The sequence below is a fragment of the Bradyrhizobium sp. T-1 genome (assembly GCF_053592855.1).
The window spans coordinates 338,414-393,001 of sequence record NZ_CM132115.1 but is presented as its reverse complement, the minus strand read 5'-3'; the positions used below and the strand labels follow the sequence as shown (position 1 = coordinate 393,001).

58 protein-coding genes and 1 pseudogene (1 of these 59 running past the window's edge) are annotated in these 54,588 nt (G+C 64.6%); 38 read left to right on the top strand and 21 right to left on the bottom strand.

From position 1 onward, the window contains the following. Positions 1-240: 240 nt before the first annotated feature. The 4 genes from ccmB to ACWAT4_RS01895 all read left to right on the top strand — a co-directional run bounded on the left by ccmB (position 241) and on the right by ACWAT4_RS01895 (position 2,556). Positions 241-909 carry a heme exporter protein CcmB gene (ccmB, locus tag ACWAT4_RS01910; RefSeq protein WP_007598845.1) on the top strand — a complete coding sequence of 223 codons (669 nt, stop codon included), beginning with the start codon at positions 241-243 and terminating at the stop codon, positions 907-909. Positions 910-998: 89 nt separating this feature from the next. Next, entirely contained in the window at positions 999-1,784 is a 786-nt protein-coding gene (locus ACWAT4_RS01905; protein ID WP_212424082.1) for a heme ABC transporter permease, read from the top strand. Next, entirely contained in the window at positions 1,781-1,966 is a 186-nt protein-coding gene (ccmD, locus tag ACWAT4_RS01900) for a heme exporter protein CcmD (protein WP_212303176.1), read from the top strand. The genes ACWAT4_RS01905 and ccmD overlap by 4 nt, the downstream gene beginning before the upstream one ends. Beyond that, entirely contained in the window at positions 1,963-2,556 is a 594-nt protein-coding gene (locus ACWAT4_RS01895; protein ID WP_212303177.1) for a DsbE family thiol:disulfide interchange protein, read from the top strand. Before ccmD ends, ACWAT4_RS01895 begins: the two co-directional genes overlap by 4 nt. A 43-nt stretch (positions 2,557-2,599) precedes the next feature. On the opposite strand, the gene ACWAT4_RS01890 is transcribed toward ACWAT4_RS01895, so the two are convergent. The 3 genes from ACWAT4_RS01890 to ftsY all read right to left on the bottom strand — a co-directional run bounded on the left by ACWAT4_RS01890 (position 2,600) and on the right by ftsY (position 5,575). After that, positions 2,600-3,781, bottom strand: a complete 1,182-nt coding sequence (locus ACWAT4_RS01890) for a hypothetical protein (protein WP_212303178.1) — start codon at positions 3,779-3,781, stop codon at positions 2,600-2,602. A 240-nt stretch (positions 3,782-4,021) separates the two neighbouring features. Then, positions 4,022-4,624: a septation protein A gene (locus tag ACWAT4_RS01885; protein ID WP_212303179.1), complete on the bottom strand. Its 603-nt coding sequence runs from the start codon at positions 4,622-4,624 to the stop codon at positions 4,022-4,024. A gap of 3 nt (positions 4,625-4,627) precedes the next feature. Continuing rightward, complete coding sequence (gene ftsY / locus ACWAT4_RS01880; protein WP_212303180.1) at positions 4,628-5,575, bottom strand: signal recognition particle-docking protein FtsY; 948 nt, start codon at positions 5,573-5,575, stop codon at positions 4,628-4,630. A gap of 60 nt (positions 5,576-5,635) precedes the next feature. On the opposite strand from ftsY, the gene ACWAT4_RS01875 reads away from it, so the two are divergent. Then, positions 5,636-6,337: an RluA family pseudouridine synthase gene (locus ACWAT4_RS01875; RefSeq protein ID WP_449729679.1), complete on the top strand. Its 702-nt coding sequence runs from the start codon at positions 5,636-5,638 to the stop codon at positions 6,335-6,337. 121 nt (positions 6,338-6,458) lie between these two features. Continuing rightward, on the top strand, positions 6,459-7,568 hold the full coding sequence (locus ACWAT4_RS01870) for a DUF2336 domain-containing protein (RefSeq protein WP_212303182.1): 1,110 nt from the start codon (positions 6,459-6,461) through the stop codon (positions 7,566-7,568). A gap of 66 nt (positions 7,569-7,634) precedes the next feature. On the opposite strand, the gene ACWAT4_RS01865 is transcribed toward ACWAT4_RS01870, so the two are convergent. The 3 genes from ACWAT4_RS01865 to dapF all read right to left on the bottom strand — a co-directional run bounded on the left by ACWAT4_RS01865 (position 7,635) and on the right by dapF (position 11,266). After that, a complete protein-coding gene (locus ACWAT4_RS01865) occupies positions 7,635-8,924 on the bottom strand; it encodes an IS4 family transposase (RefSeq protein ID WP_449729678.1) in 1,290 nt (429 codons plus the stop codon). 213 nt (positions 8,925-9,137) lie between these two features. After that, a complete protein-coding gene (gene mtaB, locus ACWAT4_RS01860; protein ID WP_449729677.1) occupies positions 9,138-10,391 on the bottom strand; it encodes a tRNA (N(6)-L-threonylcarbamoyladenosine(37)-C(2))-methylthiotransferase MtaB in 1,254 nt (417 codons plus the stop codon). Next, positions 10,391-11,266 carry a diaminopimelate epimerase gene (gene dapF / locus ACWAT4_RS01855; RefSeq protein WP_449729676.1) on the bottom strand — a complete coding sequence of 292 codons (876 nt, stop codon included), beginning with the start codon at positions 11,264-11,266 and terminating at the stop codon, positions 10,391-10,393. Before dapF ends, mtaB begins: the two co-directional genes overlap by 1 nt. A gap of 204 nt (positions 11,267-11,470) precedes the next feature. On the opposite strand from dapF, the gene ACWAT4_RS01850 reads away from it, so the two are divergent. Beyond that, positions 11,471-12,208: a GyrI-like domain-containing protein gene (locus ACWAT4_RS01850; RefSeq protein WP_212303186.1), complete on the top strand. Its 738-nt coding sequence runs from the start codon at positions 11,471-11,473 to the stop codon at positions 12,206-12,208. A gap of 5 nt (positions 12,209-12,213) precedes the next feature. Then, positions 12,214-12,915: an SIMPL domain-containing protein gene (locus ACWAT4_RS01845; protein WP_449729675.1), complete on the top strand. Its 702-nt coding sequence runs from the start codon at positions 12,214-12,216 to the stop codon at positions 12,913-12,915. A gap of 97 nt (positions 12,916-13,012) precedes the next feature. On the opposite strand, the gene ACWAT4_RS01840 is transcribed toward ACWAT4_RS01845, so the two are convergent. After that, entirely contained in the window at positions 13,013-13,993 is a 981-nt protein-coding gene (locus ACWAT4_RS01840; RefSeq protein WP_249149422.1) for an MBL fold metallo-hydrolase, read from the bottom strand. Positions 13,994-14,510: 517 nt separating this feature from the next. Between ACWAT4_RS01840 and ffh the strand changes: the two genes are divergently transcribed. The 7 genes from ffh (at position 14,511) to ACWAT4_RS01805 (ending at position 20,414) form a co-directional block, all read left to right on the top strand. Further along, positions 14,511-16,058 (top strand): signal recognition particle protein, encoded by a 1,548-nt coding sequence (gene ffh, locus ACWAT4_RS01835; protein WP_449729674.1) that lies wholly within the window; start codon positions 14,511-14,513, stop codon positions 16,056-16,058. An 85-nt stretch (positions 16,059-16,143) separates the two neighbouring features. Then, complete coding sequence (gene rpsP, locus ACWAT4_RS01830) at positions 16,144-16,476, top strand: 30S ribosomal protein S16 (RefSeq protein ID WP_166811321.1); 333 nt, start codon at positions 16,144-16,146, stop codon at positions 16,474-16,476. A 9-nt stretch (positions 16,477-16,485) separates the two neighbouring features. Next, positions 16,486-17,031 (top strand): ribosome maturation factor RimM, encoded by a 546-nt coding sequence (gene rimM / locus ACWAT4_RS01825; RefSeq protein ID WP_449729673.1) that lies wholly within the window; start codon positions 16,486-16,488, stop codon positions 17,029-17,031. Between the two features lie 106 nt (positions 17,032-17,137). Next, positions 17,138-17,884, top strand: coding sequence for a tRNA (guanosine(37)-N1)-methyltransferase TrmD (gene trmD, locus ACWAT4_RS01820; RefSeq protein WP_212303191.1), 747 nt, complete (start codon positions 17,138-17,140; stop codon positions 17,882-17,884). Positions 17,885-17,993: 109 nt separating this feature from the next. Beyond that, complete coding sequence (gene rplS, locus ACWAT4_RS01815) at positions 17,994-18,374, top strand: 50S ribosomal protein L19 (RefSeq protein WP_092233923.1); 381 nt, start codon at positions 17,994-17,996, stop codon at positions 18,372-18,374. 328 nt (positions 18,375-18,702) lie between these two features. Next, positions 18,703-20,109 (top strand): 3-isopropylmalate dehydratase large subunit, encoded by a 1,407-nt coding sequence (gene leuC, locus ACWAT4_RS01810; protein WP_212446857.1) that lies wholly within the window; start codon positions 18,703-18,705, stop codon positions 20,107-20,109. A 95-nt stretch (positions 20,110-20,204) separates the two neighbouring features. Continuing rightward, positions 20,205-20,414, top strand: a complete 210-nt coding sequence (locus ACWAT4_RS01805; protein WP_212303193.1) for a hypothetical protein — start codon at positions 20,205-20,207, stop codon at positions 20,412-20,414. Between the two features lie 66 nt (positions 20,415-20,480). Here ACWAT4_RS01805 and ACWAT4_RS01800 read toward each other — a convergent pair whose 3' ends face one another. After that, positions 20,481-21,020, bottom strand: coding sequence for a hypothetical protein (locus ACWAT4_RS01800; RefSeq protein WP_212303194.1), 540 nt, complete (start codon positions 21,018-21,020; stop codon positions 20,481-20,483). Between the two features lie 161 nt (positions 21,021-21,181). Between ACWAT4_RS01800 and ACWAT4_RS01795 the strand changes: the two genes are divergently transcribed. Next, positions 21,182-21,478: a DUF1330 domain-containing protein gene (locus tag ACWAT4_RS01795; protein ID WP_449729672.1), complete on the top strand. Its 297-nt coding sequence runs from the start codon at positions 21,182-21,184 to the stop codon at positions 21,476-21,478. A 6-nt stretch (positions 21,479-21,484) separates the two neighbouring features. Here the strand turns inward: ACWAT4_RS01795 and ACWAT4_RS01790 are convergent, their stop codons facing one another. Next, on the bottom strand, positions 21,485-21,745 hold the full coding sequence (locus ACWAT4_RS01790; protein ID WP_449729671.1) for a hypothetical protein: 261 nt from the start codon (positions 21,743-21,745) through the stop codon (positions 21,485-21,487). A 26-nt stretch (positions 21,746-21,771) separates the two neighbouring features. Then, on the bottom strand, positions 21,772-22,068 hold the full coding sequence (locus ACWAT4_RS01785) for a hypothetical protein (RefSeq protein WP_449731325.1): 297 nt from the start codon (positions 22,066-22,068) through the stop codon (positions 21,772-21,774). Positions 22,069-22,299: 231 nt separating this feature from the next. On the opposite strand from ACWAT4_RS01785, the gene ACWAT4_RS01780 reads away from it, so the two are divergent. After that, positions 22,300-22,698 carry a metallopeptidase family protein gene (locus ACWAT4_RS01780; protein WP_212303196.1) on the top strand — a complete coding sequence of 133 codons (399 nt, stop codon included), beginning with the start codon at positions 22,300-22,302 and terminating at the stop codon, positions 22,696-22,698. On the opposite strand, the gene ACWAT4_RS01775 is transcribed toward ACWAT4_RS01780, so the two are convergent. After that, positions 22,686-23,504, bottom strand: coding sequence for a helix-turn-helix transcriptional regulator (locus tag ACWAT4_RS01775; RefSeq protein WP_449729670.1), 819 nt, complete (start codon positions 23,502-23,504; stop codon positions 22,686-22,688). The genes ACWAT4_RS01780 and ACWAT4_RS01775 overlap by 13 nt on opposite strands. A gap of 98 nt (positions 23,505-23,602) precedes the next feature. Between ACWAT4_RS01775 and ACWAT4_RS01770 the strand changes: the two genes are divergently transcribed. The 4 genes from ACWAT4_RS01770 (at position 23,603) to ACWAT4_RS01755 (ending at position 26,373) form a co-directional block, all read left to right on the top strand. Further along, positions 23,603-24,172: a pyridoxamine 5'-phosphate oxidase family protein gene (locus ACWAT4_RS01770; protein ID WP_449729669.1), complete on the top strand. Its 570-nt coding sequence runs from the start codon at positions 23,603-23,605 to the stop codon at positions 24,170-24,172. Positions 24,173-24,260: 88 nt separating this feature from the next. Continuing rightward, on the top strand, positions 24,261-24,866 hold the full coding sequence (gene leuD, locus ACWAT4_RS01765) for a 3-isopropylmalate dehydratase small subunit (RefSeq protein ID WP_200297517.1): 606 nt from the start codon (positions 24,261-24,263) through the stop codon (positions 24,864-24,866). 137 nt (positions 24,867-25,003) lie between these two features. Then, on the top strand, positions 25,004-25,789 hold the full coding sequence (locus ACWAT4_RS01760) for a glycosyltransferase family 32 protein (RefSeq protein WP_449729668.1): 786 nt from the start codon (positions 25,004-25,006) through the stop codon (positions 25,787-25,789). A gap of 164 nt (positions 25,790-25,953) precedes the next feature. After that, entirely contained in the window at positions 25,954-26,373 is a 420-nt protein-coding gene (locus ACWAT4_RS01755; RefSeq protein WP_212303200.1) for a hypothetical protein, read from the top strand. 46 nt (positions 26,374-26,419) lie between these two features. Here the strand turns inward: ACWAT4_RS01755 and ACWAT4_RS01750 are convergent, their stop codons facing one another. Together ACWAT4_RS01750 and ACWAT4_RS01745 are read right to left on the bottom strand one after the other, a co-directional pair. Continuing rightward, positions 26,420-27,355 carry a threonine ammonia-lyase gene (locus ACWAT4_RS01750; RefSeq protein WP_449729667.1) on the bottom strand — a complete coding sequence of 312 codons (936 nt, stop codon included), beginning with the start codon at positions 27,353-27,355 and terminating at the stop codon, positions 26,420-26,422. A 324-nt stretch (positions 27,356-27,679) separates the two neighbouring features. After that, positions 27,680-27,940 (bottom strand): annotated as a pseudogene (locus ACWAT4_RS01745) (CoA ester lyase); the annotation flags it as partial. A 211-nt stretch (positions 27,941-28,151) separates the two neighbouring features. On the opposite strand from ACWAT4_RS01745, the gene ACWAT4_RS01740 reads away from it, so the two are divergent. Next, positions 28,152-28,991 carry a Crp/Fnr family transcriptional regulator gene (locus ACWAT4_RS01740; protein WP_212303271.1) on the top strand — a complete coding sequence of 280 codons (840 nt, stop codon included), beginning with the start codon at positions 28,152-28,154 and terminating at the stop codon, positions 28,989-28,991. Between the two features lie 58 nt (positions 28,992-29,049). Here ACWAT4_RS01740 and ACWAT4_RS01735 read toward each other — a convergent pair whose 3' ends face one another. Next, on the bottom strand, positions 29,050-29,931 hold the full coding sequence (locus ACWAT4_RS01735; RefSeq protein ID WP_212303203.1) for an HpcH/HpaI aldolase/citrate lyase family protein: 882 nt from the start codon (positions 29,929-29,931) through the stop codon (positions 29,050-29,052). Between the two features lie 111 nt (positions 29,932-30,042). On the opposite strand from ACWAT4_RS01735, the gene ACWAT4_RS01730 reads away from it, so the two are divergent. Beyond that, on the top strand, positions 30,043-30,687 hold the full coding sequence (locus tag ACWAT4_RS01730; protein ID WP_212303204.1) for a carbonic anhydrase: 645 nt from the start codon (positions 30,043-30,045) through the stop codon (positions 30,685-30,687). A gap of 88 nt (positions 30,688-30,775) precedes the next feature. Here the strand turns inward: ACWAT4_RS01730 and ACWAT4_RS01725 are convergent, their stop codons facing one another. Then, the gene (locus ACWAT4_RS01725; RefSeq protein WP_212303205.1) at positions 30,776-31,810 is read right to left on the bottom strand and encodes an aspartate-semialdehyde dehydrogenase; all 1,035 of its coding nucleotides are present in this window, start codon (positions 31,808-31,810) and stop codon (positions 30,776-30,778) included. A gap of 116 nt (positions 31,811-31,926) precedes the next feature. Here ACWAT4_RS01725 and ACWAT4_RS01720 point away from each other — a divergent pair, with 116 nt between their 5' ends. Together ACWAT4_RS01720 and ACWAT4_RS01715 are read left to right on the top strand one after the other, a co-directional pair. Beyond that, positions 31,927-32,715 carry a hypothetical protein gene (locus tag ACWAT4_RS01720; RefSeq protein WP_449729666.1) on the top strand — a complete coding sequence of 263 codons (789 nt, stop codon included), beginning with the start codon at positions 31,927-31,929 and terminating at the stop codon, positions 32,713-32,715. A gap of 156 nt (positions 32,716-32,871) precedes the next feature. Continuing rightward, a complete protein-coding gene (locus tag ACWAT4_RS01715; protein ID WP_212303207.1) occupies positions 32,872-33,255 on the top strand; it encodes a hypothetical protein in 384 nt (127 codons plus the stop codon). A 247-nt stretch (positions 33,256-33,502) separates the two neighbouring features. On the opposite strand, the gene leuB is transcribed toward ACWAT4_RS01715, so the two are convergent. Continuing rightward, positions 33,503-34,615: a 3-isopropylmalate dehydrogenase gene (gene leuB / locus ACWAT4_RS01710; RefSeq protein ID WP_449729665.1), complete on the bottom strand. Its 1,113-nt coding sequence runs from the start codon at positions 34,613-34,615 to the stop codon at positions 33,503-33,505. A 132-nt stretch (positions 34,616-34,747) separates the two neighbouring features. On the opposite strand from leuB, the gene ACWAT4_RS01705 reads away from it, so the two are divergent. Beyond that, the gene (locus ACWAT4_RS01705) at positions 34,748-35,947 is read left to right on the top strand and encodes a YbfB/YjiJ family MFS transporter (RefSeq protein ID WP_449729664.1); all 1,200 of its coding nucleotides are present in this window, start codon (positions 34,748-34,750) and stop codon (positions 35,945-35,947) included. A gap of 65 nt (positions 35,948-36,012) precedes the next feature. On the opposite strand, the gene ACWAT4_RS01700 is transcribed toward ACWAT4_RS01705, so the two are convergent. The 4 genes from ACWAT4_RS01700 to ACWAT4_RS01685 form a co-directional block, all read right to left on the bottom strand. Then, positions 36,013-36,795, bottom strand: coding sequence for a molybdopterin-binding protein (locus ACWAT4_RS01700; protein ID WP_449729663.1), 783 nt, complete (start codon positions 36,793-36,795; stop codon positions 36,013-36,015). A 12-nt stretch (positions 36,796-36,807) separates the two neighbouring features. After that, positions 36,808-37,437, bottom strand: a complete 630-nt coding sequence (locus ACWAT4_RS01695; RefSeq protein WP_212303211.1) for a cytochrome b/b6 domain-containing protein — start codon at positions 37,435-37,437, stop codon at positions 36,808-36,810. A gap of 183 nt (positions 37,438-37,620) precedes the next feature. Beyond that, on the bottom strand, positions 37,621-38,175 hold the full coding sequence (locus ACWAT4_RS01690) for a fasciclin domain-containing protein (RefSeq protein WP_449729662.1): 555 nt from the start codon (positions 38,173-38,175) through the stop codon (positions 37,621-37,623). 356 nt (positions 38,176-38,531) lie between these two features. After that, positions 38,532-39,293 (bottom strand): SDR family oxidoreductase, encoded by a 762-nt coding sequence (locus ACWAT4_RS01685; RefSeq protein ID WP_449729661.1) that lies wholly within the window; start codon positions 39,291-39,293, stop codon positions 38,532-38,534. Positions 39,294-39,379: 86 nt separating this feature from the next. Between ACWAT4_RS01685 and ACWAT4_RS01680 the strand changes: the two genes are divergently transcribed. After that, positions 39,380-40,909, top strand: a complete 1,530-nt coding sequence (locus ACWAT4_RS01680; protein WP_449729660.1) for a malonate--CoA ligase — start codon at positions 39,380-39,382, stop codon at positions 40,907-40,909. A 28-nt stretch (positions 40,910-40,937) separates the two neighbouring features. Then, positions 40,938-41,435 carry a DUF3658 domain-containing protein gene (locus ACWAT4_RS01675; protein WP_212446870.1) on the top strand — a complete coding sequence of 166 codons (498 nt, stop codon included), beginning with the start codon at positions 40,938-40,940 and terminating at the stop codon, positions 41,433-41,435. A gap of 231 nt (positions 41,436-41,666) precedes the next feature. On the opposite strand, the gene ACWAT4_RS01670 is transcribed toward ACWAT4_RS01675, so the two are convergent. Continuing rightward, a complete protein-coding gene (locus tag ACWAT4_RS01670; protein ID WP_449729659.1) occupies positions 41,667-42,527 on the bottom strand; it encodes a sulfite exporter TauE/SafE family protein in 861 nt (286 codons plus the stop codon). Positions 42,528-43,050: 523 nt separating this feature from the next. On the opposite strand from ACWAT4_RS01670, the gene sdhC reads away from it, so the two are divergent. From sdhC to ACWAT4_RS01620, 10 genes are all read left to right on the top strand, one after another. Continuing rightward, positions 43,051-43,452: a succinate dehydrogenase, cytochrome b556 subunit gene (gene sdhC / locus ACWAT4_RS01665; RefSeq protein ID WP_209968676.1), complete on the top strand. Its 402-nt coding sequence runs from the start codon at positions 43,051-43,053 to the stop codon at positions 43,450-43,452. 26 nt (positions 43,453-43,478) lie between these two features. Then, entirely contained in the window at positions 43,479-43,853 is a 375-nt protein-coding gene (gene sdhD / locus ACWAT4_RS01660) for a succinate dehydrogenase, hydrophobic membrane anchor protein (protein WP_212303272.1), read from the top strand. A gap of 3 nt (positions 43,854-43,856) precedes the next feature. Further along, positions 43,857-45,692, top strand: coding sequence for a succinate dehydrogenase flavoprotein subunit (gene sdhA / locus ACWAT4_RS01655; RefSeq protein WP_212303217.1), 1,836 nt, complete (start codon positions 43,857-43,859; stop codon positions 45,690-45,692). A gap of 110 nt (positions 45,693-45,802) precedes the next feature. Further along, the gene (locus ACWAT4_RS01650; RefSeq protein ID WP_212303218.1) at positions 45,803-46,585 is read left to right on the top strand and encodes a succinate dehydrogenase iron-sulfur subunit; all 783 of its coding nucleotides are present in this window, start codon (positions 45,803-45,805) and stop codon (positions 46,583-46,585) included. Between the two features lie 188 nt (positions 46,586-46,773). Continuing rightward, the gene (locus ACWAT4_RS01645) at positions 46,774-48,927 is read left to right on the top strand and encodes a hybrid sensor histidine kinase/response regulator (protein ID WP_449729658.1); all 2,154 of its coding nucleotides are present in this window, start codon (positions 46,774-46,776) and stop codon (positions 48,925-48,927) included. Between the two features lie 39 nt (positions 48,928-48,966). Next, on the top strand, positions 48,967-50,925 hold the full coding sequence (locus tag ACWAT4_RS01640; protein WP_212424113.1) for an ABC transporter ATP-binding protein/permease: 1,959 nt from the start codon (positions 48,967-48,969) through the stop codon (positions 50,923-50,925). 206 nt (positions 50,926-51,131) lie between these two features. Then, positions 51,132-51,989 (top strand): FkbM family methyltransferase, encoded by an 858-nt coding sequence (locus ACWAT4_RS01635; protein WP_433995287.1) that lies wholly within the window; start codon positions 51,132-51,134, stop codon positions 51,987-51,989. 21 nt (positions 51,990-52,010) lie between these two features. After that, positions 52,011-52,397 (top strand): VOC family protein, encoded by a 387-nt coding sequence (locus ACWAT4_RS01630; RefSeq protein ID WP_212303222.1) that lies wholly within the window; start codon positions 52,011-52,013, stop codon positions 52,395-52,397. Between the two features lie 73 nt (positions 52,398-52,470). Then, positions 52,471-52,713, top strand: coding sequence for a hypothetical protein (locus ACWAT4_RS01625; protein ID WP_212303223.1), 243 nt, complete (start codon positions 52,471-52,473; stop codon positions 52,711-52,713). Between the two features lie 219 nt (positions 52,714-52,932). Continuing rightward, positions 52,933-54,588, top strand: the 5' portion of a protein-coding gene (locus ACWAT4_RS01620) for an OmpA family protein (protein ID WP_449729657.1). 489 nt of this gene lie beyond the right edge of the window; the window shows 1,656 of its 2,145 coding nt (coding positions 1-1,656); its start codon is at positions 52,933-52,935; its stop codon lies off the right edge, out of view.

Below are 54,588 nucleotides of genomic sequence, written 5' to 3'. Positions count from 1 at the left end.
TTTCGAGCGGCAGAACTGCGCTCTTGCACCCGCGACGAGGTCATCGCCGCGGGCTCCCTTGCCTCTCCCGCTTGCGGGAGAGGTCGGCGCACAGCGCCGGGTGAGGGTTATCTCCTCCGCGGGAGTCTTCGTTGTCGAGACACCCTCTCCCCAACCCTCCCCCGCAAGCGGGGGAGCGAGCGCAGCATGCCTGTGGGACGAGCCGGGCTTTCATGTCTACCCCGCGGAAAGGCCCCCCCAATGACCGCCCTCTCCGCCCTGATCCGCCGGGACATCCGGATCGCGCTCCGCGTCGGCGGTGGGGCGCTGATCGGTGTGCTGTTTTTCCTGACCGTGGTCGTTCTGATGCCGTTCGCGGTCGGACCGGACCTGGCGCTGCTGTCGCGGCTCGGACCTGCGATCCTCTGGCTTGGCGCGCTGCTGGCGAGCCTGCTGACGCTGGATCGCCTGTTCATGGCCGACCACGAAGACGGCTCGCTCGATTTGATCACGATGAGCCGGACGCCGCTGGAGCTGGCCTGCGCCGCCAAGGCGCTGGCGCATTGGCTGGCCGCGGGCCTGCCGCTGATTGTCGCAACCCCCGTGCTCGGCCTGCTGCTCAACCTCGACATGGTCGCAACCGGCGCGGTGGCGCTGACGCTTTTGGCGGGCACGCCTGCGCTGACATTTACCGGGATGATCGGCGCGGCGCTGGCGGTGACGCTGCATCGCGGCGGGCTGTTGATGGCCGTGCTGGTGCTGCCGCTGTCGATTCCCGTGCTGATTTTCGGCGTCGCGGCCTCGCAGGCCGTGATCGTCGGCCCCATGACGTTCGGCGCACCGTTCTCGATCCTCTGCGCGCTGTCGCTGGTCAGCCTCGTGATCGGTCCGTTCGCGGCGGCCGCGAGCCTGAAGCATGGACTGGACTGAAATGGGCCGGTTGCCTTGACCCCGATCAACTTTCGCTGCGCGCTTTCATGCTGATTGCGTGAGCAGCTCCCGGTGATTATCAGGATACCATGTCGCTGATCGACCTCGCCAACCCCACAAGGTTCCTCGCGCTCTCAGCGCGGGTGCTGCCCTGGCTCGCGGCTGCGACCGTCGTCCTGCTCGCGATCGGCCTCTATCAAACTGCGCTTGCGCCCGACGATTATCAGCAGGGCGCGACCGTGAAGATCATGTTCATCCACGTGCCCAATGCGTGGCTGTCGATGTTCGTCTGGGGCGTGATGAGCATGGCCTCGCTCGGCACCCTGGTGTGGCGACATCCGCTCGCCGACGTCGCCGCCAAAGCCGCCGCACCGATCGGCGCAGCCTTCACCTTCCTGGCGCTGCTGACGGGCTCGCTGTGGGGCCGGCCGATGTGGGGCACCTATTGGGAATGGGATGCGCGGCTGACCTCGGTGCTGATCCTGTTCCTGATGTATCTCGGCCTGATGGCGCTTTGGCGCGCGGTCGAAGACCCCTCGCGCGCGGCGCGTGCCGCGGCGGTGCTGACGCTGGTCGGCGCGCTCAATCTTCCCATCATCAAATTCTCGGTCGACTGGTGGAACACGCTGCATCAGCCGGCCTCGGTGATGCGCATGGGCGGCTCGACGCTCGACAAATCGTTCCTGATTCCGCTGCTGGTGATGGCCGTCGCATTCACGCTGCTGTTCGTCACGCTTCATTTGGCCGCCATGCGCAACGAGATTTTGCGCCGGCGCGTGCGCTCCTTGCAGATGATGCAGGCGAGCCGCGTCGCGTTTTCCAGCGAAGTGGGGACCGGTTCGCATCAAGAGAACGCTTCAAAAGGGGCTGCATGATCATGTCGCTCGGTCCCTATGCGTCCTTCATCGTGACGTCCTATGTTGCGGCAGCCATCGTGGTCGTGCTCCTGATCGGCTGGATCGTGCTCGACTATCGCAACCAGACGGAGCGTTTGCGCGAGCTCGAGCGCAGCGGCATCACCCGCCGCTCGGGCCGCAGCGCGACGGACACACCATGAGCGATCAATCGACCTCCGCGACGGCGCCGCGCCGCACCTTTCTGATGGTGCTGCCGCTGCTCGCCTTCCTCGGGCTTGCCGTGCTGTTCTGGTTCAAGCTCGGCAACGGCGATCCCTCGCGGATTCCCTCGGCGCTGATCGGGAGGCCGGCGCCGCAGACCAATTTGCCACCGCTCGAGGGGTTGCAGGCCGAGAGCGCGCAAGTGCCGGGTCTCGACCCTGCTGCCTTCAAGGGCAAGGTCAGCCTCGTCAACGTCTGGGCCTCCTGGTGCGTCCCGTGCCATGACGAGGCGCCGCTGTTGACGGAGCTCGCCAAGGACAAGCGCTTCCAGCTCGTCGGCATCAATTACAAGGACACGCCCGACAACGCGCGGCGCTTCCTCGGGCGCTACGGCAACCCGTTCGGCCGCGTCGGCACCGACGCCAATGGCCGCGCCTCGATCGAATGGGGCGTCTATGGCGTGCCGGAGACGTTCGTCGTCGGCCGCGAAGGCACGATCGTCTACAAGCTCGTCGGCCCGATCACGCCGGACAATCTCAAAGCCGTGCTCATGCCCGAGCTCGACAAGGCGCTCAAAGCAGGAAGCTGACCACGGCGCGGACAAGCTCCTCCGCGGCCTGAGCTCAGCAAAATTATCGCGGCGTTTGATCCGTGTTGCCTGCCAGCAAGCCGGCCACGACATCCCAGCCCTTCTCGAACATGTGGCCGACCTTGTGACCAAAGGAATGGTCCGGACGCAACCGCGGCGATTCCAGAATGTGCGTCAGGTGCCGGTGATCGCCCGGAATGGTGCTGATCTCCGCGTCGACGGCGGCCTGGACGGCGCTCATCAGGTCATCCAGCTGCCGGGCCCAGTCGGATCCTTTGAGCTCGATCTGAGTTCTTAGCGCCTCCTCGATCCGGTAGATCTCACCAACGATCTCCCTGGCCCGTACCGGACGATTGTTCCTGAGCGCGAAGAGCAAGAGGAGGTGCTTCTCCTCGATCTGATCGATCACCATCGAAACCGCAATCGCGAAGGGGGACGCCGCGATTCGCGCCGCAGCCCTGTCGTCGGCCGGAGCGGTCGCGACGGACAGCAGCTCCCAAGGAGCTTCCAGACGCCTTGCGACGATCGTGAGCGCGAACGGCACGGCATCGATGCTCTTGGCCTTGAGCGCGCTCAGGAGGCCGAGGACCTTGGAAAGGCTGGCGCCCTCGAGCCGGGCAATCTTCGGCGCGAGCGCACCGCCAAAATCCTCGAGCTCCCGCTGCATGTCGAGGTAGCGCAGCATCTTCTTCAGATCGTCGAACGTCGCATGCGAGCTGGTATAGGCCATCAACCCATCGCGAATGCTGGCGGCCCCGTCGGCAGAGCCAAGCAGGCCGTTGAGAGAGATCAAGACCTTCTTCTGGAACGCGCGGGCCATCTGCCGCGCCTCGCCCTGCCTGTCGGCAGAGATGACATCCTTCGCATCGGCGATGTAGTCGGCGGCCATGCTGCGCAGCAATTGCTCCGTCACAAGGCTCCAGATCGGAGCCAGTGATCCTCGGGCGATCTGGCCGCGATTGGCCCGCTCCGGCGCCCTGTCCACCAGGACCGGCTCGATCGGCTCGAAGAAGTAGCGTGAGGGATTTCCGACGCGATAATGATTCTGGCCGGTGTTACGGAACTCGGCACGCAGCGCCGCGATCAACGGCTCGGAATGCGGAATATCCTCGCCGAGGAGATGCAGCCGTTCCAGCTCGGCCAGCAGGCGGCATCGGACCTGCGGAGCGAGCTGCCGAAGATACTGAACCAGGTGTTCAGCAGTCTGGTCCTGTTTTGCGCTCACCACCGGGTCCTCCGGCGTGCCCTGCTCGGGCCTACGGGCTCAATCCGCAGATCGGATCGCGATCCACTTCACGACGGAAGGCTATCGCCTGCGGCCTTTCAGGCAAGGTAAAGAGCTGAACAATCTCAGCTTGCGGTTAGGGAGCGATGAAGAATCCGACCGGCAGCGATCAACAGAGCACACGAAGTGCACGTCAGCGTGAATACGCTTTGGTCGCGGCAGCCCGGGCCGGAGCTGGCGTCACCCTTTCCTGACGTCTCCCGCCTCGGCCTCGCTGGTCTCCAGCGACACCGGCTCGACACCATAGCGCTTCGTCAGCGGCATCTGGGCGATGGCGAAGATCATGGTCAGCGGGGTCACGCCGAACACCTTGAAGTTCACCCAGAAGTCCGTGCTCTGGGTGCGCCAGACCACCTCGTTCAACACCGCCATGCCGGCGAAGAACAGCGCCCAGCGCAGCGTGAGGATGCGCCAGCCCTGCGGGGTCAGGTTGAACATCTGGTCGAACATCACGGCGATGAAGGAGCGGCCGAACAGCAGGCCGCCGCCGAGGATCGCGGCGAACAGGCCGTAGATGATGGTCGGCTTGACCTTGATGAAGGTCTCGTCGTGCAGCACCAGGGTCAGCGTGCCGAACACCAGCACGATCACGCCGGTGACGATCGCCATGATCGGAATGTGGCGCGTCACCACATAGGAGGCGATCATCGCCGCCACGATCGCAACCATGAAGGCGCCGGTTGCGGCGAACAGATTGAACTTCGCGTTGACGAAGAAGAACACGAGCAGCGGACCGAGCTCGGTCGCAAGCTTGAACAGCGGATGCGGCTGGGTCTTGTCCATTCTCTAGCTTTCGATTCCGGCGATCGCGCGGGCAAAATCGCGCGCGGTGAACGGCGCGAGATCGTCGACGCCTTCGCCGACGCCGATGAAATGCACCGGCAGTTTGAATTTTTCCGCGAGCGCCACCAGAATGCCGCCGCGCGCGGTGCCATCGAGCTTGGTCATGACGAGACCGGTCACGCCCGCCGTGCGATGAAAGGCCTCGACCTGCGACAGCGCGTTCTGGCCGACGGTGGCATCGAGCACGAGTAGCACCGCATGCGGCGCCGAAGCGTCGACCTTTCGGATGACGCGCACGACCTTCTCGAGCTCGTTCATCAGCTCGGCCTTGTTCTGCAGGCGGCCGGCGGTGTCGATCAAGAGCACGTCGATGGCCTGCTCTTTCGCCGCGGTCAGCGCATTGAAAGCAAGGCTTGCCGAGTCCGAGCCCTGCGCGCCTGATATCACGGGCGTCCTGGTGCGCTCGCCCCAGACCTTGAGCTGCTCGATCGCAGCGGCGCGAAACGTGTCGCCAGCGGCCAGCATCACCTTGCGGCCTTCGGAGGCGAATTTTTGCGAGAGCTTGCCGATGGTCGTGGTCTTGCCGGAGCCGTTGACGCCGACCACGAGGATCACGAACGGCTTCTTGGCGGTATCGATCTCGAGCGGCTTGGCCACCGGCGCCAGCACCTTCTCGACCTCGGTCGCGACCACGTCCTTGACCTCGTCGGCCGAGATCGCCTTGTCGTAGCGCCCGGTGCCGACGGCGTCCGCGATCCGCACCGCGACCTGTGTGCCGAGGTCGGCGCGCAGCAGCACGTCCTCGATGTCGTCGAGCATGGCGCGGTCGAGCTTGCGCTTGGTGACGAGATCGGCAACCGCGGTCCCGAGCGAGGACGAGGTCCGCTTCAGTCCGTTGGACAGGCGGCGCCACCAGCTCAGCTTGGGGGGATCTGACGTGGTATCGTTCATGGCGGGGGTGTGTTAGCCGTTCCGGCCCCCAAACGAAAGTCTTGTCCGAAAGTCTTGCAATTGCTCGATGTTCCCGAATTGACCGCTGATGAGATTTTAGGCCGCGTGCTTCATCGCGACGGCCTGATGCTGGTCATCAACAAGCCGGCCGGCCTGCCGGTGCATCGCGGCCCCAAGGGCGGCGCCAATCTGGAGGATTCCTTCGACGCGCTCCGGTTCGGCCTGCCGCGGCCGCCGGTGCTGGCCCACCGGCTGGACAAGGACACCTCCGGCTGCCTCGTGCTCGGCCGCCATCGCAAGGCCACCGCTTCGCTCGGCCTCCTCTTCAAGCACGGCAAGATCGGCAAGACCTACTGGACCGTGGTCGAGGGCGGCCCGGCCGAAGACGAAGGCACCATCGACATGCCCCTCGGCCGGCTCAATGCCGAGCGCGGCTGGTGGCAGAAGCCCGATCCCGAGGGGCAGAAGGCCATCACAAACTGGAAGGTGATGGGCCGGGGCGAGGGTTTCGCCTGGCTCGCCATGGAACCGGTGACCGGCCGGACTCACCAATTGCGGGTGCATTCGTCGGCAACCGGCTGGCCGATCTTCGGCGATAACATTTACGGCAACGGCCCGCGCTTCGGCGAGCCGAAACTGCATCTGCATTCCCGCGAGATCGTGGTGCCGATCTCCCGGAACAAGGAGCCGGTCCGCGTCGTGGCACCGGCCCCGCCCCACATGCACGAAAAGCTCCGCGCCTGCGGGTGGAATGGGGAATAGTCTTTTAGACCCTCAGGGTGAGGGTCATGGCGCCATGGTTTACGAAACATTCAGGGCTCGTCGCTAATGATCGCGGTTGCTTAGAACAAGCCTCCCATCCGCTCAGGACGAGCAACGCGTCATGTCCACGGCCGAGCTATCGATCATCGACGAGGTCGAGTCCGCAATCCGGACCGGCTCGCCGGAAAAGGGCCTGGAGACCGCCCGACGCGTCACCGACCTCTTCCTGTCCTCCGCCGGAAGCTTCAACGACGAGCAGATCGCGCTGTTTGACGACGTGCTCGAGCGCCTGATCGGAACCATCGAGCTGCGCGCCATCGCCGACATGGGCGCACGCGTTGCGCTCGCTGAGATCAGCGCCCAGCTCGCACCGATCGCACAGGCGCCGCCGTCCGTGATCCGCCGTCTCGCCAACAATGACGAGATCCGCATCGCCGGTCCCGTACTGCAGGAATCCGCGCGCCTCGACGACGGCGAGCTGGTCAAAATCGCCTCCAACAAAAGCGAGCCGCATCTGCTTGCGGTCGCCGGGCGTTGGTGGCTGAAGGAGATCGTCACCGACGCGCTGCTGGCGCGGCGCTATCCCAGCGTCAACCGGCGTCTCGCCGCCAATCCGGGCGCGCGCATGTCGGGAAAGGGATTCACGATCATCGTCGGTCAGGCCGAGAGCGATCCCGAGCTCGCGGTGAGCATCGGCGTCCGCGTCGACCTGCCGTCGGATCTGCGCCGCCGATTGCTGCGCTCCGCAACTGACGCCGTTCGCACCCGCCTGCTGTCGCGTGCGCCGCCCGATCTATTCGAGGAAATCCAGAGCGCGATCGCCGCGGTCACCGTCGGCGTCGAGCGCGAGATGTCGGGCGTCCGTGACTTCGAGGGTGCCAAGCGGGCGATCGCGAATCTCAAAGCGGCCGGCCAGCTCAACGAGGCAACGCTGCTCGGCTTCGCCAGGCAGCGGCGCTATGAAGAGGCCGTGGCCGCACTGGCGGCACTGTCCGGCTCGACCGTCGAGGTGATCCGCCCCCTGATGCAGAGCCTGCGCGAAGACGGCCTGCTGGTGCCGTGCAAGGCGGCACAGCTCAGTTGGGAAACCACGGTCGCCGTGCTCGAAAGCCGTTTCGCCAGCGGCGCGATGAAGCCGGCCGATCTTGCGCGAGCGCAAAGCAATTTTGCGCGCATGACGTCGGAGAATGCGCTGCGCACGCTGCGCTTCTGGCAGGTGCGGGCGTCGTAGGACCCTCACGAACTAAAGCACCCCGCGCAACCGATAGATCACGCGGTATGAGTCCCGGCCTTCGCCCTAGGGCATGCACGTATCTCTGAGGCTCCATCCGGCTGCGGCGGCTTTGAAGTATTCGAGGCCGTTTTTGAAGGTGATCGGGCCCGGCGGTTTGGACGATGGATAGCCATCCCAACCGCCGAGGCGGCCGATGATCCAGGCGGCCCAGGCGAGGCTGTCGGGCGGATGCGGGTTCTTGAGTCGTTTGCTCTTGGCTTCGAGTTGCTTGTTGAGAGCAGCAAGCGCACCGATTTCGCCGTCGTTGAAGGCAACGCGATGGAGCTGCTGACCGCCACCGCGCGCTTGCAGAAGCTGGATCGTGATGACGGCGGCCTTGGCGGCTATAGCGACCAGCTTGAGAAGGCGATCGGCGGTTCCGATCTGGCTGTCTTCGAGCTTAAGGCCTTGCGTCTTCAGGGCGCGGAAGAACTGCTCGATAATCCAGCGCTGCTTGTACCATTGGACGATACGCCAGGCGTCTTCAATGCCGGCGACGTCGTGAGAGGTGAGAAGCCGCCAGTGCAGCGGCTCGACGCCGGTTTTGGCATTGATCTCGCGCACGTCGACCACCGCCAGCGACAAGCTTTTCGGCAGATGGCGCAGGAACTTGCTCTGTGGGCGGGCAAGCTCGATCGTGCCAAAGCGAAGTTCGAGCTGGGCCAGACGTGCCGGCCGTGCGGCGCGCGCAGGCAGTTGGACCGCACGCCGATCCGCCGCGGCCATGGCATCGCTGACCTCATATAAAGCGTTGCGGTCTGCAAGCTTGCGGTCATGCATACTGCGCGCGATGACGTGGAAGTGCTGCTCGGCCGAACTGGCATAAAGGGCAAAGATATCGCTCTCGCGATCCCCCAGCACAGTCACCGCCGAGGCCTTGGTGAGCAGCGGCCTGGCCGCAACGGCGGTGGATATCCAGCGCTGCGATTCCTTGTCCGATAATTCCCGATTGTCGTGCGAGGTCGTGCGGCGGCCTTGGCGCGTCCATATCTGTCCGCTCAAAAGCCCAAGACAGGTGCCATCGTCGGCATCCACCGCCAGCAGCGGGTGCAACAGCACGCCATAATTATTGCCTTTGCCGATTTCTCCGAGCCCGCGCCGTCGTTGTGGCGTCGTGTTGAAGTGGATCTCGCTGGTGTCCTGGATGGCCAGCACGTGGCGGCCTTCCACCGCGGTGATCGTGCGTTCGCTCCAGCTTTCGATAATCCGCTCCGCCGTCACCTTGTCGTGGCCGAGAAAGCGGTTGAACCGCACTTCCAGCGCGCGATCTCCCTTGGAAAGCCGACGCAGGCAGACCGTATTGCCCGCAACCATGCGTTCGACGAGAGCCGCCCCCCTTTATCGAGACGACAATCCCCGAACCGGCCCAAGGTCCAATCGATGCCTGACAGCATGCCAACACCTCCGCCAAAGCCGAAGTGTCGCAATAGGAATCACACAAAGTGCCGATTCGGGAATCCCCCAAGGCAACTTCCTGCCAAGAAAGATGTGTGCATGCCCTAGGGCCTTCGCCGGGACGACAGCGGATTACGTCGTTAGCCGCTCGCCATCATTGCCGACGATTGTCAGCGGCACGACACTGCCCACACGCCCGCCCGCAATCGCCACCGGCAGATAATGCTCGGTCCGGCCCTGCCCGTCGCTCTCGATCAGCACCTCGCGCGTTGCGCCAATCTCGGCCTGCAGCCGCAGCCGCAACGCGGCCTCACCCGCTGCACGCAGCCGCTTCGCCCGCACCTTGATCGCGCCCCCCGCAACCTGCGGCATCCGCGCGGCCGGCGTTCCGGGCCGCGGTGAATAGGGGAAGACGTGCAGGAACGTCAGGCCGCACTGCTCGACCAGATCGAGGGAGCGCGAAAACATCTCCTCGGTCTCGGTGGGGAAGCCCGCGATGATGTCGGCGCCGAAGACAATGTCAGGGCGCAGGCGCCGCACCTGATCGCAGAACGCGATCGCATCGCTCCGCGAATGCCGCCGCTTCATGCGCTTCAGGACCATGTCGTCGCCGGATTGCAGCGACAGGTGCAGATGCGGCATCAGCCGCGCATCATCGGCGATGGCTTCGAGCAGATCCCCATCTGCCTCGATCGAATCGATCGAGGAGATGCGCAGCCGCTTCAGCTCCGGCACGTGCCGCAAGATCTGCTTGGTCAGCAGGCCGAGCTTCGGCGCACCCGGGAGATCGGCGCCGTAGCTGGTGAGATCGACGCCGGTCAGCACGATCTCGGCATGACCGCGCTCCACCAGCGTGCGGACTTGCTCGACCACCGCGCCCATCGGCACCGAGCGCGAATTGCCGCGGCCATAGGGAATGATGCAGAAGGTGCAGCGATGATCGCAGCCGTTCTGCACCTGCACGAACACCCGGGGCAGGCCGCTCGCATAGCCGTCGATCAGATGCGGCGCCATCTCCTTCACCGTCATGATGTCGCTGACGGCGATCTTCTCGCTGGCGCCGAGATCGAAGGCATCGCGCGCCTCGCGCCACGCATCGCCGCGCATCTTGTCGTCATTGCCGACGACGCGATCGACCTCGGCCATGTCGGCGAACATGCCGCTTTGCGTCTGCGCCGCGCAGCCGGTGACGACGATGCGCGCTTCCGGCCGCTCGCGCTTCAGTTTGCGGATCGACTGCCGCGCCTGCGCCACCGCCTCGTTGGTGACGGCGCAGCTGTTGATGACGATGGTGTCTGACAGCCCCGCGCCTTCCGCTTCGCGGCGGATCACTTCGGCCTCGAAGGCGTTGAGGCGGCAACCGAAGGTGACGATGTCGACGCCCATCAGCCCACCGGCGCGAACAGCGCCGGATCGAACTTGCCTTCATATTCGAAGGTCGCCGTGCCCGTCATCAGCACGTGGTCGTCGCGCTCGCGCCATTCGATGCCGAGCTTGCCGCCGGGCAACGTCATCTCGACCTTGCGCTCGGTGCGCTTCAGGCGCGCAGCCGCAACGGCGGTCGCACAGGCCGCCGAACCGCAGGCCCGGGTGAGACCCGCACCGCGCTCCCAGGTCCGCATGGTGATGTGCTCGCGATCGACGATATGGGCGAGCGTGATGTTGGCGCGCTCGGGGAAGATCGGATGATTTTCCAGGAGCGGACCAAAGCGCTCGAGATCATAGGCCTTGACGTCGTCGACCCAGAAGATCGCATGTGGATTGCCCATGCTGACCACGGACGGCGAATGCAGGATCGGATTGTCGATCGGCCCGATCTGCAATTCGATGTAGCGGGTGTCGCGGAACTCTTCCGCGAGCGGAATGTCCTGCCAGCCGAACTTTGGCGCCCCCATGTCCACGGTGTAGAGATCGGGCGCCGGGCCCTGCCAGGCATTGAGCAGGCCGGCCGCGGTCTCGAAGGTCGCGGTGGTCTGCCCGCTCTTCTCGAAGATGCGACGCACCACGCAGCGCATGCCGTTGCCACAGGCGCCGGCCTCCGAGCCGTCATTGTTGTAGATGCTGATGAAGGCTTCAGTGCCGTCGAGCCGCGGCTTCTGCAGCACCATGAGCTGGTCATAGGGCACGCCGCCATTCGCGGAGGCTACCGAGCGGGCATCGTCCGGCGTGATGCGGCCCGCAGAATCGCGCATGTCGACAACGACGATCTCGTTGCCGATGCCGTTCATCTTGGCAAATGCGTGGTTGGCCAGCGCGCTCATGAAATTTCCTGAATTTCGCCTGTCTTATATGGCGATCGTTGCCGGCTTGGCCAGTGATTTGGCTGCGGCAGCCAAAGGGGATGGCCATGACGCATCTGTCATGGGACGAATTTGGCACTCGCGTGTTAGAACGGCGCGGTTCGCGCGAACCGGGGTGCGCGACCGGATTTGGGCCTTGGTCGCCAAGGCCTTGGGGAGAATAGAATGATTAGGTTTCGTCGTCTCGCTCTGGCCGCGCTGATCCCGGCAGCGGCCTTGTCGCTTGGCCTCTCGGACGCCCTGGCTCAGACCCCAAGCCCGGCGCCCGCTGCCTCGGCAAGCCCCTCGCCGGCCCCGTCGGCCGTACCCTCGCCGGCTGCGAGCGCCTCGCCTGCGCCTGCGGCAACCCCGTCACCGGGACCATCGCCTGCGGCCAGCGCCTCACCGGCCCCGGCGGCATCGCCGCCCGCCGCGGCCGCCGCTCCCGCGCCGGTGCAGACCGCCGATCCCTTTGGCCTGGAGACCACGCTCGAGGCCAAGAAGGTCGTGATGGTCAAGGGCACCGCCAATTGGGATTCCGCCTTCGACACCCTGGTTGATGCCTTCAAGGCGCTGAACGCGCTGCTGGACAAGCAAGGCATCAAGCACGCCGGCAATTCGATGATCGTCTACACCTCGACCGACGACACCGGCTTCACCTTCCTCGCCGAGATCCCGGTCGACCAGGACCCGCAGAAGCTGCCCAAGGACATGAGCATCGGCAAATCGCCGGAGGGCAAGGCGCTGAAATTCGTCCATCGCGGCTCCTACGACAACATGGACAACACCTATGAGGCGATCACCAATCACCTCGACGACAAGAAACTGGAAGCCAAGGACACCTTCATCGAGGAGTACCTCACCGATCCCCTGAAGACGGCTGAGGACAAGCTGGTGATCAATGTTTTCGTGCCGCTGAAGTGAGATCGATGAAAAAGCCTGCCGCCCTTGCCGCCATTTTCGCTGCCACGCTGCTCGCAGCGCCCGCGCTTGCCGACGATTTTCCGTCCGCCATCACCGTCAGTGGCGAGGCGACGATCTCGGCGGCGCCCGATCTCGCGCAAATCGATGCCGGCGTTGCCAATGACGCCAAATCGGCGAAGGAAGCGTCCGACGCCAACAACGCCGCGATGGGCAAGGTGCTGCTGGCGTTGAAGGGCACCGGGATTGCCGAGAAGGATTATCAGACCTCGCGCCTGTCACTGCAGCCGCAATATGCGCCGAACCGTTCGAACGGCGCCTCGCCCGTGGTCAGCTTCCGCGCCTCCAATCGTGTCACGGTGAAGATCCGCGACGTGACCAAGGTCGCCGGCATCATCGACACGCTGGTCGGCGCCGGCGCGAATGATATCGGCAACATCTCGTTTGAGGTGACGCAGGCCTCGAAGCTGCTCGACGATGCCCGCGAGAAGGCCGTCGCTGACGCCCGCCGCAAGGCCGAGATCTACGCCAAAGCCACCGGCGTCACGCTCGGCGCGCCGCTCAGCGTCTCCGAAGGCAGCGCTCCGATGCCGCTGTTCAAGGGGCGCATGGCCACAGCCCCGATGGCCGCGCCTGCTGCCGTTGCGCCGGGTGAGGAAACGCTGTCGGTGACGGTGAATGTGAGCTGGGCGATCAAGGCGGGGCAGTAGTAAGGCGCGCAAGCTCGCGCAATGTATTCAGTTGTCGTCCCGGACAAGCGTAAGCGCAGATCCGGGACGACGCGCGGAGTTTGGTTCGCGAGCCGAGCTAAATCTCCACCACCTGCCCCGGCTTCATCGCGACGAACCGCTCCTGCGGAATCTTCGCAGCATCGAGCGCTTCGACCAGCGCCTTGGCGGGCGCGTCGATTGCTTCGTCGGTGAGCTGGAACGTTCCGTGGTGATGGCCGAGCGCTTGCTGCGCGCCGCAATCGGCGAGCGCCTTCACCGCATCTTCCGGATTCATGTGCTGATCGCGCATGAACCAGCGCGGCTCGTAGGCGCCGATCGGGAGAATCGCCAGCCGCAATGCCCCGTGCTTCTCGGCAACGCGGCGAAAATGCCTGCCATCGCCATAACCGGAATCGCAGACGACGTAGATTTTCCCGGCCGGCGTCTCCAGCACGAAGCTCGCCCACAGCGCCTTGTTGCGGTCGAACAGGCCGCGCGCGGTCCAGTGCCGTGTCGGCACCAGATGCACGGCAATGCCGCCGCCGAACTCGACGCGCTCATGCCAGTCGAACGCCTCGACCTTGATCGAAGAGTCGGCACTGCGCATCGTCACGTCGTTGCCGAGTGGGGTTACCACGCGCGGGGCAAAATTCTTGGCCAGCCGCGACAGCGTGGCGATGTCGAGATGGTCGTAGTGGCCGTGCGAAACCAGCACGATATCGATCTTCGGCAGCTTGTCGAAGGCGATGCCTGGATCGTTGCGCCGCTTCGGTCCGGCAAAATTGACCGGCGAGACCCGCGTCGACCACACGGGATCGACCAGGATATTGAGGCCGCCGGTCTGGATCAGCCAGCTGGCGTGCCCGACGAACGAGAGCCGCACCTTGCCGCCGTCGACCCGCTCTGGGGGCGTGTCGGCGTGAGGGCTGGGGGCCCAATCCGGCCATTTCGCCCGTTCCCGCCCGCCGCTGAACTGCCAGCGCAGCACCTCGCGCAGCGATTTCGGCGGCGCTCCGTCCGGATCGAAGAAGTGCAGGCCGTTGAAATGGTCGGAGGCGGGGCCGTCATAGGTCTTCATGCGGGACATCCAGAGGGGAATACCGACCAGCCCGCCGGTCCCGGCAAGCAGTCGAAACAGGCTTCGGGCGGGTGATCGGCACAGGCAGGCTTCAGGGAGAGTGGGACGGTAAGACATCACCGGCTATATGGGCGGGACCACCGAAAAAGGAACCCATCGTCGGAAACCTCCTGTTTTCAAGACCTTACCCTAGAAATGGCATCCCGACACCCTAACTTTCCTTGACTTTTCGGCGTGAGCGGCGTTTAACCCCGCCACTTTCTCGGAAAGGCTTTCTTTTCGACCCGCCGCCTGGCCCCGGAGGCCAGAGGTCAACGCCCGACAGCGCTGTGCGCCCTCGGGCGCAAAGGTGTTTGGACTTTCTTCTGCCTCGCCCCGCTCTTGCGGGGAGAGGGTCGGGGTGAGGGGCTCTCTCCGCGCATGGTGCGCGTGGATAGTCCCGTACCCCCTCACCCGCCGCGCAAGGGCGCAGCGACCTCTCCCCGCAGGCGGGGAGAGGTAAAACAGGACAACGGCATTGTTCGACAATCTGTCGGAACGGCTTGGTGGCATTCTTGATCGTCTGACGGGGCGCGGGGCGCTGACCGAAAAGGACGTCGACGCCGCAATGCGCGAGGTGCGCCGTGCGCTGCTCGAGGCCGACGTTGCGCTCGAGGTCGTGCGCAGCTTCACCGAACGCGTCCGCGAGCAGGCGATCGGCGCCACCGTCGTCAAGTCGGTGACCCCCGGCCAGATGGTGGTCAAGATCGTCCATGACGAGCTGATCAACACGCTCGGCGCCGAAAGCCAGACCATCGACGTCAATTCCGTGCCGCCGGTGCCGATCATGATGGTCGGTCTGCAGGGCTCGGGTAAGACGACCACCACCGCCAAGCTCGCACGGCGCCTGGTCCAGCGCGACAAGCGCAAGGTGCTGATGGCCTCGCTCGACGTCTATCGCCCGGCGGCGATGGAGCAGCTGGCCGTGCTCGGCCGCGACCTCGACATTCCGACGCTGCCGATCGTCGCCGGCCAGCAGCCGCCGCAGATTGCGAAGCGCGCGCTCGAAGCCGGCAAGCTCGGCGGCTACGACATCGTGCTGCTCGACACCGCCGGCCGCACCACGCTCGACGAAGAGATGATGGCGGAAGCAGCCGCGATCAAAGCCGCGGCCAATCCGCATGAAGTGCTGCTGGTCGCGGACAGTCTCACCGGCCAGGACGCCGTGAATCTCGCGCGCGCGTTCGATCAGCGCGTCGGCCTCACCGGCATCGTGCTGACTCGCGTGGATGGCGACGGCCGCGGCGGCGCTGCGCTGTCGATGCGCGCGGTCACCGGCAAGCCGATCAAGCTGATCGGTACCGGTGAAAAGACCGACGCGCTGGAGGACTTCCATCCCGATCGTATCGCCGGCCGCATCCTCGGCATGGGCGACGTCGTCTCGCTGGTCGAACGTGCTGCCGCCAATATCGACGCCGAGAAGGCCGCGCGCACCGCCGAGCGCATGCGCAAGGGTCAGTTCGACCTCAACGACATGCGCGAGCAGCTGCTGCAGATGGCGAATATGGGCGGCATCAGCGGCCTGATGGGCATGATGCCCGGCATCGCCAAGATGAAGAGCCAGATCGCGGCGGCCGGCATCGACGACAAGATCCTGAAGCGCCAGGTCGCCGTGATCGATTCCATGACGCGCGACGAGCGCCGTCATCCGGACCTGCTCAAGGCCAGCCGCAAGAAGCGCATCGCCGCGGGAAGCGGCCAGAGCGTCGAGCAGGTCAACAAGCTGCTGAAGATGCACCGGAACATGGCCGATATGATGAAGGCCATGGGCTCGGGCAAGCGCGGCCCGCTCGCCGGCATCGCGCAGGCGATGGGCTTTGGCGGCGGCATGAAGATGCCGTCTCCCGAAGAGATGAAGGCGCTGCAGGAGAAGATGCAGGCCGGCGGCGGACAAGGTCTGCCCAGCCTGCCGAAGGATCTGCCGCCCGGTCTTCGCACCGGCCTGCCGAACCTGCCTGGGCTGACCGGGCTGAGCGGCAAGCCGACGCTGCCGGGTCTCGGCGGTTTCCCTGGCAAGAAGAAATGAGGAATTCGTCGCACGGGATCGCATCGGTCTCGCGCAACGCGGAATACCAATCAACCGAACAAAACGTACTTTGAAGGAGAACCAGATGTCCGTCGTTATCCGCCTCGCCCGCGCAGGCACCAAGAAGCGTCCCGTCTATCACGTCGTCGTCGCCGATTCGCGCTTCCCCCGCGATGGCCGCTTCATCGAGCGTCTCGGCTATTTCAACCCGCTGCTGCCGAAGGACAACGAGACCCGCCTGAAGCTCGACATGGAGAAGGTGAAGGCTTGGCTCGCCAAGGGCGCGCAGCCGTCGGACCGCGTGTCCCGCTTCCTCGATGCCGCCGGCGTCAAGAAGCGCGAAGCGCGCAACAACCCCGAGAAGGCCGTGCCGCGCAAGGAGCGCAAGGCGCAGGCCGAAGCCGCTGCGAAGGGCTAAGGCTCATCCATGTCGGCGCTGATCTGCGTCGCGCGGATCGGCGCCGCGCATGGGGTGCGCGGCGCGGTCAAATTGTGGACCTTCACCGAAGATCCCTTTGCCGTGAAGCGCTACGGTCCGCTGCTCTCCAAGGACGGCAGGCGTCAGTTCGAGCTGGCGCAGGTCCGCGAGGCCAAGGATCATCTGGTCGCGACGTTCAAGGGCGTCACGACCCGCGATGAGGCCGAGCGCCTCAACGGAATCGAACTCTACATCGCGCGCGAAAAGCTGCCCGCGACCGACGAGGGCGAATATTACCACGCCGATCTGATCGGGCTCGCCGCCGTCACCACCAATGGCGATGCGCTCGGCCGCGTGCTCGCGATCCATAATTTCGGTGCCGGCGACATCATCGAGATCGCGCCGCTGAAAGGCGCCACGATGCTGCTGCCGTTCTCCAACGCCGTGGTGCCCGCGGTCGACATCGCCGGGGGCCGCGTGGTGATCGAACTGCCGGGGGAAGTCGAGGGCGATGCCCCCTCCGCGAGTCGTCCCGGCGAAGGCCGGGACCCATAACCACAGGACGTGGTTTTGGCTAAGCTGGCAGCTCCAGTCATCGCAAAAACTGGCTGCAGTGGTAATGGGTCCCGGCCTTCGCCGGGACGACATCAACTGAGATCCAATGACACCCTGGCGCGCGACGGTGCTGACGCTGTTTCCGGAGATGTTTCCGGGGCCGCTCGGCGTGAGCCTGGCCGGCCGGGCGCTGGCCTCCGGCCTCTGGCAGATCGAGGCGCGGGACATCCGGGCCTCCGCTACGGACCGTCACCGCAGCGTCGACGACACCCCGGCCGGCGGCGGCCCGGGCATGGTGCTGCGGGCCGACGTTCTTGCGGCGGCGATCGATGCTGCTGCAATCGACCCGGACCGGCCAAAACTGCTGATGAGCCCCCGCGGTCGGCCGTTGACCCAGGCCCGTGTCACCGAGCTCGCCCAGGGACCCGGTCCCCTGATCGTCTGCGGACGGTTCGAGGGGATCGACCAGCGGGTGATCGATGCCCGCGGCCTGGAGGAGGTCTCGATCGGCGATTACGTGCTCTCAGGGGGCGAAATCGCGGCCCTGGCCCTGATCGACGCCTGCGTCCGGCTGCTGCCGGGCGTGATGGGCAAGGAAGCTTCGGGAACCGAGGAGAGCTTCTCCGACGGCCTGCTCGAATATCCCCAATACACCCGCCCGCAGCTGTTCGAAGGGGTTCCGATCCCGGAGGTCCTGACATCCGGCGACCACGCCAAAGTTGCGGCCTGGCGGCGGGCGCAATCCGAGGCCCTGACGGCGGCCCGGCGACCCGATTTATGGGTCCAAATCCCGCCCAAAGCCCCGAATCGGCCCGGACGCCAAAAAGCGCCAAAAAACAAGACAGACGGGTGACAAACGCTCTGGCTTGCCTTATAGGAGCGGCCACATCCGCAATGGCTGGATAGACGAATTTCGCGCAGCCCCCGTTTCCAAGGCTGGGCGCGCCGATGGAGATTTACCCATGAACCTGATCAAGCAGCTCGAGCAAGAGCAATTCGACAAGCTGTCCGCCGGCAAGGACATTCCGGAATTCGGTCCCGGCGACACCGTGATCGTCAACGTGAAGGTCGTCGAAGGCGACCGCACCCGCGTGCAGGCCTATGAAGGCGTTTGCATCGGCCGTTCCGGCGGTGGCCTCAACGAGAGCTTCACCGTCCGCAAGATCTCCTACGGCGAAGGCGTCGAGCGTGTGTTCCCGGTGATGTCGCCGATGATCGACTCGATCAAGGTGGTGCGCCGCGGCAAGGTGCGTCGCGCCAAGCTCTATTACCTCCGCAATCTCCGCGGCAAGTCGGCCCGCATCGTCGAGAAGACTGAGCACGCCAAGGCCGTCAACGAGTAAGCTTTCGCTTACCGACGAGTTTCGAAAAGCGCGGGGCCAATCGCCCCGCGCTTTTTTGTTGCGTCAGCCGTGCGCGTCAAAGCCCTCGCGCTTCCAGATCGGCCTGCTATATATTCTTGGAATGTTTCCAGATCTGACCAGCTTCGGAACTCCCCAGCGCATCGTCATCGACGATCGCTCGCGGCTGCCTGGCCGGTTCTTCGGACGCTTCGCGACCTCGGCAACGTCAGAGCTTAGTCCCGCAGCTTAAAGGCTGCGCTGAAGACGCCTCTATTGCCCCGCGCGTGATCGCGCATATCCGTTACCAACATTCCCGGAGCTGACGCTCATGTCCAAGCCGACCACATTGTACGACAAGATCTGGAACGACCATCTGGTGCACGAAGCCGAGGACGGCACCTGCCTGCTCTATATCGACCGACATCTGGTACACGAGGTGACCTCGCCGCAGGCGTTCGAAGGTCTGCGCGCCACCGGCCGCAAGGTCCACGCGCCGGAAAAGACGCTCGCCGTCGTCGACCACAACGTGCCGACCACCGATCGGACCAAGCCGAATCCGGATCCGGAGAGCATCGAGCAGATCAAGGCGCTGGCCGAGAACGCCAAGGAATTCGGCATCGAATATTACAACGAGTTCGACAAGCGCCAGGGCGTCGTTCACGTCATCGGCCCCGAGCAGGGTTTTACGCTGCCCGGCACCACCATCGTCTGCGGTGACAGCCACACCTCGACGCATGGCGCGTTCGGCGCGCTCGCGCACGGCATCGGCACGTCCGAGGTCGAGCACGTGCTGGCGACGCAGACGCTGATCCAGAAGAAGGCGAAGAACATGCGCGTCACCGTCGATGGCAAATTGCCCGACGGCGTGACCGGCAAGGACATCATCCTGGCCATCATCGGCGAGATCGGCACCGCAGGTGGCACCGGCTACGTGCTGGAATACGCCGGCGATGCCATCAGCGCTCTCAGCATGGAAGGCCGCATGACGGTCTGCAACATGTCGATCGAAGGCGGCGCCCGCGCCGGCCTCGTCGCACCCGACCAGAAGGCCTATGACTTCCTGCGCGGCCGTCCGAAGGCGCCGAAGGGCGCGGACTGGGATGCGGCGATGCGTTACTGGGAGCGCTTGCGCTCCGACGACGGTGCGCATTTCGACAACGAGCTGCGCCTCGATGCCGCCAAGTTGCCGCCGATCGTGACCTGGGGCACCAGCCCTGAGGACGTGATCTCGGTGACCGGCATCGTACCCGATCCGGACAAGATCGCGGACGAGGCCAAGCGTCTCTCCAAGCATCGCGCGCTGAAGTATATGGGCCTGACGGCGGGAACGAAGATCACCGACATCAAGCTCGACCGCATCTTCATCGGCTCCTGCACCAACGGCCGCATCGAAGACCTGCGCGCGGCGGCAAAGATTGCTGAGGGCAAGACCGTTTCAGCGCATGTCAATGCCATGGTCGTGCCAGGCTCCGGCCTCGTGAAGGAGCAGGCCGAGGCTGAGGGTCTGGACAAGATCTTCATCAAGGCCGGGTTCGAATGGCGCGAGCCCGGTTGCTCGATGTGTCTCGCGATGAACCCGGACAAGCTGAAGCCGGAAGAGCGCTGCGCCTCGACCTCGAACCGCAACTTCGAGGGACGCCAGGGCTTCAAGGGCCGCACGCATCTGGTGTCGCCGGCGATGGCGGCGGCAGCGGCGATCGCCGGTCACTTCGTCGACGTCAGGGATTGGCGCTGAGCCACTCCCTGCAATTGTAGTGATCGCGGCAAACCGCCGTTAAGCGGCTTCGCCCACATTCTCGTCCTCGCGCCGGTTTCGCGAGGACGAAAGCGATGGCCAACAAGCCTGAATATGTCGATCTGATCAGCGATGCGACCCGCCAGCACCGGCGGCGCGCAACGCCGTTGCGCATCGTCGCCAAGCCCGAGGTCGAGGAGACCTCGAAGCTCAGCCGCTGGCCGCCGGCAATGTTCAGGAAATGGAAGATCGAGACCCTGATGCGGTGGAAGCCGTCGTCGTGGAATGTGAAGGGCTGGCTTTAATAAATCTCCCCATCATGCCCGGGCTTGTCCCGGCCACGACGAATGCAGCGCTAGCAATGACTCACATCACCAATAGCGGTACGGATGGTGCCAGCGTTGCCAATGATGCCAGCGGCAGATGCGGCGCGGGCCATAATAGGTCCAGATGATCCGGCAGCGGCGCGGAGTGTGGTAATAGGGATAGTAGCCGCCGTAGTAGTAGCGCCGATGGAAGTGGCGATAGCCGTAATGCGGACGATAGTAACCGCCGCCCCAGTGACGATGGTAGCCGCCATAATGGATACCGCCGTAGCGCATGCCGCCGCCATGGAACGCCGGCGCAGCGTGGAAGCCACCGCCGTGGAAGCCGCCACCGTGGCCTCCACCACCGTGGAAGCCGCCGAAGTGTCCGCCGCCGCCGTGTCCACCACCACCGTGTCCACCACCAAAGCGGACCTGCGTGACCATGTCGTCGCTCGTCGTTTTCGCCACGGGCAATGCGGTCGGATTGATCGGCGTCATCGCTTCAGCGCGAGGTGCAGTCCCGGCCGCCAACATCACCGCGGCCATTGCGGCAAGCCCGAGCAGGCGCAGCGGGCTTGTCGCGGGACGCACGATCCTCAGCATGGAATTTCTCCCTGACGATGGACAGCATCTTTGCGGCGCAAGCGTCGCGCGTCGTCGCTGTTCAATTGCGACCGCTTCCGAGATTAAACTTACGGACAGGGACGTGAACGCGCCATGAATGAACGTCGTTCCGCACACGACCACGACACAGGGAATTCGAGATGACCGTCTACGCGATTGCGCAATTGAAGATGAGGGACCGCGCGGCCTACGACCGCTACCAGGCGCGGTTCTTCGAGGTATTCAGGAAGTTCAACGGAAGGCTGCTTGCGGCTGACGAGCATCCACGCGTGCTCGAAGGCGCATGGCCGCACGACAAGCTCGTCATGATGTCGTTTCCCGACGAGGCTTCATTCCTCGCCTTCTCGACCTCACCCGATTACGAAGACATCTCGCGCGATCGCAAGGCGGGCGCGCAGGCGACCGTGCTGCTGGTCAGGGGATTTGCGCCTGCGTGAGCCGCGTCACCAGAACGGCCCGTAGCCGAACACGAATGGCGCCGGCACGCGGTAGGAATAGGGACGGTAATAGACGGGACGCGCGTAATAGTGCGGATCAGGACGCGGGGCGTATCGCGCAACATAGTAGCGCGCGTGCCGGCGTCCATCGAACACCGCGCGCCCGGCGGAGGCATCCGGCAGCCTCGTCACTCTCTGTGTCGCGAAAGCCTGAGACAGGCCAGCGGCGAGCCCGACGACAACAGCGAGAGCAATCCATTTCGCCATGACGACCGCGGCCCTCGACACTCAGTTCAGCCGCGGCGCCAGTAGCAGCTCATATGCGGCACGATCACCGTGCCGCTCGGCCGGAATTCCTGCACATAGGTGGCGTTGCACTCGCGGACCGCGTCGGGCCCCGGGTTGTAGCGCGGATAGACACCGTCCGGGATGTAGTAGGGCGTGACGCGCAGGCGCGTCTGGGGCCGCCGGCGCGGCGGCGGGACATCGTCGGGCAAGACGGCCTGGGCCATGCGAACTTCGGTGCCAGCCGCCTGGGGAAGAGGCTGGGCTTGGGCGCCGCCAACGCAAGACTGCGAAAACAACCCCATGCACAGTAGCGTCAGCGCTGTTTTTGGTCGCATTTTATCGCCCACCCGAACCGTCCTCGACTTGAGCCCCACGCTCCCCGTTTTGGCGGCGCCCGTCAACCTCGCGTCCTTATAAAGCCGGATGCATCGCCGCGAAACCCACGAGAGCCCACGGGCTCTCCATTCTCGTTTACGCGTTTTCTTGACGCGAACCGGTGTCCACTTCGCTTGAAAACGCGCTAAGACGAGCGCATGTGGACGGACCTGAAAGCGCCCTCGCTGGCCGAGATGGAAGTGACGGCGCACGACATTTTCGAGCGCCTGCCGGCGGAATTTCGTGGGCTGTGCGAAGGCGTGATCATCCGCGTCGACGACTTCCCGACCGAGGAGGTCCTCGACGAGATGGAATGCGAGAGCGAGTTCGACCTGCTCGGCCTGTTCCAGGGCGTCGGCCTGCCACAGCAGAGTCTGGGCGACGTGGCGCGGCTGCCGAACATGGTCTGGCTCTACCGCCGGCCGATCCTGGATTACTGGGCCGAGCACGACGAAAGCCTCGGCCATATCGTCCGCCACGTCCTGATCCACGAGATCGGCCACCATTTCGGCCTCTCTGATGCCGACATGGAGGCGATTGAAGCTCAGGCCGAGTAGGACGCGGGCTGATCGAGGCGCGGTGCAGAGAGAAGCATCGTCAGGCGATAGTCGGGCCAGCCCGCCAGAGACAGCGACACCTGCTGATAGTGCAGCAGCCCCATGGTCGGATGATTGAAGGCACGTTCGCCGCCTTCACGCGCCAAGACCCCCTGCGTATCCCAGCAGCGTTCGAAGTCGGGGCTTCCGCTTCTCAGCTCCTCGACCAGCCGGCGAATATCCGGATCGTCGGAATAGGCCGTCACCGCGGTGCGGAACTCCGCGACGACACGACGTGCCCGGGAGGGCCAGTCGAGGATCAGGGCGCGCGCCTCGGGCCGGAGGAAGATGTAGCGCAGCAGATTTTTTTCGCCGTCTGCATCGAGCCATCCTGCGAACAGCAGGGATGCTTTCGCGTTCCACCGACGCGCGCGCCAGGTGCGATCGAGAATGTAGGCGGGACCATCGATCGCATCGACGCAGGCCAGTATCTCGTCAGGCGGATCATCCCTGATGCCGGGACGTTCGGGATCGCGCTTGCCGGCGACTTCAAACAGGTAGCTGCGCTCGGCCCGTGACAGGCGCATTCCGTGGGCGAGGCGCGCAAGCGCCGAAGCGGAGACGGAGACATCGCGCCCCTGCTCGATCCAGGTGTACCAGGTGACGCTCAGTCCGCAGAGCTGAGCGACCTCCTCGCGCCGCAGCCCGGGCGTGCGCCGTCGTGGTCCAGCGGCAAGGCCGAATTCCGCCGGAGACTGGCGCTCCCGGAGCGCCCGCAAGAAGGCGCTGAGCGAGAGAGCCGGGGCTATCGGGTCCTGTGCTTTCATGGTGGTTTTTATACCAGTATAATGAAGGTACTTAAACCGGTATCGACGACCTGCTAGCTTTCGGCCCGACTTCGTCGCTGCGCAAGGGACGCACGGACATGGGCAAGCAATTCGCGAGGATCGAACCCGAGCACGGGGCCTTCATCGAGCGGCAGAAGATCTTCTTCGTCGCGAGCGCCCCGCCGAAGGGGCGCATCAACGTGCCCCCCAAGGGCCTGTCCTCGTTCCGGGTGCTCGGAGACACCGATGTCGCCTATCTCGACTGCACCGGCAGCGGCAGCGAGACCCGCGCGCATCTGAACGCATCTGACGACAAGCGGTTGACCATCATGTTTTGCGCCTTCGATGGCCCTCCGACGATCCTGCGGCTCTATGGCCAGGGTCGATCGCTCATGCGCGGCACGCCCGACTACGCCGATCTCGCCCCTCGGTTCGAGGACATTGCAGGCGCTCGCCAGATCGTGCGCCTCTCGGTCGACCTCGTGCAGACGTCCTGCGGTATGGGCGTGCCCTTGTTCGACTACAAGCAAGAGCGTGGCAGCCTCATCCGCTACTGGACGGCGCAGGGCGTCAACAATCTGCGAAAATACTGGGGCCTGAAGAACATGAAGAGCATCGACGGCCTGCCGACCGGCTTTGCTCCTGACCGCATGGCCCCGCCGGTCTGACAGACCAAGATTGCCGAATCCGGCCTAGGATTTGCGCGCCAACCGGGCTAAACAGCCCTCCCCTGACGACAAACCGGGAAGCCCTGAGATGGACAAGTTCACCACGCTGGAAGGCGTCGCGGCGCCGCTGAAGATCATCAATGTCGACACCGACATGATCATTCCGAAGCAGTACCTCAAGACCATCAAGCGCACCGGCCTTGGCAAGGGGCTGTTCTCCGAGCAGCGCTACAAGGACGACGGCAGCGAGAACCCGGATTTCATCCTCAACCAGCCCGCCTATCGCAATGCGAAGGTGCTGGTCGCCGGCGACAATTTCGGCTGCGGCTCGAGCCGCGAGCACGCGCCCTGGGCGCTGCTCGATTTCGGTATCCGCTGCGTGATCTCGACCTCGTTCGGCGACATCTTCTACAACAACTGCTTCAAGAACGGCATTCTGCCGATCCGCGTGTCACAGGAAGACCTCGACAAGCTGTTCGACGACGCCGAGCGCGGCGCCAATGCGACGCTGACGATCGACCTGCCGAACCAGGAGATCCGCGGCCCCGACGGCGGCAAGGTCAAGTTCGAGATCGATCCGTTCCGCAAGCACTGCCTGATCAACGGCCTCGACGACATCGGTCTCACGATGGAGAAGAAGTCCTCGATCGACACCTATGAAGAGAAGCTCAAGCGCGAACGCGCCTGGGCCTGAGCTCAAGTCTCATACGAAGCCCCGGTGCCACAAGCGCCGGGGCTTTTTCTTTGCCCCGATTATCACTCTTTGTTTGAGCATGATCTTTGCGGAAAACCGCTGCACACTTTTCCGGATCATGCTCTAAGCTGCCGCCCATGCTGCCCGAGATCGTCACCTTCTGGCACGGCCCGATGGATGCGCTGCGCCAGACCTGTCTGCGCTCGCAGCTGGCTGCCGGCCACAAGGTCACGGTCTATAGCTTCGACACCATCCCTGGACTTCCGGCGGGCGTCGGCAACGCCGATGCCGAAGCGATCCTGCCGCATGCATTTTCCGAACGCTTGCGGCCACCGCAGCCGGACGGCAGCTGGCGCGACTGGACCACGCTGCAGTTCAGCGATTTCTTCCGCATGAAGCTGATGGCGAAGGGCCTTGGCCTCTGGCTCGATGCCGACGTGCTGCTGCTGAAACCTGTCGAGATTGATCCGGCAAGACCCTATTTCGCCTGGGAGCGTCCGCGCCAGCTCGGCAATTCCGTGATCTACCTGCCACCCGAGCATGGCATCGTTGCCGCCTTCGAAGAGCTGATGGAGCAGCAGGAACTGACACCGAACTGGCTGTCGGTTCGCCACCGCATCACCTTCATGATGCGCCGCCTGCGCGGCGGCTCGAGCCGTCTCTCCGATATTCGCGTCGCGATCTTCGGGCCCGCCGCCCTCACCGCACTCGCCCGCCGCACCGGCGAGCTGGGATGCGCGCTGCCGAAGCAGTCGTTCTACGCCGTGCATGCCGAGCCAAAGCTGTTCTTCGATCCCTCGAGCTATCGCGGCCTCGTCACCAATCCCGAGATCATCGGCCTGCACATCTCGCCCAAGGGCCGCGGCGGCGAGAAGCCGATTCCGGGGAGCCTGTATGCGTGGGCGACGGAGCGGTTTCGCTAAGCGCTCTCTCCTGTCGTCCCGGCGAAGGCTACCGATTGTCGCGACACTGTCGCACACCTTCGAGAACGCGACCTCAATCCCTTCCCAGTTTGATCCAGCGCAACGCGCCCCTGCATCATTGTGCCTAGTCTTGTTCCAATCGCACGACCCGAATGGAGCTTCGCATGAGCACCGCAAGCAGGCCTTACCCCATCGTCCAGGATCTCATCGAGTCCTTTGCCGGCTGGCTGAAGCATCGCCGCGAGCTGAACGAGTTGCGCCAGCTCGATCGTTTCGATTTTGACCGGATCGCCAACGATCTCAGGATCGCACCCGACGATCTCGAAGATCTGGTTCGTCACGGCCACCACTCTGCCGACGAGCTGCCGAAAATGCTGGACCAGCTTGGCATCAGCGCAGAGCGGCTCGGGCAAGTGCAGCCGCTATTGCTGCGCGACATGGAGCGGGTCTGCTCGCTCTGCCAACACAAGGCGCAATGCGATCGCGATCTCGCCGACGGCACCGCCGCGGAGAACTACCACGGCTATTGCGGCAACGCCGCGACGCTGGAGTCGCTCGATCGGGCGGACGTCGCGCCGCGTTGAGACAGCGTGGGGTGCGCGGATCGCAGCCGGCCTAACAGCGTGGTCGCTATGGGCTAGGAGCGGACGCGTTGCCTCCGCAAGCAACGACCCATAGGCGATCGCTGGCCATGTCGATCGCACGTCCCAAGGCAGCCCCCATCGTCAGGGCGCCGCTAGGTTCAACCCTCATATTGCACGTCCTGCGGAGAAGTGCGCTTGCCTCCGTTACCAGCCTGTCGTCAACGGCACACAGCCGAACATCCAGTTTTTCGAGTGCCTCAAACGCGAATGTTCCGATCTGACGAGACTGCAGCGCGTCACATATGGTTTCACCGGAAGCACTTATCCTGACCGGCTTTCGGAGCTCACGAGCTCTGGCATATCTCTGATGGGTTTCAGGCTCGGCGACATAGATCGGCGCGTCAATGGTCCGTGAACGCAAGGCAAGCGCGACCCCCGTCGCCAACCCGCCGCCGCCGCAAGCGACGACGACGGCATCAGAGCCTGAGGAGTTGTTTTGGATGGCCGATGCAATTTCCAAGCCCAGGGTGTAACTGCCCACGATCATCTCCAGGCTTTCGAATGCGTGTAATTGATTCCAGTTGCGCTTTTTGGCCTCAAATAGAGCACTCTCCGCCAAGTCCGCTCGGCTGGCGAACCTTATCTCCGCTCCGGTTCTCTGGGCCTGTTCTTTCTTAAAGGCGGGTGCATCATCGGGCATGATCAGGCACGCTCGCTTGTCGAGAACTTGAGCAGCGAGACCGACTGCAATCGGAAAATTACCTGCTCCTGCTGCAACCACGCCTTCGACCGCATTTCTGACCGCAAGGATCGCTCCCCGAAACTTGAACGATCCACTGTGTTGGACGGTCTCATCCTTGATACAAATTGTCCGGCCCATCCGAGCATCCAGCTCTGCGGAAGATCGGATAGGCGTCGCCACCACCCGGCGCGTGATGAACTCAAGATCGTCTTCAGATACATTGAACGGGAGATCAACCATCTCTTCTCCGAACCATAGCGCATGAGCACGAACATTATCCGGAGCAAGCAACCACATGTCCAATCAGCTCTTGTATCGGCTTAGCCAATCTCGTGATCACCATCGTTCTGAATAAGGCCGCTATCGCCTCACCGATCCGGTCGTCTCCGCTGGCGATACGAAATGTCTGCAGAATCGAAGCGAGCGGTGCTCGAGCGCGATGCTGGGCGCGTCACCGGGATCATGTACAAGCGCGCGGCGAAGTCGGGCAGCCATGACAATGCCGGCAGCAAATTGAGCGGCCTGTCGAACGAGGAAGACGGAGCGGGTCGGAGACGCCCTCAGCCCTTCCCCCATCGCCGCGATCGCATCTGCGATCTCGATGGTGCGCCTGGCCATCTCGCATGCAGGCGCTCCACCATCGCGCCGTCAAGACGGATTGCACCGCGCGAAACGTTCTCCGGCAACTCGAACCCGCGATGATTTTCGCGCGCGCGACTTCCTCTTCGGGCGGGGTGAAGATCGCGTCGCAGGCCTCGATCTGCGAGAGATGGATCAGCGTCTTGCCGTCAACCCGAGGTCGCGGCCCTCCGCGCATTCGGCCGCGATCTCGCCAGGGCTGCCCGTCACCGAGAAAACCTCGACCATCGCTCCCTATTGTGGGCCGCTCGCCGAGCGGCAACGGGCGTCAATAGTATGACTGTTTGCCGGCGAGAATGCTGGAAGGTCTCCGCAATAGTCCGTGCTTGATCTCAACTATTGGCTCTGTTTGGATCATTGCCGTTGGGCAATGGGTATTTCGGATAATCAGGGCAAAATGAGAACTCGTCCGCACGAGGACATCGTGACCGTTCCCCGCACGGCCATTGGAAATCGGCTATTGGCGGCGTTGCCGCCCGCGGATCTCGGTTTGCTCACGCCCCACTTCCAGAAGGTCTCGTTCGAACCCGATGCCGTCCTGGTGCGATCGGGCGATGAACTCGACCCGGTTTATTTTCCCCATAGCGGCGCCATCGCCTTCATGCTCGATATGCCGGACGGGCAAACGGCCGCGACCACCTTGATGGGACGGGAAGGCGCCTTGGCCTCGTTCTCCGTGCTCGGCCCGTCGCTTTCATCCGTGACCGCGGTCGCGCGCATAGCCGGCACCGCATCGCTGATCTCCGCCGCCAAATTTCGCGCTGCCTATGCGCAAAGTGCGGCGATCAGGAATGTCGTGCAGGTCCACGCCCGCGCCGTGCTCTTGCAGCTCCAGCACGTCGCCGCTTGCAACGCGCTGCACCGGGTGGACGGCCGCATGGCGCGATGGCTCCTGCAGCTTCACGACCGCGTTCCCGACGACCTGCTTCCGGTGACGCAAGAGGTGCTGGCGCAATTGGTTGGGGTGCGGCGGACGACGGTGACACTGACGATGAGCAAGCTGCGCGAGGCCGGTGCCATACCGAGCGAGCGGCGCGGATTTGTAGAGATCCATCGGGCGCGGCTCGAGAGGATCGCATGCGATTGCTACAAGCTCATGCAACGCAAGATCGACCGGATGTATTGCCAGGAATTGGCGCCGCCACAGCCTGCCGATACGCCGTTCCGGGAAAGCACCATCGCCGCCTCGGACGGAGCGGGCGGTGAATCCAAGGCCGTCTCGCGGGCGGGAAGATAGCGACCGGGGCCTGGAATCCGGGCGCGGAAAAGCGTATCTCGCTTTTTCGAGTGACGCCTCAGCCCTTCCCCATCGCCGCAATCGCATCCGCGATCTCGATCGTGCGCCTGGCCATGTCGGCGTGCAGACGCTCCACCATCGCGCCGTCGAGACGGATCGCGCCGCGCGAAACGTTCTCCGGCAGCTCGAACGCCGCGATGATCTTTCGCGCACGCGCGACCTCTTCCTCGGGCGGCGTGAAGATCGCGTTGCAGGCATCGATCTGCGACGGATGGATCAGCGTCTTGCCGTCGAAGCCGAGGTCGCGCGCTTGCGCGCATTCGGTGGCGAAACCATCGGAATTGGCGATGTCGCTGTAGGGACCATCGAGGATCTCGAGGCCGGCGGCGCGCGTCGCCAGGATGCAATGCGTGATCATCGGGATCATCGCGGCGCGGCCGGGCAGCATCTTGATGCGCGTCTCGCGCGAGATGTCGTTCGGCCCGAACACGAAACCGGAGAGGCGGCTCGATGGATCGCGGCCGGCCTCGGCCAGCTCCTCGGCATGCAGCACCGCGCGTGCGGTCTCGATCATGGCCCAGACCTTCACGGTTGGCGCGGCGCCGAGCCCGGCGAGGTCGCGGCCGATGGTCTGGAGATCCTCGATGCTTGAAACCTTGGGAACCAGGATGCCGTCAGGCGATGCCTTGGCGGCCATTGCGACGTCATCCGCCCACCATGGCGTGTCGAGGCCGTTGGTCCGGATCAGGATCTCGCGCTTGCCGAAGCCTTTGGCGGCGATCGCGGCGGCGATGCCGTCACGCGCCACCGCCTTGGCATCGGGGGCGACGGAATCCTCGAGATCGAGAATGAGGCCGTCGGCGGCGAGGTTCCTGGCCTTTTCCAATGCGCGGGGGTTGGAGCCGGGCATGAACAAATGGCTGCGGCGCGGGCGGGTCATGCTGACGTTCCTTCCGGTTTCCTCATCTCTATTATGACCGAAGCCGATAGCATTTGGACTGCCTATTCGAAAGGCTTGTTCGCCCCTGCGGTATATGATTAGGCATAGGCCATGATCACATTCCCGAAGCATTTGCTGGAAGGCTACAGCGCCTTCGCCACCCAGCGGCTGCCGGCCGAGCAGCACCGCTACCGCGAGCTGTCAGTCAAGGGACAGTTCCCGGAAGTCATGGTGATCGGCTGTTGCGACAGCCGCGTCGCGCCGGAAACCATCTTCGACGTTGGTCCGGGCGAATTGTTCGTGGTCCGCAACATCGCCAACCTGGTGCCGGTGTATCAGCCCGACGGCAACGCGCACGGCGTTTCGGCCGCGCTGGAATATGCCGTGACGGTGCTGAAGGTGAAGCACATCGTCATCCTCGGCCACGCCCAATGCGGCGGCATCCGCGCTTTCGTCGACAAGATCGAGCCGCTGACGCCCGGCGACTTCATCGGCAAATGGATGCAGATGTTCATCAAGCCGGGCGAGGTGGTCGAGCAGCGCAACCACGAGACGATGGCGCAATTCGTCGAGCGCATCGAGAAGGCCGCGGTGTTCCGCAGCCTGGAGAACCTGATGACGTTCCCGTTCGTGCGCAAGGCCGTCGAGGGCGGCCAGATGCAGCTGCACGGCGCCTATTTCGGCGTCGCGGAGGGAACGCTGTTCGTGCTGGACAAGGCGAGCAAGGAATTCAGGAGCGCGCGGAGCGTGGTGTAAGGGCGAGGTTTCGTAAGCTGCCGCGTCAAGCGAGATCGTCGTCCCCGACAAGCGCAAGCGCAGATCCGGGACGACAGGGGAGAGTTCGTCAGGCCGCCTGCTTCTTCGCGCTGATCAGCTTGCGGTTGATCAGCACTTCCGCGATCTGGATCGCGTTGAGGGCGGCGCCCTTGCGAAGATTGTCGGACACACACCACAGCACGAGACCGTTCTCCACCGTCGCATCCTCGCGGATGCGGCTGATGTAGGTTGCGTCCTCGCCGGCCGCTTCATAGGGCGTGGCGTAGCCGCCCGGCTCCTGCTTGTCGATGACGAGGCAGCCCGGCGCCGTGCGCAGGATGTTGCGCGCTTCATCCGCGCTGATCGGGTTCTCGAACTCGATGTTGACGGCCTCGGAATGGCCGACGAACACCGGCACGCGCACGCAGGTCGCGGAGAGCTTGATCTTGGGATCAAGAATCTTCTTGGTCTCCGCCATCATCTTCCACTCTTCCTTGGTGTAGCCGTCCTCCATGAAGACGTCGATGTGGGGGATGACGTTGAAGGCGATGCGCTTGGGGAATTTCTTACTGACCAGATCCTGGTTGGTGTAGACGGCCTTGGTCTGCGCGAACAACTCGTCCATGCCGTCCTTGCCGGCACCCGACACCGATTGATAGGTCGAGACCACGACGCGCTTGATGTTGGCCTTGTCGTGCAGCGGCTTCAGCGCGACCACGAGCTGCGCGGTCGAGCAGTTCGGGTTGGCGATGATGTTCTTCTTCTTGAAGCCCGCCGTCGCATCCGCGTTCACTTCCGGCACGATCAGCGGCACGTCCGGATCCATGCGCCAGGCCGAGGAATTGTCGATCACGACCGCGCCGGCGGCACCGATCTTCGGCGACCATTCCTTCGACACTTCGCCGCCCGCCGACATCAGGCAGATATCGACGTCGGAGAAATCATAGTGCTCGAGCGCCTTGCACTTCAGTGTGCGGTCGCCATAGGAGACCTCGACGCCGACGCTGCGGCGCGACGCGAGCGCCACGACCTCGTCCGCGGGGAATTTGCGCTCATCCAGGATGTTGAGCATTTCCCGTCCGACATTGCCGGTCGCGCCGACGACTGCGACTTTGTAACCCATCGTTCACTCTCCGATGAAAAAGCCCGTTCCTGAAGCTGACGCTTAAACAGGAAGAGCAGCGCTTCTATGCGAGAACCGGCCTCAAGACAACGTTGGACCATGCCTGAAGGCCGTGGATGCAGTCGCCTGAGGCCGGCACGGCCGTTAGCCCCACCCAGATCCATCTGGCGCTCGCCAGTTTCGCCGACGAGGTCGTCGGTACGCTGGCGCGCCTGTTCGCCTATGTGGGGGCGCTGGCTCTGTTTGCCATCCTCGCGCTGGCAGGGCTCGGCCAGCTCCCCGATCTGCGCGACGATGAGCCCGCTTCGAAGCCAGGCTGGGCCGTGGCGGACCGCTCGCATCCGGCCTTCGCCGTCAATCGACTCGATTCATCAGAGAAAACAGCCTCTTACACCATTCTCAGACATCCCGAAGGCGGCCGGCGCGACGTGATGCGCTGGGCTGGCGAGGCGGACAAGCCGGTGGCCGCGCTCGAGATCTACCGGGAAGGCAGCGAATTCGACGTGACGCGGCCGGCGACATCTGGCCTCGCCGTCCAGATGGGCCTGGATGCCGCGACTGCATTCGAGCAGGCCGGCTTGATCGACACCAAATTCGGCCCAGTCGCCCTGTTCCGGCCGGTCGATACCATCGCGGGCACGCCTGCTTGCCTGGGCTACCTCAAGCGCAACGAGGACCCGGCGCTCCAGATCTCCGGCTTCTCCTGCCAGGGCGACACGATGCCGGCCCGGCGCGCGGCGATCGCCTGCACCCTGAACCGGCTGACGCAGCTCGCCTCGGGCAACGAGCCGAAGCTCGCGGAATTGTTCGCCCATGCGGAGCTGAAGCGTCGCGCCTGCGATTCTCCGGGTTCGGCGGACTGGCTGCTCGGTGCCGCGAATGCGCAATTGCGCGGGGCGCTTTGAGGCGCACCTGGCTCAAGTCGCTGGTATCCATGCAACTTTTGCCGGCGCGCCCGATTATTCCGTCCTGGTGTGACTGAATTGACCTAGTTGCGGCCACCCCGGCCGGGCTAGTATGGGAGTGAAATCGACTGGCGGCATGCCGCTGAAGGGGACGTGATGAGCTCGAATTTCTTTGTCGCGAACAAACTGGCGACCTTGCTTGCGGCAGGCGCCGCGATGGCTGTGGCCTTCGCTGCACCGGCTTCGGCCGACACCAAGACCAAGCGCTATGACGATCGCGGCCGGCCGATCTACGGCCCGAGCGGCCCCAATGCGGTCTATCAGCAGGGCCGCACCCGCATTTACGTGAGCAAGCGCTCCTGGCTCGACGGCGGCACCGAGGTCAATCCGGGCGACCGCAAGTTCAGCGATTACGCCTTCCCGCCGGCCGTGGGCTATCCGTCCTTTGCCCGCGAAAACCTCAACCGCCCGATCGATCGCCAGCCGCTGGCGACGCCGGCAGATGTCGGCGGCTATCCGCAGAATTTCCCACTGTACTGAGCGGACGCGACGACCGAATCAAAAGGCCGGGCTCACACCCGGCCTTTTTGTTTTTGCGAGGTGCCGCAGGGTGAGCAAAGGCGCAACGCGCCGTGCCCACGATCTCTTGGCGATCACTGTAGAAGTTGAGAGCTGTCATTCCGGGGCGGCTCGGAGAGCCGAACCCGGAATCTCGAGATTCCCCGGTGCGCAATTGCGCGCCTGAGGTCTGGTCCTTCGGACCATCCCGGAATGACAGCACCCATCGTTACGCGTGCAGCTTCTGCAGCTCCTTCAAGATCGCTTCGCCCATCTGCGTGGTCGAGGCGGCGGTCGTGCCTTCCGACTTGATGTCGGCGGTGCGCAGGCCGCTGGCGAGCACGGCGGCAATCGCAGCGTCGACCTTGTCGGCGAGCGCGCCCATGTCGAAGGAGTAGCGCAGCGCCATGCCGAACGACGAGATCATCGCAATCGGATTGGCGAGACCTTGGCCTGCAATGTCAGGCGCCGAGCCGTGCACGGGCTCGTACAGCGCCTTGCGCTTCTTGCTGTTGACGTCGACCTCGCCGAGCGAGGCCGAGGGCAGCATGCCGAGCGAGCCGGTCAGCATCGCCGCGATGTCGGACAGCATGTCGCCGAACAGATTGTCGGTGACGATGACGTCGAACTGCTTCGGCCACTTCACCAGCATCATGCCGCCGGAATCGGCAAGCTGGTGCTCGAGCGTGACGTCGGGATATTCGCGCTTGTGGACTTGAGTCATGACCTCGTTCCAGAGCACGCCCGACTTCATGACGTTGCGCTTCTCCATCGACGTCACCTTGTTCTTGCGTTTCCGGGCCAACTCGAAGGCGACGCGGCCGATGCGCTCGATCTCATAGGTGTCATAGACCTGGGTGTCGATGGCGCGCTTCTGACCGTTGCCGAGATCGGTGATGGTCTTGGGCTCGCCGAAATAGACGCCGCCGGTGAGCTCGCGCACGATGACGATGTCGAGGCCCTCGACCGCCTCACGCTTCAGGCTCGACGCGTCGGCCAGCGCCGGATAGCACACGGCCGGGCGAAGGTTGGCGAACAAAGCGAGATCCTTGCGCAGGCGCAGCAGGCCGGCCTCGGGACGGACCTCATAAGGCACGGCGTCCCACTTCGGGCCGCCGACCGCGCCGAAGATGATGGCGTCGGCGGCCAGCGCCTTGGCCATGTCGCCCTCGGAGATCGACACCTTGTGGGCATCATAGGCCGAGCCGCCGACGAGGCCGGTATCGGTCTCGAACTTGGCGATCCCGGCCGAATTGAGCCAATCGATCAGCCGCTTCACCTCGCCCATCACCTCGGGGCCGATACCGTCACCGGGGAGCAGCAGCAATTTATGGGTCGCCATGGTCGTTTCCTCTGAGATCGAAATTCGGCCGGAGTGCTAGAGCGGCGTTGCGCGCTTGGCAAGACACCATTGCCGCCGCGCGGCTGTGCAAGGCGGGCAGGGCCTGCCACACTGGCGAGGCCGGAGTACCCCTTGCTCGCCCCAGATCGCCCACCCGTCGCTCATCCCGCGCGGCTGATCCTGACCCTGTCGCTGGCCGCAACCGTCGGGCTCGGCATCGGCCGCTTCGCCTATGCGCTGGTGCTGCCGGACATGCGGGAGGATCTCGGCTGGTCCTACTCGGCGGCCGGTTTCATGAACACCATCAACGCCGTCGGCTACCTCGTCGGCGCGCTTGCGGCGTCCCGGCTGATCCAGCGCGTCGGCTGGGCGGCGGCGATCCGGGGCGGAACCGTGGCCTGCGTCGCTGCGCTCGCCACTTGCGCGCTGACGGGGAATTTCATCGCGCTGAGCCTGGCGCGCCTCGTGCTCGGCCTCGGGGCCGCGGCCGGCTTCGTTGCCGGCGGCGCGCTCGCCGCCACCATCGCGCAGTCGCAGCCCGCGCGGGCCAATTTCCTGCTGAGTTTGTTTTATGCCGGGCCCGGCATCGGCATTCTCTCCTCCGGACTGATCGCACCCTTCACGCTGCAGCATTTCGGCCCCGGCTCGTGGTGGATCGTGTGGTGGGCGATGACGCTGCTGTCGGTGGCGATGACCGTGCCGCTGTTCCTGGTCCGGATCGAGAGCGGCGCGCGCTTCACCGAAGGCAGCCACGCCGCCTTCGCGATTCTGCCGGTGCTGATCTATCTCGCCGCCTATTTCCTGTTCGGCGCCGGCTACATCGCCTACATGACCTTCATGATCGCCTATGTGCGCGACGGCGGCGGCGGGCCGGCGGCGCAGGCCGCGTTCTGGAGTCTGATCGGCCTCAGCGCCTTCGTCACGCCCTGGGCCTGGCGCGGTGTGCTCGCGCTCGACCGCGGCGGCCTCGCCACCGCCATCATCCTCGGCACCAACGCGCTCGGCGCGGCCCTGCCGATCCTCGGGCATTCGCCGGCATGGCTCGCAGTCTCTGCGGTCGTGTTCGGCGTCGCCTTCTTCGCCGTGGTCGGCTCGACCACTGCGTTCGTCCGCTTCAATTATCCGCCGGAGATGTGGCCGACCGCGATCGCGGCGATGACGATCTCGTTCGGCGTCGGCCAGACGCTGGGGCCGATCGTGGTCGGCGCCATCACGGATGCACTGGGGAGCCTGAGTTACGCGCTGAATGTGTCGGCGGCGCTGCTGGTATTGGGGGCACTGGCGGCGTTGTGCCAGCGGAAGGTGGGGCCGAAAGCGGCGAATGGCGAGTAGCCAGTGGCGAATTGTGAGCCGCGGGAGCCTTACGACTCGCCACTCCCCATTCGCTACTCGCTGCATCAGCTCCCGCTGTACGAATTATACCCCTGGTCTTCCCAATAGCCGCCCTTGTAGTCGTTGGTGACTTCCATCGAGACCACGTATTTCGGGTTCTTGAAGCCGAGCTTTGTCGGCACGCGGATCTTCATCGGAAAACCGTAGGCGCGCGGCAGGATTTCGTTTGCATATTTGAATGTCATCTGGGTTTGCGGATGCAGCGCGGTGCGCATGTCGAGCGGCGAATTGTAGCCATCCTTGTCGGCGCACTGGAACCAGACATATTTCGCGCGGGTATCGGCGCCGATCAGCTTCAGGAAATCGCGCAGCGGCGTGCCGGTCCAGCTGCCGATCGCGCTCCAGCCCTCGACGCAGATGTGACGCGTGATTTGCGTCACCTGCGGCAGCTTGTAGAGCTCGGGGAGCGTCCACGATTTCTTGTTGTCGACGAGGCCGCGCACCTCGAGCTTCCAGTCTTCGGCCGCGATATCGGGCGCATCGTCGAGATCGTAATAGGCGTTGAACGGGAACGGCTTTGTAATCGCACTCTCGGGGAAGGTCGGCGCCAGCGCGTCGGGATTGAAGATGAAATCCTGCACGGCGTCGTTGAACTTCGAGACCGTCTTCAGCACCTCTTCGGCCGAAGACGAATCAATGACGTCGCAGCCAGTGAGCAGCGTCAGCGCACCCAGGCTGGCGCCGCCGGCGATGAAGCGGCGGCGGGTGAGGTCGGGCATCACCTTGATGGAGTCCTTGATCAGCAGCCGCTTGTCGACGCCGGGGATCAGGAATGAACGCTTGGCCATGATTGTTCTCCCTCACCGCCCGATGATCATCGCGCGCAGGCTCTTCGGCACCAGCAGCGCAAGCAGGACGTGAATGACGAGGAACGCGCAGATCGCGGCCATGCAGAAGAAGTGCACATAACGCGCGGTCGGATAATCGCCGAACAGCATCACCAGATAATAAAGCTGCACCGGCTTCCACATCGACAGGCCCGACAGCACGATCAACACGCCGACGACGATGATGCCGGCATAGAGCAGCCGCTGCACGTAATTGTAGACGGTGAGATCGTCATGGCCGAGCTTGAACGTCAGCGCAGCCCTGACATCGTGGAGCACGCCTGATGGCGTGATCGGCAGCAGTTTCCTGGCGAAGCGGCCGGATGCGATGCCCGTGATGAGATAGGCGAGGCCGTTGATCATAAGCAGCCACATCGCCGCAAAATGCCAGAGCAGGCCGCCGCCGAGCCAGCCGCCGAGCGTGTACTCGCGCGGAAAGCTGAAACCGAACAGGGGGGAAGCGTTGTAGATCTGCCAGCCCGACAGGATCATCAGGACCATGGCGACCGCGTTGGTCCAGTGCATCACCCGGACCCAGGCCGGCTGAATCACCTTGGCCGGCTTGGCGCTGATCTGCTCGTCGGTCATTGCAAGGCTCGACATGATGGTTCCGTCCTGAACGTCGTCTGGTCCCGAATATACGCCGATGCTTCCGCTTTCGTTACGCCTCTCCGGTCATCGAATCGATGCCCGCCGGCTATGGTGGTCACAATAAAGCGAGCCGGGTATCCCCCCGGCTCGCTGTTTCGCCGCATCCTGTGGGGGATGAAACAGGGGCGTGCGGGGTTACGTCGCCGGCATCAGCACGGTGTCGACCACATGGATCACGCCGTTCGACTGGTTGACGTTGGAGATGGTGACCATCGAGGTGCCGCCCTTGGCGTCGACGATCCAGACCTTGCCGTCCATCTTCTTCACGGTCAGTTCCTCGCCTTCGGCGGTCTTCAGCTTCTTGCCGTCGGTGAGGTCAGAGGCCTCGAGCTTGCCGGGCACGACATGGTAGGTGAGGATCTTGGTCAAGGTCGCCTTGTTCTCCGGCTTGACCAGATTGTCGACGGTGCCGGCCGGCAGCTTGCCGAAGGCGGCGTTGGTCGGCGCGAACACGGTGAACGGGCCCTTGCCTTCCAGCGTCGGCACCAGGCCGGCCGCCTTCACCGCCGCGACCAGCGTGGTGTGGTCCTTCGAGTTGACGGCGTTCTGGACGATGTTCTTCGACGGGAACATTGCGGCGCCGCCGACCATGACGGTCTTTTCCTCGGCGCGCGCCGGCGCAATGACGGTCGCGGTGATGGCCAGCGCGCTGAAGGCTGCGGCGGCAAGATAGGCGATGCGCTTCGACATGGAGAAACTCCCGATTGGATTGTGACCGGCAATGACCGGCGTTTACGTTGGGCAACAACGGCCGCTAGCGACAGTTTGACGTGAGGCAGCAGCGCGTCGTTGGCCGAACTACGGGACGGTTTGCGAAGCGGTTTCGGGGAATAATTTATTGTGATGCGTGAAACTATGGAGGGGCGTGGCCGTGTGGTGGCGACGGGAGCGCGACAAACTCCGCCGTCGTCCTGGCGAAAGCCAGGACCCATTACCCCAAGAAGAAGTTGTTGCGCGAGACTGGTAACCACGAGTCTTCGCCAAACTACTTCCCGGGGTAATAGGTCCTGGATCTGCGCTCCGCTTGTCCAGGACGACGAGAGGCCTCAATCCCTGTTATGCGGCGTCTCGATGAACCCGCGATTGTGCGTCGGGCTGATCAGCAGCTCGTTGATGCACACGCGCGGCGGCATCGATGCAATGAACGCGATGGTGCGGCCGAGATCTTCGGGCTGCAGCATCTTCGCTTGCTCCTCCTCGCTCGGCACCACCGGGCGCAGCTTCAGGATCGGCGTTGCGACCTCGCCCGGCATCAGACAGCAGGCGCGCAGGCCGTTGACGCATTCGTCCATGTTGAAGGAATGGGTCAGCGCCAGCACCGCATGCTTGGTGGTGGTGTAGGCCGGGCCCGGCATCTTCGAGACGTGGCGGCCGGCCCAGGACGAGACGTTGATGATCGAGCCGTCCTGCTGCTTGCGCATTGTCGGCAGCACCGCGCGCATGCAATAGAGCACGCCGTTGAGATTGACCTGGACGAGCTTGTCCCAGCCGTCCAGTTCCATGTCCTTCCAGCTGCGCTTGGGCACATTGATGCCGGCATTGTTCACGAGCAGGTCGATCCGACCATGCTTCGCGACGATGTGGTCGGCCGCCTTCTGGGCCTCAGTGGCGTCTGACACGTCCAGCGCGAGCGCCTCGGCCGTCCCGCCCGCCTTGGTGATCTTGGCGACCACGGTCTCCAGGGCTGACTGCCGGCGGCCAGAGACCACCACAGTCCAGCCGTCGGCCGCAAGCGCCTCCGCACCGGCCTCCCCGATGCCGCTGCCGCCGCCCGTGACCCAGGCCACGCGTTTCCCAGCTTTGGTCATGCCAACTGTCTCCGTTGCTTCATTGGGGCGGTTTTTGCTAATCCAGCCCTCGGGTTTGACCGGCCTTCGCCGGCGAGGAATGTTGCATGAACCAAATCGCCAACGCCAATTTGTTTTCCCGCCTGTTCGACAGCCTCGACGATCCCAAACGCCTCGCGATCGAGACGCAGGATGGCGCCCATATCAGCTACGGCGATCTGATCGCGCGGGCCGGGCAGATGGCGAACGTGCTGGTGGCGCGCGGCGTAAAGCCTGGCGATCGCGTTGCGGTGCAGGTCGAGAAATCGGTCGTCAACATCGTGCTGTATCTCGGCACGGTGCGGGCCGGCGCAGTCTATTTGCCGCTCAACACCGCCTATACGCTCAACGAGCTCGACTATTTCATTGGCGACGCCGAGCCCTCTCTGGTGGTTTGCGATCCCTCGAAAGCTGAAGGCCTCGCCCCGATCGCCGCCAAGGTGCAGGCCAAGGTCGAGACGCTGGGAGCTGACGGCAAGGGCTCGCTGACGGACGCCGCGGACAAGGCGAGCAGCGAATTCACCACCGTGCCGCGCGCCAGCGACGATCTCGCCGCGATCCTCTACACGTCGGGCACCACCGGCCGCTCCAAGGGCGCGATGCTCAGCCACGACAATCTCGCCTCGAACTCGCTCTCGCTCGTCGATTACTGGCGCTTCACCGACAAGGACGTGCTGATCCACGCGCTGCCGATCTACCACACGCACGGCCTGTTCGTGGCGACCAACGTCACGCTGTTTGCGCGGGCGTCGATGATTTTCCTGCCAAAGCTCGACCCGGATCTGATCATCAAGCTGATGGCGCGCGCGACGGTGCTGATGGGCGTACCGACCTTCTACACGCGCCTCCTGCAAAATCCCGCGCTGTCGCGCGAGACGACGAAACACATGCGGCTCTTCATCTCCGGCTCGGCACCGCTGCTGGCCGAAACCCACCGCGAATGGTCGGCGCGCACCGGGCACGCCGTGCTCGAACGCTACGGCATGACCGAAACCAACATGAACACGTCGAACCCCTATGACGGCGAGCGCGTGCCCGGCGCGGTCGGCTTCCCGCTCCCCGGCGTTTCCGTGCGCGTCACCGAGCCCGAGACCGGCAAGGAGCTGCCGCGCGACGAAATCGGCATGATCGAGGTGAAGGGCCCGAACGTGTTCAAGGGCTATTGGCGCATGCCGGAGAAGACCAAGTCGGAGTTCCGGCCCGACGGCTTCTTCATCACCGGCGATCTCGGCAAGATCGACGACAAGGGCTATGTCCACATTCTCGGCCGCGGCAAGGATCTCGTGATCTCCGGCGGCTTCAACGTCTACCCGAAGGAGATCGAAAGCGAGATCGATGCCATGCCTGGTGTGGTCGAGTCCGCCGTGATTGGCGTGCCGCATGCCGATTTCGGCGAGGGCGTCACCGCCGTGCTGGTCTGCAACAAGGGCGCCGACGTCACGGAAGCCGCGGTGCTGAAGGCGCTCGACGGCCGGATCGCAAAGTTCAAGGTGCCCAAGCGCGTCTTCGTGGTCGACGAGCTGCCGCGCAACACCATGGGCAAGGTGCAGAAGAACGTGCTGCGCGATACGTACAAGGATATTTACGCGAAGAAATAGGAGCGAACGCTCCGAGGCGGGGGGGGACATGAACCGAGAGCAGGCGGTCCGGATCAACGATCATCTGCTTGATGCCTGCGCGGCATTGGACCAAGCCCGAATGGCTATCGCTGGGCTAGGCAAGGCTGAGCGGATCAAGCTGGAAGACAGCTTTTACGGCATCCTTGGCGCGCTGGAGGACGAGTTACTTCAGCCCGTCTACGATCAGCACCCCGACCTTGAGCCACCAAAGTCGGACCGGGAACCATATGAATATATCTGCGCGCTCACGTGGGACGAGGTGCAGCTCCCGCCGGGAGTAACCGAGCAACGACTCGACAAGATCATTTTCTCGGTCATGAAGCCGACTTGGCGGAAGACCTCGGCGATAGCCACCCGTGCGATGGATCGCTGCAAAGAGCTTGGATTGCCGATCGACGACAAGATGATTGCCGCGCGATTGAAAGTGCTTTCCGACTCAGATCGCATCGAAGGCATTGGCGATATCCAATCGTGGTTCCGCAGCGAAGTGCGATTGAAGGATTAAGCGAGGAGTCTTTACGGCACACTGCCATGCCCGGCTTGACCGGGGCAATCCAGTACGCCGCGGCATCTCGGTTCTATTATCGCCGTCTCTGGGATACTGGATCGCCCGATCCCGGCTCCGCCAAGGCTACGCCGGGGCTCACACGGGCACTCGGCACGCCGAAGCTTCAGCGAAGGCGGCAAGTCGGGCGATGACAGCGGAGTGTGTGGCGGGCGTTTTGGCTCACGCCGATCACTGCCCGCCCACCAAGCTCATCACGAACCGACTGCCCACGATCAACAGATAGCAGCCGAACGCGACCTCCAGAGTCCGCTTCGACATCGCATGCGCAGCTCTCACACCGAGCGGCGCGGTCACGAGGCTCATCGGCATCACCAGCACGGCGCCGATCAGCGAGACGTAGCCGAGCGCGAACGGGATTTGCAGCGCTACGACGGCAGGATAGGTCGCCGCGGCCGGCCAGCCGGCGTAGATGTAGCCGAGCGCGCCGGGAATCGAGATCAGCACCGCCAGCGCCGATGAGGTCGCAACCGCCTGATGAATTGGGCGGCCGTAGAACGTCATCAGCAAATTCGAGAACAGACCGCCGCCAATGCCCATCAGCGTCGACAAAATGCCGACGCAGAAGCCGTAGATGCGCATCAACGGGCCCATCGGCAGGTCGTCGCCGAACTTCCAGCCTTCGCGCGCAAAAATGAGACGCGCGGCCGCGGAATAGGCGACGGCGACGAACACGATCTTGAACAGCTTCTCCGGCGCATAGCGCGCGATCACGCTGCCGGCGACGACGCCGATCACGATCGGCAGCCACCATACGCGCAGGATGGTCATATCCACGGCGCCGCGCTTGTAATGCGCCTGGAACGACCGGATCGACGTCGGGATCATCACCGCGAGCGAGGTGCCGATGCAGAGCGGCATGCGTACCTCGAGCGGCACACCGGCGATGCGGAAGCATTCGTAGAACACCGGCACGAGAATCGCGCCGCCGCCGATGCCGAACACGCCGGCCAGGAATCCGGAGAGCGCACCGGTTGCAATCAGCAACAGCGCGAGCTCGATGATCTCCCTGATGTCGAGACCTGCAATCACCCCTGACCTGCCCCCCGCGACTGGTCGCAGCGTCTTCGAAACATCCGCTTGGATTCGGCTGCGGGCCAAGCTCTAGGCGATCCGACTCATCCGGTCGACATGCTGCGCGTGCCGTCTTGGGTGGGATGCAGAGTGCGCATATCCTCCGCGAGGCGGAAAATCGATGCGCAGGACGGAAATCGGAAATGGTGCGTCGACCATCGGCGCTGGCGTCGGCGTCATGAACTGACTGGTTCGAACCCTGGCAACCGGCCGGAGGCCTGGAGCCGTTCCAATAGTAATTTCAATGCGCCTCGGCCGCCCCTACAAGAAGTGATTTAATATTCGTTTCTTTGCCGGTGCGCCATTGTTCTGGTATACCAAGCCCCTGATTGGCCTTGGTTCATCAACGTTCTAGAGCTGAACACAGATTCGATTTATGGCGATTTGGTGATTGCGCAGGCCAAATCGACTCCGTAAATAGAGCCGACCTTTCGCGATCCCCGCGCGCGCCCTGCCGGGCCGCCACAAAACATCAAAGCCCATGACCGCACGGATCGAACGACCGCTATCACCACACATGCAAGTCTACCGCTGGACGTTGACGATGGCGCTGTCCATCGTCCATCGCGCCACCGGCATCGCCCTTTACGTCGGGACCCTGCTGCTGGCCTGGTGGCTGATCGCGGCCGCGTCAGGTTCGGCCGCGGCCTATTCCAATGTGCAGGCCTTCACCGGAAGCATCATCGGCCGGCTCATCGTGTTCGGCTACACCTGGGCGCTGATGCACCATATGCTGAGCGGCATCCGGCATTTCGTGTGGGACCTCGGCTTCGGCTTCAAGGCCAATGAGCGCGAAGCGCTGACCTGGGCCGCCCTGATCGGCGGCGTCGTGCTGACGATCCTGATCTGGATCATCGCCTACGCGATCGGAGGTGTCCGGTGAGCGCACCCGATACGCCCAAGCGCAGCATGCGCACCCCGCTCGGCCGCGTCCGCAATCTCGGCGCCGCGCATTCCGGCACCTCTGATTTCTGGCGCCAGCGCATCACCGGCGTCGCCATGACCCTGCTGATGCTGCCGGTGATCGTCGTCGTCATGATGCTGCTCGGCAGCAACCAGGCCGGCGCCAAGGTCATCCTCGGCTCGCTGCCGATCGCTGTGATCATGCTGCTCTTCATCGTCGCCAGCACCTGGCACATGAAGATCGGCATGCAGGTCGTGATCGAGGATTACGTCCACAACGAGAAGCTGAAGCTCGTCTCGATCATGCTCAACAACTTCTTCTCGATCGCCGTCGCGCTCGCCTCGATCTACGCGATCCTCAAGATCTCATCTGGAGTGTAACCCATGGCCAACGAGACGAATGGCAAGGGCAACGGCGCTCCCGCCACCAACGGCAAAGCCTACCCGATCGAAGACCACACCTATGACGTCGTCGTGGTCGGCGCCGGCGGCGCGGGTCTGCGCGCCGTGGTCGGCTGCAGCGAGGCGGGCCTGCGCACCGCCTGCATCACCAAAGTGTTTCCGACCCGCTCGCACACGGTTGCGGCGCAAGGCGGCATCTCGGCTTCGCTCGGCAACATGCACAAGGACGACTGGCGCTGGCACATGTACGACACCGTGAAGGGGTCGGACTGGCTCGGCGACCAGGACGCGATCGAATACATGGTGCGCAACGCGCCCGACGCGGTCTACGAGCTCGAGCATTGGGGCGTGCCGTTCTCGCGCACCGAGGACGGCAAGATCTACCAGCGTCCGTTCGGCGGCATGACCATGGACTACGGCAAGGGCCAGGCGCAGCGCACCTGCGCCGCCGCCGACCGCACCGGTCACGCCATGCTGCACACGATGTATGGCCAGTCGCTGCGCCATGCGGCCGAGTTCTTCATCGAGTTCTTCGCCATCGACCTGATCATGGACGACCAGGGCACCTGCCGCGGCGTCATCGCGCTCAAGCTCGACGACGGTACGCTGCACCGCTTCCGCGCCCAGACCGTGATCCTCGCGACCGGCGGCTACGGCCGCGCCTACGCTTCCTGCACGTCGGCGCACACCTGCACCGGCGACGGCGGCGGCATGGTGCTGCGCGCCGGCCTGCCAATGCAGGACATGGAGTTCGTGCAGTTCCACCCGACCGGCATCTACGGCTCGGGCTGCCTCGTCACCGAGGGTGCGCGCGGCGAAGGCGGCTATCTCGTCAACTCCGAGGGCGAGCGATTCATGGAGCGCTACGCGCCGTCGGCGAAGGACCTCGCCTCGCGCGACGTCGTCTCGCGCGCGATGACCATCGAGATCCGCGAAGGCCGCGGCGTCGGCAAGAAGAAGGACCACATCTTCCTGCATCTCGACCATCTCGATCCCGCGGTGCTCGCCGAGCGCCTGCCGGGCATCTCCGAATCCGCCAAGATCTTCGCCAATGTCGACGTGACGCGCGAGCCGATCCCGATCGTGCCGACCGTGCACTACAACATGGGCGGCATCCCCACGAACTACCACGGCGAAGTGCTGACCAAGAAGGACGGCGACGACAACGCCGTCATTCCCGGCCTGATGGCGATCGGCGAAGCCGCCTGCGTCTCGGTGCACGGCGCCAACCGCCTCGGCTCCAACTCGCTGATCGACCTCGTCGTGTTCGGCCGCGCCGCTGCGCTCCGCCTCGCCGAGAAGCTGACGCCGAACGCCAAGCAGCCCGAGTTGCCGGCAAACTCGGCAGATCTCGCGCTCGGCCGCCTCGACCATTACCGCTACGCCTCCGGCGGCACGCCCACCGCAAAGCTCCGCGAAGGCATGCAGCACGTGATGCAGAACAACTGCGCCGTGTTCCGCACCGGCGAAGTGCTGAGCGAAGGCCAGAACCTGATCGAGAAGGTCCACAGCGGCATCACCGACATCGCCGTGTCCGACCGCTCGCTGGTGTGGAATTCGGATCTGGTCGAGACGCTCGAGTTCGACAATCTGATCTCGCAGGCGGTGGTGACGATGAATTCGGCCGCCAACCGCACCGAGAGCCGCGGCGCGCATGCCCGCGAGGACTTCTCCGAGCGCGACGACAAGAACTGGATGAAGCACACGCTCGCCTGGCTGGACTCGTCCGGCAAGGTCAAGATCGAATACCGCCCGGTTCACGACTACACCATGACCAATGACGTGCAGTACATCCCGCCGAAAGCGCGCGTGTATTGAAGAGCAACAAGTGCTCGTCATTCCGGGGCGATGCGAAGCATCGAACCCGGAATCTCGAGGTTCCGGGTCTGGTCCTTCGGACCATCCCGGAATGACGAAAGGTTAGAGCAATGGTTGAATTCGCACTTCCGAAGAACTCCAAGATCACCGGCGGCAAGACCTGGCCGAAGCCCGCGGGTGCGACCGAGACGCGCGAGTTTCGCGTCTATCGCTGGAACCCCGACGACGGCAAGAATCCGAGCGTCGACACCTATTACGTCGACACCAATGATTGCGGTCCGATGGTGCTGGACGGCCTGATCTGGATCAAGAACCACATCGACCCGTCGCTGACCTTCCGCCGCTCCTGCCGCGAAGGCGTCTGCGGCTCCTGCGCCATGAACATCGACGGCCAGAACACGCTGGCCTGCACCCGCTCGATGCACGACGTGAAGGACGGCGCGGTGAAGATCAATCCGCTGCCGCACCAGCCGGTGGTGAAGGATCTGGTTCCCGACCTGACCAATTTTTACGCGCAATACGCCTCCGTCGAGCCGTGGCTGAAGACGACGTCGCCGACCCCGCAGAAGGAATGGCGCCAGAGCCACGAGGACCGCGAGAAGCTCGACGGCCTCTACGAGTGCATCCTGTGCGCCTGCTGCTCGACCTCCTGCCCGAGCTATTGGTGGAACAGCGACCGCTATCTCGGCCCCGCCGCCCTGCTCCAGGCCAACCGCTGGGTGTCTGATTCGCGCGACGAGGCGACCGGCGAGCGGCTCGACAATCTCGAGGACCCGTTCCGGCTCTACCGCTGCCACACCATCATGAATTGCGCCAAGGCCTGCCCGAAGGGCCTGAACCCGGCCGAGGCCATCGCCGAGCTCAAGCTCAAGATGGTCGAGCGCCAGATCTAGCTGCATTGCTGCTGCGATCCCGGGCCGAACGGCCCGGGTCGTCCTGCCGCCGGGGTGTTTCCGGACAGCGCCTGTCCGTCCCGCGGCGCGGGCGAATCAGTGAATTGCAACCTCCAGTTCCGCCACAAGCCGCTTCCTTCCCGGCGTAAGATTCAAGTAAGCTCCGCGGTCGGGGGACCGGAGCGACCGTGCAGGGCGCGCAACGCAATTCGCTGAGACTGCTGCAGTGGATGATGGCTGCATCCCTGGCGCTGCCGATTGCGCTGTTCGCGATCGCCTCCACCATTTCCTACAATTCGACGCTGGATATCGCCGACCGGGAGATCGAGCGCACGCTCGACGTCGCGCATGAGCATGCGCTCAAGGTGTTCGAGACCATCGACTGCAGCCTCGCCGAGCTCAACGAGGTCGTCCGCGACCTTCCCGACGATGTGATCCGGTCACGAGAAGGCGCGCTGCACAAGCGCCTGAAGCAGCTCACCGACGCGCTGCCGCAGCTCAAATCAGCCTGGATCTTCGATGCGAACGGGAAATCGCTGGTCAACAGCCTCGCCTCGCCGCCGCCGGAGCTGAGCTTTGCCGACCGTGATTATTTCTATGCCCATGTCGACCAGAGCATCGGCACCTTCATCGGCGCATCGCTGACGCCCCGCCAGCCCTATCAGGGTGCGCACTTCTTCGGCGTCAGCCGCCGCCGATCGACCGACGACGGCAGCTTCACCGGCGTGATCCAGGCATCGGTCCTGCCGGAATATTTCGAGAGCTTTTACGCCAGGATCGGCGCCGAGCCCGGCAGCTTCTTTGCGATGGGACGCGCCGACGGTGTGCTGCTGGCGCATTTTCCGCGGCTTGATCACGACTTCCGGCTCGATCCGAACGGGCCGGTTGGCCGGACCATCGCAGCCCATCCCGATCATGGACTGATGACCATCGCCTGGCCATCGGATGGAATCGAGCGGCGCATCGGTTACCGGCGGGTCGCCGAATATCCGATCTATGTCAGTGCCGGCCTCGAGACCTCCGCGATCCGCGCGCGCTGGCTTGCCACCATCAGCCAGCATCTGGTGTTCGGCGCACCCGCCACCGCGCTGTTGTTTGTGCTGCTCGCCTTCGCCTTCCGGCGCACCCAGCATCTCCAGCTCGAGGCTGCCAAGCGGCGTGAGGCCGAGGAGGCACTCAAGCACAGCCAGCGGCTGGAGGCGCTGGGCCAGCTCACCGGCGGCGTCGCGCATGATTTCAACAACCTCCTGACCGTGATTCGCGCCTCCGTCGACCTCTTGAACCGGCCGCAACTGAGCGAGGAGCGGCGGCAGCGCTACATCACGGCGATCGCCGAAGCCGTCGCGCGCGCGGCCAAGCTGACCTCGCAGCTGCTCGCCTTTGCGCGGCGCCAGACCTTGAAGCCGGAAGTGTTCGACGTCGGCGAACGCGTGCAGTCGCTGCGCGACATGCTCGCGACGCTGCTTGGACCCGCGATCGAGATCGTCATGCAGTTGCCGGTCGAGCCCTGCCTCGTCAATGCCGATGCCGGCCAGTTCGAGACCGCCCTGATCAACATGGCGACCAACGCGCGTGACGCCATGCAGGGCAAGGGCCGGATCGTCTTCACGGTGCACGCGGCGACAACCGCTCCCGATACACTGGCGCATCTCGCGGGCAGCCAGGCCTCAAGAAGTCATGGCTTCATCTGTATCGCGGTCAGCGACAGCGGCATCGGCATTCCCGCGGCGCAATTGGGCCGCATCTTCGAGCCGTTCTTCACCACCAAGCAGGTCGGCCAGGGCACGGGCCTCGGCCTGTCGCAGGTGTTCGGCTTCGCCCGGCAATCCGGCGGCGAGGTGACCGTGATGAGCGAGGTCGGCCAGGGCAGCACTTTCTCGCTCTATCTGCCGCGCGTGCCGGCGGATCTGTTGCCACGAAGCCAGGCGCCGACCACGGCGCCTGCCGTTGCCGGGAGCGGCATGTCGGTGCTGGTCGTCGAGGACAATATCGAGCTCGGCAATTTCGCTGCCGACGGGCTGACCGAGCTTGGCTACAGCATCACGCTGGTCGACAACGCAACCGATGCGCTCGCCGAACTGAGCGGCGATCCCGATCGTTTCGACGTCGTGTTCTCCGACGTCGTCATGCCCGGGATGACCGGGCTCGATCTGGCACAGGCGATCCGAGATCGCTGCATCGGCGTCCCGATCGTGCTGACCACGGGCTACAGCCACGCATTGTCCCAGGACGGCGTCGGCGGCTTCGAGCTCGTGCAGAAGCCCTATTCGATCGAGCAGCTGTCGCGGGTGCTGCACCAGGCCGCGCGGCTGAAACGCGTGCGCGGCGGCGCGGCGGAGTGACGCCGGGAACCGGAGGGAACCGGTTCGCGTTGCTCTCTCATGCAGAAGCCGGTCCGGAACAATGAGCAGGGCCAGACGCCGCCCATCGTGAAGATCACCGGTGAGAACGGCGATGAAGTCGCGCCGCCGCCGCCGGAAGTGCTCGAACCCGATTCAGAGCTCTCGCCCGAAGAGATCGAGCAGGCGCGCAAGGATTATCTGCTGACGCGGTTCTGGATCAGCGCGCGCGGCTTCTGGGGCCGCAACGGCGATCGGCTCGCCTGGCCGTTCTCGATCGGCCTCGTCGTGCTGATCGTCCTGACCGTCGGCTTTCAATACGGCATCAACGTCTGGAACCGCGCGATCTTCGACGCGATCGAGAAGCGCGATGCGACCACGGTGTTCCACCTCACCGCGATGTTCTTCCCGCTCGCGATCGGCAGCATCGTGCTTGGCGTCGCGCAGGTGTTCGTGCGCATGGGCATCCAGCGGCGCTGGCGCGCCTGGCTCACGAGCAGCGTGCTGACGCGCTGGCTCACGAACGGGCGCTATTACCAGCTCAACCTCGTCGGCGGCGACCACGAGAATCCGGAGTATCGCATCGCCGAGGACTTACGCGTCGCGACGGACTCGCCGGTCGACTTCCTCGCCGGCGTAACCTCGGCGCTGCTGTCGGCCGCGACCTTTATCGTCGTGCTGTGGACCATCGGCGGCGCGCTCACCGTCACGTTGGGCGGCTCGTCCATCACCATTCCCGGCTTCCTCGTGATTGCCGCGGTGCTCTATGCCGCCATCGCTTCCGGCTCGATCCTGATGATCGGTCGACAATTCGTGCAGGTCTCCGAGGACAAGAACCAGGCCGAAGCCGATTTCCGCTACACGCTGACGCGGGTACGCGAGAATGGTGAGAGCATCGCGCTGCTCGGCGGCGAGGAAGAGGAACGCGGCGGCATCGACCGCAACTTTACCAGCGTGCTCAGGCAATGGGCGCGGCTCGCAGGACAACACATGCGCACGACGCTGGTGTCGCAGGGCTCGAGCCTTGTTGCGCCCGTCGTGCCGCTGTTGCTGTGCGCGCCAAAATTCCTCGACGGCAGCATGACGCTCGGACAGGTGATGCAGGCGGCTTCCGCCTTCACCATCGTGCAGAGTGCGTTCGGCTGGCTGGTCGACAATTACCCGCGGCTGGCCGACTGGAACGCCTGCGCCCGCCGGATCGCCTCGCTGATGATGTCGCTCGACGGGCTCGAGCGCGCCGAGCAGGGCGACGGCCTCGGCCGCATCAAGCGCGGCGAGACCGGCAATGACGCCATGCTGGAGCTGAACGACCTCTCCGTCACGCTCGATGACGGCACCGCCGTGGTCGGCGAGACCGAAGTGGTGATCGAGCCCGGCGAGCGGCTGCTGGTCGCCGGCGAATCCGGGACCGGCAAGAGCACGCTGGTGCGGGCCATCGCAGGACTCTGGCCCTGGGGTGGGGGCAGCGTCAATTTCCATCCCGACCGGCGGCTGTTCATGCTGCCGCAGCGGCCCTACGTGCCCTCAGGATCTTTGCGCCGCGCGGTCGCCTATCCCGGCGCCGAGGACGACTGGACCGTCGCGGAGATCGGCGAGGCCCTACACAAGGTCGGCCTTGATCATCTCAAGGAGAAGATCGAAGAAGAAGGCCCATGGGATCAAACACTGTCAGGCGGCGAGAAGCAACGCCTCGCCTTTGCGCGGCTGTTGCTGCACAGCCCTGATATCGTCGTGCTCGACGAGGCGACCTCCGCGCTCGACGAGAAGAGCCAGGACAAGATGATGCAGATGGTCACCGACGAGCTGCCGAAGGCAACCATCGTCAGCGTCGCGCATCGCGTCGAGCTGGAGGCATTCCACAGTCGCAAGATCGTGCTGGAGCGCCGCAAGGGCGGCGCCAAGCTCGTCAGCGACATCGACCTGATCCCGCGCAAGGGCAAGCGAAAGCTGCTCGGGCGATTCCTGCGCCAGCGTAAGCCGGCGGCAAAAAAGGCGGCGTAGAAAAGCGGCGTAACGCATCCTCTCCGTCATCCCGGACAAGCGAAGCACAGATACGGGACCCATACCCACAAGGAGAGGTTGGACGAAGACTCGAAGTCGGCGTCTCGCGTCACACTCCTCCCTGGGGTTATGGATCCCGGCCTTCGCCGGGACGACACCGAGGTTATGGCTCGCATCGCACGTTGGAGTCCCCGGCAAAACCGGCTATGCATGCGCCGCCCGCAACGAGGACCGCCTGCTTGACGCCTGACAATTCCCTTTCGTCCGCGCCGTTCGGCGCATTTGCGCCAAACGCGGCGCAGGCCGCGATTATCAGCCTCGCGCAAGGATCAGGGCTGAAGCGCGGCGCATTCCGGCCGTGGATGTCGCGGCTGGTCAATCTGCTGCGCGGCGGCCCGGTCGACGTGCAATATCAAGGCGCCTCGTTCCGGTTTTACCACCAGGGCAGCGCGACCGAGCGCGGCGCGCTGTTCAATCCCGATTACAATCTCGACGAGCTCGACTTCCTGCGCCAGCACACACCGGCCGGCGGCACGTTCGTCGATGTCGGCGCCAATGTCGGCACCTTCGCCCTGGTGATGGCGCGGCAGGTCGGCACATCGGGCAAGGTGGTCGCGATCGAGCCGCATCCGCTGACGTTCGGCCGGCTCTCGTTCAACCATGCCGCCTCGAAGGCGATGCAGGTGCGTCTGGTGCAGGCCGCCGCGGGTGACAGCGACGGCGAGCTGATGATCGAGAGCGGCGGCGGCAATCTCGGCGCCACGCATGTCGTGACCGGCACGGCGAGCACGGATGCGATCAAGGTGCCGTCGTTGCGGCTGACGCGCATCCTCGAAGAGGCCGGCGTCACGCAGGTCGACTCGCTCAAGATCGACGTCGAAGGCTTCGAGGACCGCGTGCTGATCGGCTTCTTCCGCGACGCGCCGCCATCGCTGTGGCCGCGTGCGGTCGTGATCGAGCATCTGTCACAAAACGAATGGCGAGAAGATTGTATCGCTGACATGGTTGCACGCGGCTTTGCGATCGCGCGCAAGACGCGGAGCAATACGTTCCTGTCACGCTGACGACGAACCACGGAGGTTGCCATGATCGATCATTTGGGCTTGTCCGTCTCTGACTATGAGGCCGCGAAGGCGTTCTACGCCAAGGCATTGGCGCCGCTCGATTACAGCCTGATCATGGAGGTGACGGCGGAGCAGACCGGCCACGCCGCAGCAGCAGGCTTCGGCGCCGACGGCAAGCCGGATTTCTGGATCGGCGGCGAAGGCGCGATGAACAAGCCGGTGCATGTCGCGATTCGCGCGAAGGACCGCGCGACGGTCGATGCATTCTACAAGGCAGCAATGGCAGCCGGCGGTCGCGACAACGGACCGCCCGGCCTTCGCCCGCATTATCACGCGGACTATTACGGCGCCTTCGTGCTCGATCCCGACGGCCACAACATCGAGGCCGTCTGTCACGCGCCGGAATAGGACGGCGCGCTGCGGGAACATCGGCGCGGCATCCTCGTTGTCGTTCTCCTGACAACTGATCTCCATGATGCCGATGCCGATCGAACCGCCCGAGATACCGCCATCGACACCCGGCACGCCGACCGAGCCGCCGCCGGGAATTCCGCCGGGCAATCCGCAGCCTGAGATCACGCCGCCGGTGCACGAACCCGGCGAATCACCGCGGCCCGACGAATTGCCGGGCCGCATGCCGGAAGAGATTCCTTCGCGCGGACCAAGCGGTCCGCTCGCGCCGAATCCCGCGACGGATGCCAATTCGTCGCAGGATCACATGTGAGACGAGAGCGAACACATGTGAGGCGATTGCAACCTGCGTCTGAATGCGCAATGAACGTCGCCATAGTGACGTGATTTGCGTGCAGAAATAAATCGGGCCGCGACCGCTCCGCCCGCCACAATGCGGCCTAACGCGTAGCCGTTCATTCCAACACTTCGTCAAACGACGCTCCGTCAAACCAAGACTTCGTCAAAGAACCTTCCGGGGAAGTTGAACCACATGACCAACCTTCGTTTCGTGCTGCTCGCCACGACGGCTCTAACCGCGATGCAATTCGCAAGCTCCGCATCGCATGCGCAAAGCGCGCCGCCGCTCGTGGTCGCGCAGGCCCAGCCAGAATTGGGCCCTGACGGAAAACCGAAGCAGGCTCCGAAGGAAGCGCCAAAGGGACCGCCGCCCGCAGCACGTCCGGCGGCTCCACCGCCGCCAGCCGCACCTCCGCCCGCCGCCCCCGCACGTCCGGTCGCGCCGCCGCCCGCGGCTGCACCGCCGCATCCGCCCGCCGCACCTCCGCCGGCTGCTGCGCCGTCACGCCCGACGCCACCGCCTCCGCCGGCCCCGCCGCCCGCGACCCATCAGGCACCTCCTCCGCCCCCGCCGCCGCCCGCTGCACCCAAGGCGCCGACGCCGCCTCCGGCTGCAGCCCCGCAGCAGCATGCGCCCACGCCGCCTCCTCCGGCAGCAGCGCCGCAGCAGCACGCCCCTGCACCGACTCCGCCGCCGCCCGCGGCAGCACCGGCGCGACCGGCTACTCCGCCTCCGCCGCCTCCACCTGCTGCAGCCACGCCGCCCGCAGCGGCTCCTGCAGCACGGCCTGCGCCCGCGGCAACGCCAGCTCCGACCGCAACGCCATCGCCCGCAGGCCCGGCAGCTCGTCCGGCAACACCACCTGCCGCGACAACGACACCCACGCCGTCCGCAACGCCAGCGCCTGGCACCACGCCGCCCGGACGCCCCGGCGCTCCCCCGGCTGCGGGAACACCGGCTCCAGCTCCAGGTGCCACGCCGGCGCCAGGTGGCACCCCGACGACGCCGCCCGTGCGTCCGGGCGCGCCACCGGCTGCCGGAACCCCAGGTGCCGCTCCGGCTCCGACGGCAACGCCGGCGCCCGGCGGCGCAGTGACGCCGCCGCCAGGACGTCAGGGTGGAACGCCGCCCGCGGGCGCACCCGCTGCCGGAACACCGCCTGCAGCGCCGCCGCAGGCCGGTGCCCTGCCGCGTCCCCCGGCTCCGCCGCCCGGTGCCGCGGCACCAACGGTCGTTCCTGCCACGCCGGCCGCAGCACCGCCGCCTAACAAGGCGCAATATGCGCCGCCGACAGTTGCGCCGGCCTTCCGCGCCGCCCCGACAGTCGCAGCACCGCTGCCGCCGCCGCCGCGTCCGCCGCAGCGTGACTTGACGCCGCTTGCGATCGGCGCGGGCGTGGTGGCTGGTGCCGTGATCGGCGCCACCATCGCCGACTACCGCAATCAACGGCAGGAGGTCGTGGAAGGCGGCCGCACCATCTACACCGAGCCGGACCGCATCATCATTCGCGACCCCAGCGGTCAGGAATATGTCCGCGGCAACGATCTCTACCGCTTCCGTTATGGCGCGCGGGATATCCGCACCGAGACGGTCGGCGGCGAAACCCGAACGGTCGTGATCCGCCCTGACGGCACCGAGATCATCACGGTGGTCGGTCCGGACGGAAGCTTGATGCGCCGTATCCGCAGAGATCAGCGCGGACGGGAGATCGTGATCATCGACAACACCTATCGCGATCCGCGGGCGGTCGGCGGCTTCTATGTCGACGTGCCGCCGCCGGTGGTCAACATCCCCTACGATCGCTACATCGTCGACGCCGAGGAAGCGTCGCCGCAGGTGATCTACGAC

What these genes read in the sequence shown, in the direction of transcription:
- ccmB (WP_007598845.1), top strand. Translation starts at nt 241, where the DNA reads ATGACCGCCCTCTCCGCCCTGATCCGCCGGGACATCCGGATCGCGCTC.
- ACWAT4_RS01905 (WP_212424082.1), top strand. Translation starts at nt 999, where the DNA reads ATGTCGCTGATCGACCTCGCCAACCCCACAAGGTTCCTCGCGCTCTCA.
- ccmD (WP_212303176.1), top strand. Translation starts at nt 1,781, where the DNA reads ATGATCATGTCGCTCGGTCCCTATGCGTCCTTCATCGTGACGTCCTAT.
- ACWAT4_RS01895 (WP_212303177.1), top strand. Translation starts at nt 1,963, where the DNA reads ATGAGCGATCAATCGACCTCCGCGACGGCGCCGCGCCGCACCTTTCTG.
- ACWAT4_RS01885 (WP_212303179.1), bottom strand. Translation starts at nt 4,624, where the DNA reads ATGGACAAGACCCAGCCGCATCCGCTGTTCAAGCTTGCGACCGAGCTC.
- ftsY (WP_212303180.1), bottom strand. Translation starts at nt 5,575, where the DNA reads ATGAACGATACCACGTCAGATCCCCCCAAGCTGAGCTGGTGGCGCCGC.
- ACWAT4_RS01870 (WP_212303182.1), top strand. Translation starts at nt 6,459, where the DNA reads ATGTCCACGGCCGAGCTATCGATCATCGACGAGGTCGAGTCCGCAATC.
- ACWAT4_RS01865 (WP_449729678.1), bottom strand. Translation starts at nt 8,924, where the DNA reads ATGGTTGCGGGCAATACGGTCTGCCTGCGTCGGCTTTCCAAGGGAGAT.
- mtaB (WP_449729677.1), bottom strand. Translation starts at nt 10,391, where the DNA reads ATGGGCGTCGACATCGTCACCTTCGGTTGCCGCCTCAACGCCTTCGAG.
- dapF (WP_449729676.1), bottom strand. Translation starts at nt 11,266, where the DNA reads ATGAGCGCGCTGGCCAACCACGCATTTGCCAAGATGAACGGCATCGGC.
- ACWAT4_RS01850 (WP_212303186.1), top strand. Translation starts at nt 11,471, where the DNA reads ATGATTAGGTTTCGTCGTCTCGCTCTGGCCGCGCTGATCCCGGCAGCG.
- ACWAT4_RS01845 (WP_449729675.1), top strand. Translation starts at nt 12,214, where the DNA reads ATGAAAAAGCCTGCCGCCCTTGCCGCCATTTTCGCTGCCACGCTGCTC.
- ACWAT4_RS01840 (WP_249149422.1), bottom strand. Translation starts at nt 13,993, where the DNA reads ATGAAGACCTATGACGGCCCCGCCTCCGACCATTTCAACGGCCTGCAC.
- rpsP (WP_166811321.1), top strand. Translation starts at nt 16,144, where the DNA reads ATGTCCGTCGTTATCCGCCTCGCCCGCGCAGGCACCAAGAAGCGTCCC.
- rimM (WP_449729673.1), top strand. Translation starts at nt 16,486, where the DNA reads ATGTCGGCGCTGATCTGCGTCGCGCGGATCGGCGCCGCGCATGGGGTG.
- trmD (WP_212303191.1), top strand. Translation starts at nt 17,138, where the DNA reads ATGACACCCTGGCGCGCGACGGTGCTGACGCTGTTTCCGGAGATGTTT.
- rplS (WP_092233923.1), top strand. Translation starts at nt 17,994, where the DNA reads ATGAACCTGATCAAGCAGCTCGAGCAAGAGCAATTCGACAAGCTGTCC.
- leuC (WP_212446857.1), top strand. Translation starts at nt 18,703, where the DNA reads ATGTCCAAGCCGACCACATTGTACGACAAGATCTGGAACGACCATCTG.
- ACWAT4_RS01805 (WP_212303193.1), top strand. Translation starts at nt 20,205, where the DNA reads ATGGCCAACAAGCCTGAATATGTCGATCTGATCAGCGATGCGACCCGC.
- ACWAT4_RS01800 (WP_212303194.1), bottom strand. Translation starts at nt 21,020, where the DNA reads ATGCTGAGGATCGTGCGTCCCGCGACAAGCCCGCTGCGCCTGCTCGGG.
- ACWAT4_RS01795 (WP_449729672.1), top strand. Translation starts at nt 21,182, where the DNA reads ATGACCGTCTACGCGATTGCGCAATTGAAGATGAGGGACCGCGCGGCC.
- ACWAT4_RS01790 (WP_449729671.1), bottom strand. Translation starts at nt 21,745, where the DNA reads ATGGCGAAATGGATTGCTCTCGCTGTTGTCGTCGGGCTCGCCGCTGGC.
- ACWAT4_RS01785 (WP_449731325.1), bottom strand. Translation starts at nt 22,068, where the DNA reads ATGGGGTTGTTTTCGCAGTCTTGCGTTGGCGGCGCCCAAGCCCAGCCT.
- ACWAT4_RS01780 (WP_212303196.1), top strand. Translation starts at nt 22,300, where the DNA reads ATGTGGACGGACCTGAAAGCGCCCTCGCTGGCCGAGATGGAAGTGACG.
- ACWAT4_RS01775 (WP_449729670.1), bottom strand. Translation starts at nt 23,504, where the DNA reads ATGAAAGCACAGGACCCGATAGCCCCGGCTCTCTCGCTCAGCGCCTTC.
- ACWAT4_RS01770 (WP_449729669.1), top strand. Translation starts at nt 23,603, where the DNA reads ATGGGCAAGCAATTCGCGAGGATCGAACCCGAGCACGGGGCCTTCATC.
- leuD (WP_200297517.1), top strand. Translation starts at nt 24,261, where the DNA reads ATGGACAAGTTCACCACGCTGGAAGGCGTCGCGGCGCCGCTGAAGATC.
- ACWAT4_RS01760 (WP_449729668.1), top strand. Translation starts at nt 25,004, where the DNA reads ATGCTGCCCGAGATCGTCACCTTCTGGCACGGCCCGATGGATGCGCTG.
- ACWAT4_RS01755 (WP_212303200.1), top strand. Translation starts at nt 25,954, where the DNA reads ATGAGCACCGCAAGCAGGCCTTACCCCATCGTCCAGGATCTCATCGAG.
- ACWAT4_RS01750 (WP_449729667.1), bottom strand. Translation starts at nt 27,355, where the DNA reads ATGGTTGATCTCCCGTTCAATGTATCTGAAGACGATCTTGAGTTCATC.
- ACWAT4_RS01740 (WP_212303271.1), top strand. Translation starts at nt 28,152, where the DNA reads ATGAGAACTCGTCCGCACGAGGACATCGTGACCGTTCCCCGCACGGCC.
- ACWAT4_RS01735 (WP_212303203.1), bottom strand. Translation starts at nt 29,931, where the DNA reads ATGACCCGCCCGCGCCGCAGCCATTTGTTCATGCCCGGCTCCAACCCC.
- ACWAT4_RS01730 (WP_212303204.1), top strand. Translation starts at nt 30,043, where the DNA reads ATGATCACATTCCCGAAGCATTTGCTGGAAGGCTACAGCGCCTTCGCC.
- ACWAT4_RS01725 (WP_212303205.1), bottom strand. Translation starts at nt 31,810, where the DNA reads ATGGGTTACAAAGTCGCAGTCGTCGGCGCGACCGGCAATGTCGGACGG.
- ACWAT4_RS01720 (WP_449729666.1), top strand. Translation starts at nt 31,927, where the DNA reads ATGCAGTCGCCTGAGGCCGGCACGGCCGTTAGCCCCACCCAGATCCAT.
- ACWAT4_RS01715 (WP_212303207.1), top strand. Translation starts at nt 32,872, where the DNA reads ATGAGCTCGAATTTCTTTGTCGCGAACAAACTGGCGACCTTGCTTGCG.
- leuB (WP_449729665.1), bottom strand. Translation starts at nt 34,615, where the DNA reads ATGGCGACCCATAAATTGCTGCTGCTCCCCGGTGACGGTATCGGCCCC.
- ACWAT4_RS01700 (WP_449729663.1), bottom strand. Translation starts at nt 36,795, where the DNA reads ATGGCCAAGCGTTCATTCCTGATCCCCGGCGTCGACAAGCGGCTGCTG.
- ACWAT4_RS01695 (WP_212303211.1), bottom strand. Translation starts at nt 37,437, where the DNA reads ATGTCGAGCCTTGCAATGACCGACGAGCAGATCAGCGCCAAGCCGGCC.
- ACWAT4_RS01690 (WP_449729662.1), bottom strand. Translation starts at nt 38,175, where the DNA reads ATGTCGAAGCGCATCGCCTATCTTGCCGCCGCAGCCTTCAGCGCGCTG.
- ACWAT4_RS01685 (WP_449729661.1), bottom strand. Translation starts at nt 39,293, where the DNA reads ATGACCAAAGCTGGGAAACGCGTGGCCTGGGTCACGGGCGGCGGCAGC.
- ACWAT4_RS01680 (WP_449729660.1), top strand. Translation starts at nt 39,380, where the DNA reads ATGAACCAAATCGCCAACGCCAATTTGTTTTCCCGCCTGTTCGACAGC.
- ACWAT4_RS01675 (WP_212446870.1), top strand. Translation starts at nt 40,938, where the DNA reads ATGAACCGAGAGCAGGCGGTCCGGATCAACGATCATCTGCTTGATGCC.
- sdhC (WP_209968676.1), top strand. Translation starts at nt 43,051, where the DNA reads ATGACCGCACGGATCGAACGACCGCTATCACCACACATGCAAGTCTAC.
- sdhD (WP_212303272.1), top strand. Translation starts at nt 43,479, where the DNA reads ATGCGCACCCCGCTCGGCCGCGTCCGCAATCTCGGCGCCGCGCATTCC.
- sdhA (WP_212303217.1), top strand. Translation starts at nt 43,857, where the DNA reads ATGGCCAACGAGACGAATGGCAAGGGCAACGGCGCTCCCGCCACCAAC.
- ACWAT4_RS01650 (WP_212303218.1), top strand. Translation starts at nt 45,803, where the DNA reads ATGGTTGAATTCGCACTTCCGAAGAACTCCAAGATCACCGGCGGCAAG.
- ACWAT4_RS01640 (WP_212424113.1), top strand. Translation starts at nt 48,967, where the DNA reads ATGCAGAAGCCGGTCCGGAACAATGAGCAGGGCCAGACGCCGCCCATC.
- ACWAT4_RS01635 (WP_433995287.1), top strand. Translation starts at nt 51,132, where the DNA reads ATGCATGCGCCGCCCGCAACGAGGACCGCCTGCTTGACGCCTGACAAT.
- ACWAT4_RS01630 (WP_212303222.1), top strand. Translation starts at nt 52,011, where the DNA reads ATGATCGATCATTTGGGCTTGTCCGTCTCTGACTATGAGGCCGCGAAG.
- ACWAT4_RS01625 (WP_212303223.1), top strand. Translation starts at nt 52,471, where the DNA reads ATGCCGATCGAACCGCCCGAGATACCGCCATCGACACCCGGCACGCCG.